Annotated in this window: 55 protein-coding genes and 1 pseudogene (1 of these 56 running past the window's edge); 33 read left to right on the plus strand and 23 right to left on the minus strand. The window is 61.1% G+C overall.

The window, feature by feature from the left end; all coding sequences use genetic code 11:
* The first annotated feature begins 56 nt into the window (after positions 1–56).
* From BMW76_RS28695 to BMW76_RS28750, 12 genes and pseudogenes are all read left to right on the plus strand, one after another.
* Positions 57–1,139, plus strand: a complete 1,083-nt coding sequence (locus BMW76_RS28695; RefSeq protein ID WP_090864977.1) for an IS630 family transposase — start codon at positions 57–59, stop codon at positions 1,137–1,139.
* A gap of 14 nt (positions 1,140–1,153) precedes the next feature.
* Positions 1,154–1,450, plus strand: coding sequence for a hypothetical protein (locus tag BMW76_RS28700; protein ID WP_090864976.1), 297 nt, complete (start codon positions 1,154–1,156; stop codon positions 1,448–1,450).
* Between the two features lie 66 nt (positions 1,451–1,516).
* A pseudogene (locus BMW76_RS28705) lies at positions 1,517–1,984 on the plus strand (AfsA-related hotdog domain-containing protein); the annotation flags it as partial.
* Positions 1,981–2,343: a hypothetical protein gene (locus tag BMW76_RS28710; RefSeq protein ID WP_090871417.1), complete on the plus strand. Its 363-nt coding sequence runs from the start codon at positions 1,981–1,983 to the stop codon at positions 2,341–2,343. The pseudogene BMW76_RS28705 and the gene BMW76_RS28710, both read left to right, overlap by 4 nt.
* Entirely contained in the window at positions 2,336–3,043 is a 708-nt protein-coding gene (locus tag BMW76_RS28715) for an SDR family NAD(P)-dependent oxidoreductase (protein ID WP_090871419.1), read from the plus strand. The genes BMW76_RS28710 and BMW76_RS28715 overlap by 8 nt, the downstream gene beginning before the upstream one ends.
* A gap of 53 nt (positions 3,044–3,096) precedes the next feature.
* The gene (locus BMW76_RS28720) at positions 3,097–3,348 is read left to right on the plus strand and encodes a phosphopantetheine-binding protein (RefSeq protein ID WP_090871421.1); all 252 of its coding nucleotides are present in this window, start codon (positions 3,097–3,099) and stop codon (positions 3,346–3,348) included.
* Complete coding sequence (locus BMW76_RS28725) at positions 3,345–4,367, plus strand: ketoacyl-ACP synthase III (protein WP_090871422.1); 1,023 nt, start codon at positions 3,345–3,347, stop codon at positions 4,365–4,367. The genes BMW76_RS28720 and BMW76_RS28725 overlap by 4 nt, the downstream gene beginning before the upstream one ends.
* A gap of 106 nt (positions 4,368–4,473) precedes the next feature.
* Positions 4,474–5,130: an HAD family hydrolase gene (locus tag BMW76_RS28730; protein WP_090871423.1), complete on the plus strand. Its 657-nt coding sequence runs from the start codon at positions 4,474–4,476 to the stop codon at positions 5,128–5,130.
* A gap of 27 nt (positions 5,131–5,157) precedes the next feature.
* Entirely contained in the window at positions 5,158–6,402 is a 1,245-nt protein-coding gene (locus BMW76_RS28735) for a cytochrome P450 (protein ID WP_090871425.1), read from the plus strand.
* The gene (locus BMW76_RS28740; protein ID WP_090871426.1) at positions 6,399–7,781 is read left to right on the plus strand and encodes a class I adenylate-forming enzyme family protein; all 1,383 of its coding nucleotides are present in this window, start codon (positions 6,399–6,401) and stop codon (positions 7,779–7,781) included. The genes BMW76_RS28735 and BMW76_RS28740 overlap by 4 nt, the downstream gene beginning before the upstream one ends.
* Positions 7,781–8,191, plus strand: a complete 411-nt coding sequence (locus BMW76_RS28745; RefSeq protein ID WP_245763417.1) for a carboxymuconolactone decarboxylase family protein — start codon at positions 7,781–7,783, stop codon at positions 8,189–8,191. The genes BMW76_RS28740 and BMW76_RS28745 overlap by 1 nt, the downstream gene beginning before the upstream one ends.
* Positions 8,192–9,257: 1,066 nt before the next feature.
* Positions 9,258–10,697 (plus strand): sialidase family protein, encoded by a 1,440-nt coding sequence (locus tag BMW76_RS28750; RefSeq protein ID WP_090871430.1) that lies wholly within the window; start codon positions 9,258–9,260, stop codon positions 10,695–10,697.
* A gap of 106 nt (positions 10,698–10,803) precedes the next feature.
* On the opposite strand, the gene argE is transcribed toward BMW76_RS28750, so the two are convergent.
* From argE to BMW76_RS28770, 4 genes are read right to left on the minus strand one after another with little or no spacing between them, the layout of a single operon-like run.
* Positions 10,804–11,979: an acetylornithine deacetylase gene (argE, locus tag BMW76_RS28755; protein ID WP_090871432.1), complete on the minus strand. Its 1,176-nt coding sequence runs from the start codon at positions 11,977–11,979 to the stop codon at positions 10,804–10,806.
* Positions 11,972–12,649 carry a DUF1028 domain-containing protein gene (locus BMW76_RS28760; RefSeq protein WP_090871434.1) on the minus strand — a complete coding sequence of 226 codons (678 nt, stop codon included), beginning with the start codon at positions 12,647–12,649 and terminating at the stop codon, positions 11,972–11,974. The genes argE and BMW76_RS28760 overlap by 8 nt, the downstream gene beginning before the upstream one ends.
* 10 nt (positions 12,650–12,659) lie before the next feature.
* The gene (locus BMW76_RS28765) at positions 12,660–13,091 is read right to left on the minus strand and encodes a RidA family protein (protein WP_090871436.1); all 432 of its coding nucleotides are present in this window, start codon (positions 13,089–13,091) and stop codon (positions 12,660–12,662) included.
* Entirely contained in the window at positions 13,091–14,449 is a 1,359-nt protein-coding gene (locus BMW76_RS28770) for a flavin-containing monooxygenase (protein WP_090871438.1), read from the minus strand. Before BMW76_RS28770 ends, BMW76_RS28765 begins: the two co-directional genes overlap by 1 nt.
* 268 nt (positions 14,450–14,717) lie before the next feature.
* Between BMW76_RS28770 and BMW76_RS28775 the strand changes: the two genes are divergently transcribed.
* The 7 genes from BMW76_RS28775 (at position 14,718) to BMW76_RS28805 (ending at position 22,284) form a co-directional block, all read left to right on the plus strand.
* Positions 14,718–15,641 carry a LysR family transcriptional regulator gene (locus tag BMW76_RS28775; protein WP_090871440.1) on the plus strand — a complete coding sequence of 308 codons (924 nt, stop codon included), beginning with the start codon at positions 14,718–14,720 and terminating at the stop codon, positions 15,639–15,641.
* Positions 15,642–15,772: 131 nt separating this feature from the next.
* A complete protein-coding gene (locus BMW76_RS28780; protein ID WP_177200526.1) occupies positions 15,773–16,924 on the plus strand; it encodes an SRPBCC family protein in 1,152 nt (383 codons plus the stop codon).
* Positions 16,925–16,968: 44 nt separating this feature from the next.
* Positions 16,969–18,171, plus strand: a complete 1,203-nt coding sequence (locus BMW76_RS28785; RefSeq protein WP_090871442.1) for an ABC transporter ATP-binding protein — start codon at positions 16,969–16,971, stop codon at positions 18,169–18,171.
* Positions 18,172–18,173: 2 nt separating this feature from the next.
* Positions 18,174–19,229 carry an ABC transporter substrate-binding protein gene (locus BMW76_RS28790; RefSeq protein ID WP_090871444.1) on the plus strand — a complete coding sequence of 352 codons (1,056 nt, stop codon included), beginning with the start codon at positions 18,174–18,176 and terminating at the stop codon, positions 19,227–19,229.
* A gap of 39 nt (positions 19,230–19,268) precedes the next feature.
* Entirely contained in the window at positions 19,269–20,525 is a 1,257-nt protein-coding gene (locus tag BMW76_RS28795) for an ABC transporter permease (RefSeq protein ID WP_090871446.1), read from the plus strand.
* A 55-nt stretch (positions 20,526–20,580) separates the two neighbouring features.
* Positions 20,581–21,408 carry an ABC transporter permease gene (locus BMW76_RS28800; RefSeq protein WP_090871448.1) on the plus strand — a complete coding sequence of 276 codons (828 nt, stop codon included), beginning with the start codon at positions 20,581–20,583 and terminating at the stop codon, positions 21,406–21,408.
* Positions 21,409–21,495: 87 nt separating this feature from the next.
* Positions 21,496–22,284, plus strand: coding sequence for a phosphate/phosphite/phosphonate ABC transporter substrate-binding protein (locus tag BMW76_RS28805; RefSeq protein ID WP_090871449.1), 789 nt, complete (start codon positions 21,496–21,498; stop codon positions 22,282–22,284).
* Positions 22,285–22,313: 29 nt separating this feature from the next.
* Here BMW76_RS28805 and BMW76_RS28810 read toward each other — a convergent pair whose 3' ends face one another.
* From BMW76_RS28810 to BMW76_RS28825, 4 genes are all read right to left on the minus strand, one after another.
* Entirely contained in the window at positions 22,314–24,326 is a 2,013-nt protein-coding gene (locus BMW76_RS28810; RefSeq protein WP_090871451.1) for an acetyl/propionyl/methylcrotonyl-CoA carboxylase subunit alpha, read from the minus strand.
* A 67-nt stretch (positions 24,327–24,393) separates the two neighbouring features.
* Complete coding sequence (locus BMW76_RS28815) at positions 24,394–25,179, minus strand: enoyl-CoA hydratase/isomerase family protein (RefSeq protein WP_090871454.1); 786 nt, start codon at positions 25,177–25,179, stop codon at positions 24,394–24,396.
* A gap of 22 nt (positions 25,180–25,201) precedes the next feature.
* Positions 25,202–26,809, minus strand: coding sequence for a carboxyl transferase domain-containing protein (locus BMW76_RS28820; protein ID WP_090871456.1), 1,608 nt, complete (start codon positions 26,807–26,809; stop codon positions 25,202–25,204).
* 30 nt (positions 26,810–26,839) lie between these two features.
* A complete protein-coding gene (locus BMW76_RS28825) occupies positions 26,840–28,021 on the minus strand; it encodes an isovaleryl-CoA dehydrogenase (protein WP_090871458.1) in 1,182 nt (393 codons plus the stop codon).
* A gap of 303 nt (positions 28,022–28,324) precedes the next feature.
* Between BMW76_RS28825 and BMW76_RS28830 the strand changes: the two genes are divergently transcribed.
* From BMW76_RS28830 to BMW76_RS28835, 3 genes are all read left to right on the plus strand, one after another.
* Positions 28,325–29,074 carry a TetR/AcrR family transcriptional regulator gene (locus BMW76_RS28830; protein WP_090871460.1) on the plus strand — a complete coding sequence of 250 codons (750 nt, stop codon included), beginning with the start codon at positions 28,325–28,327 and terminating at the stop codon, positions 29,072–29,074.
* A 118-nt stretch (positions 29,075–29,192) separates the two neighbouring features.
* The gene (locus BMW76_RS41355) at positions 29,193–29,363 is read left to right on the plus strand and encodes a hypothetical protein (RefSeq protein ID WP_177200527.1); all 171 of its coding nucleotides are present in this window, start codon (positions 29,193–29,195) and stop codon (positions 29,361–29,363) included.
* A gap of 105 nt (positions 29,364–29,468) precedes the next feature.
* Positions 29,469–29,870, plus strand: a complete 402-nt coding sequence (locus BMW76_RS28835) for a PRC-barrel domain-containing protein (RefSeq protein ID WP_090871462.1) — start codon at positions 29,469–29,471, stop codon at positions 29,868–29,870.
* A 127-nt stretch (positions 29,871–29,997) separates the two neighbouring features.
* On the opposite strand, the gene BMW76_RS28840 is transcribed toward BMW76_RS28835, so the two are convergent.
* Complete coding sequence (locus BMW76_RS28840; RefSeq protein ID WP_090871463.1) at positions 29,998–30,564, minus strand: glycine zipper family protein; 567 nt, start codon at positions 30,562–30,564, stop codon at positions 29,998–30,000.
* Positions 30,565–30,772: 208 nt separating this feature from the next.
* On the opposite strand from BMW76_RS28840, the gene BMW76_RS28845 reads away from it, so the two are divergent.
* The gene (locus tag BMW76_RS28845; RefSeq protein ID WP_090871465.1) at positions 30,773–31,306 is read left to right on the plus strand and encodes a MarR family winged helix-turn-helix transcriptional regulator; all 534 of its coding nucleotides are present in this window, start codon (positions 30,773–30,775) and stop codon (positions 31,304–31,306) included.
* A gap of 45 nt (positions 31,307–31,351) precedes the next feature.
* On the opposite strand, the gene BMW76_RS28850 is transcribed toward BMW76_RS28845, so the two are convergent.
* Both BMW76_RS28850 and BMW76_RS40570 read right to left on the minus strand, forming a co-directional pair.
* Positions 31,352–32,845 (minus strand): aldehyde dehydrogenase, encoded by a 1,494-nt coding sequence (locus BMW76_RS28850; RefSeq protein WP_090871466.1) that lies wholly within the window; start codon positions 32,843–32,845, stop codon positions 31,352–31,354.
* A gap of 356 nt (positions 32,846–33,201) precedes the next feature.
* On the minus strand, positions 33,202–33,435 hold the full coding sequence (locus BMW76_RS40570; RefSeq protein WP_143062344.1) for a hypothetical protein: 234 nt from the start codon (positions 33,433–33,435) through the stop codon (positions 33,202–33,204).
* 1 nt (position 33,436) lies between these two features.
* Here BMW76_RS40570 and BMW76_RS42040 point away from each other — a divergent pair, with 1 nt between their 5' ends.
* The 5 genes from BMW76_RS42040 (at position 33,437) to BMW76_RS28875 (ending at position 38,815) form a co-directional block, all read left to right on the plus strand.
* Complete coding sequence (locus tag BMW76_RS42040) at positions 33,437–33,661, plus strand: hypothetical protein (RefSeq protein ID WP_245763418.1); 225 nt, start codon at positions 33,437–33,439, stop codon at positions 33,659–33,661.
* Between the two features lie 335 nt (positions 33,662–33,996).
* The gene (locus BMW76_RS28860; protein ID WP_090871470.1) at positions 33,997–34,773 is read left to right on the plus strand and encodes a gamma-glutamyl-gamma-aminobutyrate hydrolase family protein; all 777 of its coding nucleotides are present in this window, start codon (positions 33,997–33,999) and stop codon (positions 34,771–34,773) included.
* Between the two features lie 35 nt (positions 34,774–34,808).
* Positions 34,809–36,143 (plus strand): glutamine synthetase family protein, encoded by a 1,335-nt coding sequence (locus BMW76_RS28865; RefSeq protein ID WP_090871471.1) that lies wholly within the window; start codon positions 34,809–34,811, stop codon positions 36,141–36,143.
* Positions 36,144–36,203: 60 nt separating this feature from the next.
* Positions 36,204–37,640: an aspartate aminotransferase family protein gene (locus tag BMW76_RS28870; protein WP_090871473.1), complete on the plus strand. Its 1,437-nt coding sequence runs from the start codon at positions 36,204–36,206 to the stop codon at positions 37,638–37,640.
* A gap of 164 nt (positions 37,641–37,804) precedes the next feature.
* Entirely contained in the window at positions 37,805–38,815 is a 1,011-nt protein-coding gene (locus BMW76_RS28875; protein ID WP_090871475.1) for a DUF2891 domain-containing protein, read from the plus strand.
* A gap of 542 nt (positions 38,816–39,357) precedes the next feature.
* Here BMW76_RS28875 and BMW76_RS28880 read toward each other — a convergent pair.
* Together BMW76_RS28880 and BMW76_RS28885 are read right to left on the minus strand one after the other, a co-directional pair.
* Positions 39,358–39,627, minus strand: a complete 270-nt coding sequence (locus tag BMW76_RS28880; RefSeq protein ID WP_090871477.1) for a DUF1488 family protein — start codon at positions 39,625–39,627, stop codon at positions 39,358–39,360.
* 651 nt (positions 39,628–40,278) lie between these two features.
* The gene (locus BMW76_RS28885; RefSeq protein WP_090871479.1) at positions 40,279–40,839 is read right to left on the minus strand and encodes an SRPBCC family protein; all 561 of its coding nucleotides are present in this window, start codon (positions 40,837–40,839) and stop codon (positions 40,279–40,281) included.
* Positions 40,840–41,135: 296 nt separating this feature from the next.
* On the opposite strand from BMW76_RS28885, the gene BMW76_RS28890 reads away from it, so the two are divergent.
* On the plus strand, positions 41,136–42,032 hold the full coding sequence (locus BMW76_RS28890; RefSeq protein WP_090871551.1) for a fructose bisphosphate aldolase: 897 nt from the start codon (positions 41,136–41,138) through the stop codon (positions 42,030–42,032).
* Between the two features lie 91 nt (positions 42,033–42,123).
* On the opposite strand, the gene BMW76_RS28895 is transcribed toward BMW76_RS28890, so the two are convergent.
* From BMW76_RS28895 to BMW76_RS28905, 3 genes are all read right to left on the minus strand, one after another.
* On the minus strand, positions 42,124–42,591 hold the full coding sequence (locus tag BMW76_RS28895) for a PRC-barrel domain-containing protein (RefSeq protein ID WP_090871481.1): 468 nt from the start codon (positions 42,589–42,591) through the stop codon (positions 42,124–42,126).
* Between the two features lie 313 nt (positions 42,592–42,904).
* Complete coding sequence (locus BMW76_RS28900) at positions 42,905–44,323, minus strand: aminotransferase-like domain-containing protein (RefSeq protein ID WP_090871483.1); 1,419 nt, start codon at positions 44,321–44,323, stop codon at positions 42,905–42,907.
* Between the two features lie 108 nt (positions 44,324–44,431).
* Positions 44,432–45,946: an MFS transporter gene (locus BMW76_RS28905; RefSeq protein ID WP_090871484.1), complete on the minus strand. Its 1,515-nt coding sequence runs from the start codon at positions 45,944–45,946 to the stop codon at positions 44,432–44,434.
* A 121-nt stretch (positions 45,947–46,067) separates the two neighbouring features.
* On the opposite strand from BMW76_RS28905, the gene BMW76_RS28910 reads away from it, so the two are divergent.
* Positions 46,068–46,943, plus strand: coding sequence for a LysR substrate-binding domain-containing protein (locus BMW76_RS28910; RefSeq protein ID WP_090871486.1), 876 nt, complete (start codon positions 46,068–46,070; stop codon positions 46,941–46,943).
* A gap of 236 nt (positions 46,944–47,179) precedes the next feature.
* On the plus strand, positions 47,180–47,440 hold the full coding sequence (locus tag BMW76_RS28915; RefSeq protein ID WP_087737022.1) for a DUF1488 family protein: 261 nt from the start codon (positions 47,180–47,182) through the stop codon (positions 47,438–47,440).
* Between the two features lie 349 nt (positions 47,441–47,789).
* Here the strand turns inward: BMW76_RS28915 and BMW76_RS28920 are convergent, their stop codons facing one another.
* The 7 genes from BMW76_RS28920 to BMW76_RS28950 form a co-directional block, all read right to left on the minus strand.
* Entirely contained in the window at positions 47,790–48,365 is a 576-nt protein-coding gene (locus BMW76_RS28920) for an H-NS family nucleoid-associated regulatory protein (RefSeq protein ID WP_090871488.1), read from the minus strand.
* Positions 48,366–49,004: 639 nt separating this feature from the next.
* Positions 49,005–49,316 (minus strand): DUF4148 domain-containing protein, encoded by a 312-nt coding sequence (locus BMW76_RS28925; protein ID WP_090871490.1) that lies wholly within the window; start codon positions 49,314–49,316, stop codon positions 49,005–49,007.
* A 198-nt stretch (positions 49,317–49,514) separates the two neighbouring features.
* A complete protein-coding gene (locus BMW76_RS28930) occupies positions 49,515–49,880 on the minus strand; it encodes a response regulator (RefSeq protein ID WP_090871491.1) in 366 nt (121 codons plus the stop codon).
* Positions 49,881–49,958: 78 nt separating this feature from the next.
* Entirely contained in the window at positions 49,959–50,498 is a 540-nt protein-coding gene (locus tag BMW76_RS28935; RefSeq protein ID WP_090871493.1) for a hypothetical protein, read from the minus strand.
* Positions 50,495–51,229: a methyl-accepting chemotaxis protein gene (locus tag BMW76_RS28940; RefSeq protein ID WP_090871495.1), complete on the minus strand. Its 735-nt coding sequence runs from the start codon at positions 51,227–51,229 to the stop codon at positions 50,495–50,497. The genes BMW76_RS28935 and BMW76_RS28940 overlap by 4 nt, the downstream gene beginning before the upstream one ends.
* A 17-nt stretch (positions 51,230–51,246) precedes the next feature.
* Positions 51,247–53,637 carry an ATP-binding protein gene (locus tag BMW76_RS28945; protein ID WP_090871497.1) on the minus strand — a complete coding sequence of 797 codons (2,391 nt, stop codon included), beginning with the start codon at positions 53,635–53,637 and terminating at the stop codon, positions 51,247–51,249.
* Positions 53,638–53,876: 239 nt separating this feature from the next.
* Positions 53,877–54,770: a YihY/virulence factor BrkB family protein gene (locus tag BMW76_RS28950; RefSeq protein WP_090871553.1), complete on the minus strand. Its 894-nt coding sequence runs from the start codon at positions 54,768–54,770 to the stop codon at positions 53,877–53,879.
* 451 nt (positions 54,771–55,221) lie between these two features.
* On the opposite strand from BMW76_RS28950, the gene BMW76_RS28955 reads away from it, so the two are divergent.
* Together BMW76_RS28955 and BMW76_RS28960 are read left to right on the plus strand one after the other, a co-directional pair.
* Positions 55,222–56,250 (plus strand): sugar ABC transporter substrate-binding protein, encoded by a 1,029-nt coding sequence (locus BMW76_RS28955; RefSeq protein ID WP_090871499.1) that lies wholly within the window; start codon positions 55,222–55,224, stop codon positions 56,248–56,250.
* A gap of 150 nt (positions 56,251–56,400) precedes the next feature.
* A protein-coding gene (locus BMW76_RS28960; RefSeq protein ID WP_090871501.1) for an ABC transporter permease crosses the window boundary here: on the plus strand, positions 56,401–57,164 show its 5' portion. The gene runs 226 nt beyond the window's last position; 764 of the gene's 990 nt are visible here — the first part of the coding sequence; its start codon is at positions 56,401–56,403; the stop codon falls past the right edge of the window.

A 57,164-nucleotide genomic window follows, 5' to 3' on the forward strand; every position in this document is an offset into this window, starting at 1 on the left:
CTAGTACGACATCCCGTAAATACGTTGAATAATTAAACCTTGGTTATCATGTCGGGATGAGCCGAGGCCGTCACGCAACGTCAGTGAAGCTGACGAAGAAAGAAAAAGAGAAACTCCTGTCGCTGATCGCACAGAAGACGGCCCCGCAGCGGGATGTGATGCGGGCTCGGATTGCGTTGTGGGCACATGAGGGACACTCGAATACTGTGATTGCGCGAGAGCTCGGCGTATCGGTGCAGACGGTCAGCACGTGGCGCAAGCGCATTGCGCGGCAAGGCGCACAGGGCATTCGGGAAGGTGAGCGCAGTGGCCGTCCGCCGCGCATTGCGCAGGAAACGCGACTGCAATTGATTGCGTTGGCTTGCGAAGCGCAGGAACCGCAGGGGCGGCTCACGCCGACGCTCGACGAGATCGTGACGCGCGCAATCGAGCGCGGCATCGTCGAACAGATCAGCCGTAGCCATGTTCAGCGGATCTTGCAGGCCGGCGACGTGCGCCCGCACCGGGTGCAGCAATGGCTACACAGTCCCGACCCCGCCTTTCGCGAGAAGGTCAATGTAATTTGCAAGCTGTATCGCAAGGCGCCCAAAAACGCGGTGGTGCTCAGCATCGACGAGAAGACAGGTATCCAGGCCATCGAGCGCAAGCATCCGGGGCGTGCACCGGCGGCGGGACGGCTGCGTCGTCGGGAGTTTGAATATATCCGCCACGGTACCCAGGCGTTGATTGCTGCGCTGGATGTGCACACGGGAAAGGTGTTGGCAGAGTGCCGCGAGCGGCGTACCCAGGACGATCTGGTAGCCTTCATGGAGCGCGTGGCTGCTGCATACCCGGGCAAGCAGGTGCACGTGGTTTGGGACAACCTGAACACGCACCGCGCCCAGGCCGTCTGGCAGCCGTTCAATGCGCGACATGGCAAGCGGTTTCACTTCCACTTCACGCCGTTGCACGCGAGTTGGGTCAATCAGATTGAACTATGGTTTGCGCGCTACACGCGCCGGGTATTGCGCCATGCCAGCCATACCAGCACCGCGCACCTGCGCGAGCGAACCGCGCAGTTTATCCGCCAGCATAATCAGGCAGCGCGCCCCTTCAAATGGAGTTTCCGGGGCTACCCACTACAAACCGGCGCAACGTAATCGAGGGGACCGACGTGCCAGCCATACCCACCAAACATTACGCGGCCGAACTTCAGCGTCAACTACGCACCTTGCTCGGCCATGACCAAATTGTTACGCAAGCCTACGGACGTCACCTGCTGATCAAACGTCTGGACGATGAGGAGCCCACTGTTGTGGCGCGCCTCACAGAGCTCGGCCGCAATCGTTATGGCGCTGCCTTCCGCAGCCATAGTGGTCGTTGGGAACCGCTGCCCGGAACCGGCTCGCTCGAGGAGATGGCCGATGTCGTCGTCACGCTCCTGCAGCCCTATTTACAGTCGGATAATTAATCAAGCAATTTACGGGATGTTGTACTAGCACCGCGCGCATCACATGAAAGCACGCATAAGCACGTATCAAGCAATATTGTCATCTCCGAGCCCATCGCACGCGGCGACGGCGGCTATGGAGCCAGCCTGATGCTCGACGAGCGTAGCGCAGACGTTAGCGACCACCTGACCGGGCATCACATTCCCGGCATGCTCTTAGCCGAAGCCTCGCGGCAAATGATGATCGCCGTCGTCGAGCGTTTTTATTTGCCGGTGCGACGCCGCGCGCCGATTCGGTTCGTTACGCATGAGATGTCACTCGAATATCACGACTTCATGTTGCCGTTGCCCGTCGATATTTTGTTTCTTCCCATGAAGCTGCGCCGCGTGAGTGATTTGAATCTGAAACTTTCCTGCGCCATCCGCCTCACGCAACGCAATCGAATCGGCGCAGTCGCGCGCTTCGGCGTCTCCGTTATCGATCGACGCTATCTGGAGGCGCGCGAGGGTGTGATATTGGGCGCCGCGCTCGACGAAGTCTCGGCATCGCGATGACTGATTTCGCGGTGTCTATTCCAGTTTTCACTGAACAAAAAGGCAAGCGCCATACTATGAGAGAGCGAATCATCAAAATCATTTGGTCGGCCATCGATAGGGAGAACGACCTCCGCGATACACCGATCGACGTATCAGCTGGCGAAGACACGCAGCTGTATGGCTTGAACGGGCAGGTCGACTCACTAGGACTTGTCTCCCTCGTCGTCGAAGTTGAGAGCGAGATCGAACGGAAGCTCGGCGCAAGCGTGACACTTGTCAGTGATCGCGCCATGTCGGCGCGCCGTAGCCCCTTCGCGACGATAGCTTCGCTCGCGGATTACGCGCTCAGCCTAACTAGCGAGGTAACCGGTGTCTGACTCACACGCCCCAATCACGCTGATCACTGGTACCCGTAAAGGCATCGGCCGCCATCTTGCTGAGCACTATGTCTGGCGCGGGCATCGCGTAATCGGTTGCAGCCGGCAGTCAGCTGAGTTCAAGCTCCCGAACTACGAGCATGTGCTCAGCGACGTCGCCGACGAAACCGCCGTAGTCGCCCTCTGTTCGTATGTGCGAAAGCGGTACGGTGGTCTCGATCATCTTGTCAACAACGCGGGTATCGCCAGCATGAACCACTCCTTGCTGACGCCACTTGACACTGCTCGCCGCATCGTCGAGACGAACTTGATCGGTACTTTCTTGCTGAGCCGGGAAGCCGCGAAGCTCATGAAGGGTAGAAAGCGCGGGCGTATCGTCAATTTTTCGACCGTGGCGCGACCGCTCAAGCTCGACGGCGAGGCGATCTACGCGTCGTCGAAGGCGGCCGTGGAATCGCTTACGTCGATCATGGCGCGCGAACTCGCGAGCTACGGTATCACCGTGAACGCTGTAGGACCGACCCCGGTCGACACAGATCTTACGCGCGTAGTGCCGAAAGACAAGATGCGGGCGCTGCTCAATCGCCAAGCGATTCGGCGATATGGAACATTCGACGATGTCTCGAACGTCGTCGACTTCTTTCTCTCCGAGCGCAGCGACTTCATCACCGGACAAACAGTTTTTCTGGGTGGTGTTTGACGCGATTCATCTCGATCGCGGCTAATCAGCCCAAGACGCCAATAAGGTATGCCATGAATACTGATCTATTACTTGACGAACTTGCAAGCCTGCTCGAAGTCCCGCGCGACACTTTGTTGCCTGACGTCGAGCTCGATCGCTTCGAGACCTGGGATTCGCTGACGAAGGTTTCGCTGATTGGCGTCTGCCAGGACCGTTATGACTTCGCGGCCGATGGCGCCATGTTCGATCACGTCCGCACCGTGGGCGAATTGCTCGATGTTGTCCAAGGGGCCGTCGGCGCCGACGGCCCTGACGCGCCATGAACGCGTCGCTGCGCGGCGTCGCCATTCATGCGGTTGCTGCAGCGTTACCAGCGCGCGCGTTGCCACTTTCTGAGCTCGAGCACTTGTTCGGCGCGCTCGAAGTCAAGCGGATCGCGCGCAGTACTGGCATCAACGCGGTCCGGGTCGCCGGTGCGCTAACGACCGGCGATCTTTGCGTGGCCGCAGGAGAGTCACTATTTGCGCAAACAGATGTCGATCGCGCATCGATCGACGGCGTGGTCGTCGTGACGCAAACGCCCGATTTCGCAATGCCCGCGACGAGTGCGCTCGTCGCACATCGACTTGGCATGCGGCACAACGTCGTCACGTTCGACGTCAATTGCGGTTGCTCCGGCTACATCTACGGACTCTATCAAGGCGCGATGCTAGTTTCGGCAGGCGGATGCGGACGCGTGCTTGTTTGCACGGGTGACGTTATCACCAAGCTGCTCAATCCTGATGACCGGCACGTGCGTTTGGTGTTCGGCGATGCGGCCACGGCCACGCTCGTCGAGCGCGGCAGCGATACACTCGATTTCGCTTTCTGGACCGACGGCGCCGGCAGCCGCTTCTTGAACACGCCGATGCACTATGGAGACGCCTTGGGCGAAAGCGTGCGCTGGGGACACTTGCACATGGACGGCGCTGGCGTCATGAACTTTGCGCTCGAGCGAGTGCCGCGGGCAATCGGCGAATTCTTGCGGCGTCATGGCGTTCGGATGGCCGAAGTTCCTGTCTTTCTACTGCATCAGGCGAATCAATTTATGCTTGAGTACCTCGCCAAGCGGCTCGGCGTCACAAGATCGAAAGTGCCCGTCAACGTCGGTCAGGTAGGCAATACGGGACCGTCTTCGATCCCGCTTTGCCTCGCGCTCGATGCGACCGAGCGTGCGCTTGCACACGATGGTGCGGTCGCTTGCGGGTTCGGTGTGGGTTTATCGGTGGGGGTCGCGCGCTTGCCCCTCGCCAACTCGATTGTCGTGCCGCCCGTCGATGTGCTCGAGTCCGGAAGCCGCTAGCACGGCTCCCTGCAGATGGCGTCTACGATTTCTAGCGAAACATAATTCAATTGAAGTGAGACGACCAAATTTTAAACGCTTAACGAAAATAACTTAGGATATCTACGTGACAATTAAATCGATCTGGTTTGACTTCGGCGGCGTATTGTCTCCGACCATCGACGATCTGTACAAGACCTACGAACGCAAGACCGGCGTCAATCGCGGGCAGATGGAGTCGGCGATGGCGGAGGTCGCCCGACCGCTAGGCGCGCATTTTCTTGCACCGATCGAACTTGCGATGATCACTCAATTCCAGTGGGCGGCTGGCATGCGCGAGGCGCTCGGGCGCTTATATCCCGAGCTCGATATCTCGCATTGCGATTTCGATCGCCACGGCGAGCAGTGGTTTGCCGATAACGACGCCAATCCGGCCATGATCGCGCTCGTGCATGAATACAAGCGAGCAGGTTTCAAGGTTGGCATCTTGACCAACAACGTCGTCGAGTGGGAACGGCCGTGGCGGCGCATGGTCGAGCTCGACGGAGTCGTCGATGACATCGTCGATTCGTGCAAGGTTCTCGTGCGCAAGCCCGATCCGCGCATCTTTGAGCTTTCGGCGAAGCGTGTTGGTTGCGCGCCCGAGGAATGTGTGCTCATCGACGATCTCCCCGAAAACTGCGATGCGGCGCGGGCGTCAGGGTGGAGCGCCATCCTATTCCGTAACAACGAGCAGGTCACGCGTGAACTGCGCGAGCTCGTCGGAATGCCGCTCACCGCTTGATTCGACCACTGACGGGAGATCCCAAACATGCTGACCAGCACTCGCGTTTGCGTGCTCGACATCCCCAATCTCGATGCCGCGCCGTACTACATGCCGATCGAAGCAGACACGCCCTTCCCACAAATTCGCATCCCGAGCGGCCATGCGGCGGTCCATCTTACACGTTATGAAGACGTCAAGATCGCGCTTGGTGATCCGGCGATCAGCCGTACGCTTTGCAACGTCGAAGGTGGCCCGACCTTTCTGCCGGGTACAACACAGAAGGAGCTGCTGCTGAACCTGGACGATCCCGCGCACGCACGCTCGCGTGCCACGATCTCGAAAGACTTCAGCCCGCGCGGCGTCGAGACGCTGCGTGAAGTCGTCGATGCGACAGTGCGCCGCGGTATCGCCGACATGCTCGAAGGAAAACGCGCCCCCAACGTATTCGCCTCGGTATTGGAAGACGTGACTTCGACGGCCGTCTGCCACATCCTCGGCATTCCGCTCCAGGATCGGCCTATGTTTCAGCAATGGAGCCGGATCATTCAAGTCGTGCCGCCCGACGATGTCGCGGGCATCGAAGTCGCCGTGAAGGCGTGCTACAGCTATCTGATGGAATTCGTAACGGGCCAACGCGCTGCGGCTCCAGACGGATTCATCCGGCGCTACGTCGATAACCGGAGGAACATGCATGAGCCACTCGATGATGCGGAATTCGTCGGCGTGCTGCTCGGCATTCTGCTTGGCGGCGATCACAACGCACTCAGTGTCATGACCAAGTGCGTGTACACGCTGTTGTGTGCGCCATCGCTTTGGGCTCACATCGTCGGAAATCCGACCAGAATTCCGACGATGATTGAAGAGCTGATCCGACTCATTCCGATCGGCAAGCTCTCGGCCTTCCCGCGCATCGCGACGCGCGAGATCGTGACATCGGTCGGCACGATCCCCGAAGGCAGCGTCGTCTATGCGAACGTTTTTCTCGCGAATCGCGACCCCGAAGTCTTCCCGGAGCCACTGACCATCGATCCTGAGCGCATCAATACGAAGCCGCATTTGCAATTCGGCTACGGCATTCACAGCTGTATGGGGCCGGCACTCGCTCGGCTTGAAATTTCCATCGTCTTGAACGCGCTCGTGGCGATGGCGCCGTCGATGCAGCTCGATGCCGATCCCGACTCGCTGCGCTGGATTAACGGCACGGTGCTACGTCGTCCCGATGAACTACCTGTTCGCTTCGACGCATTAGCAGGAAAATCGCCACACTCCATTCACGCGAGTCAATCATGAATCGGAAGCCTTTGATCGAGCTGTTACGAACGTTCGCCGAGCGGCCGGCCATCAACACGACTTCAGCGTCATACACCTACGCTCACCTAGCAGACGAGGTGGAGCGGCAGTTGCAGCGCCTGTCAGATGCAGGGGTCGCCCCGGGGGCGACGGTCTTTTTACAAGGCGACTATTCGTTTGGCGGCATCGCACTTTTTTTGGCGATGTACCAGAACGACAACATCATCGCCATGAATACGTCCGACAACGCGCAGGAAATCGACAGCAAGCGGGCGACCGCAAATGCGTCGTTCTTCGCCGAGACTGGCGGATGCAAGATAGAGCCCTCGCCGGCACAAGAGGACGTTAGCGCACCGCTCGTATCAGCACTGCGCGAGCAGAGGCACGCGGGACTGATTCTCTTTAGTAGCGGAACGACCGGCAAACCCAAGGCCATGTTGCACGATCTCGATCGACTCATCGACGGCTACTTAGGACGCCGCTCGCGGCCGCTGAGCATGCTGCTATTCCTGCTGTTCGATCACATCGGTGGCATCAACACGCTGCTCAATATCTTGTCGATTGGCGGTGGCGCGACGCTCGTCGACGAAAAGACGCCCGCGCGCGTCGCTGCGCTGATCGAGCGTTTCAAGGTCTCGGTGCTCCCGACGTCCCCGACGTTCTTGAATCTGTTGTTGCTGGCTGACGTCGCCGACCAGAACGCCCTCACGTCGCTGCGCATGATTACGTATGGCACCGAGCCGATGCCGGAGAGCTTGCTGCAAAGCCTGCGCGAGGTACTTCCTCGCGTGAAACTCTTGCAGACGTTTGGCACGAGCGAGACTGGCATCGTCAGCACGACTTCGATTTCTTCGAACAGCCTGTTCATGAAATTCAATGACGCGTCGACCGAGTACAAGGTCGTCGACGGCGAACTGTGGCTGCGCAGCACGCGGCAGATCCTCGGCTACCTGAATCATCCGTCCGACAGCTTCACCGATGACGGTTGGTTCAGGACAGGCGATCTCGTCGAGCAAGGTGAGGATGGCTCCGTGCGGATTCGCGGGCGTCGCAAGGAAGTCATCAACGTCGGCGGCGAGAAGGTGTTTCCGGCCGAAGTCGAATCAGTGCTGCTCAAGCATCCGTGGGTGCGCGATTGTCGCGCCTACGGGCAGGCGAACGGGATCACGGGGCAGTTCGTCGCCGCCGATGTCGTGCTCGACGCGCAATGCGGACAACAAGTGGACGCGGCGTTGCGGGAAATCCGTGCTTTCGCGCGCAGCAACATGGACAGCTATAAGGCACCCGTTCGCCTGAACGCGGTCGGGGCGATCGCCTATTCAGCGCGCTTCAAAAAGCTGCTGGGTTCGCCCAATCGACAATCATCAACGGAACTTTGATGGAGGATGACCTTATGGAGCATTCGCGATTTGAACGCGGCACGCAGCGGCTGACGGAGGTGGTTGGCGAAGCGGGCATGCAGGTGATCGAATTGCTGCGTCGCGTTTCACCCGACATGGCGCGTTATACGATCGAGTTTTCCTATGGCGACATCTACGCGCGGGGGGCGCTGGACGACCGGTCGCGTCAGATCGCCGCTGTCGCCGCACTGTCGGTGCTCGGGCATTGCCGTCCTCAGTTAAAAGTGCATGTCAACGGGGCACTCAACGTCGGATGTACACCGAGGGAGATTGTCGAGATTATCTTACAAACGACCTTGTATGCGGGTTTTGCCGTGGCGACCAACGCGTTGCTCGCGGCGCAAGAAGTGTTCGAGGAGCGCGGCGCTCTGGCTGGCATCACTGGCTAGCCAGGCTGCGAAAGGGGGCCTCGATAAGACGCGTCACCACGATCAGTTCGTAAAGAAGTGGCCGTGCTTGATCCCGTTGACACATTTATTGTCACTTGAAGTGCATTGAATGTGATCGGACGGGACAATGTGCTGCAGATACGAGATCCCGGTTCGCAACGCTGTGCGGCAACATATGCTGCCAATTAACGATCCGTACTGTGCTGCAACGATCTCTGCAAGCAACAGTCCGGAGCGGACGGATAGCGGCGTCTAGATCGCGATGCGAGTTGGCGAGCATTTTTTCAGCATCTACGTGACTACGGATTACCAATTCTTTTTGGCCATAAAAGCGAACCAGAAATCTGCGAGCCGCTTCTCGCCCTCACCGACGACGTTGCCCGGGCGCTAGCAGAAGATGATCACGGCAGGGTCCGACTTGAGCAAAATCCACTGATCTTCTGCCGTAGGGTCGCTGCTCTTCCCGCCGCCCGGCGCGATGATGACGCTAAAAATCCGGCCGGATATTAGCATCGCCGATGGCGCCGATTCGCGAGCAAACACTGTTCCTGCGCCGCATCGATTTGCAAAGCCTGAATATTGATTCGTTTGGCTGAAGCCAAAGGAGTAGATCGCACACAAATCGCACAAGTCACATAGCGCATCCACTTCTAAACGGAGTGAGAAGTACTCTCAATTTGAGAACGTTCGAAAGCTCTTCTTCAGCGAGTTCAAGCGTCGAGTCGTTGCACGCTCAAAGCCGCGCATTTCATTGAATGGCGTACCGTTTCCGTAAAACGCCAGGCAAATACCGCTCATAGTCACAAAAGATTCTTGCTACATGTGTCGCCACGACCTAAAGTCCATTGCATTCCGCTGTTGATTACCCACTGTTGAACGCGGGCTGGTGGCGTGTGTGTGCCGCCTGAGGACAAGAGCAGACTTGAACGTTGTGATAGAGCCGTAACCGACGCGGTGTCGGTGTTCACCGCTGATGGCATGCAGCAGCCGGATGGGTAGCGCATGTGCAGCCTCGGAAGCTACTGTCGCGACTGTTGCAGACCGCAAATGAAAAGAGAGGGCTTTCATGCGTCGCAACACATCCAATGTACTTCTCCCAGGGACAACACTCGTTCTCGCGTTGGCCGCAAGTGCAACGAGCCTGGCTGCCCCCGTTCTCGTTTCCACGACACCCAGCCCGTTTGCAAACTGCACGATCGGCGGACCCGGCACGAACTTCGTGAACGCCGAGGTCGAACCGTGGCTGGCCGTCAATCCCGCCAATCAGTCGAACCTGATCGGCGTATGGCAACAGGACCGCTGGGACAATGGCGGAGCACACGGTCTCGTCGCCGGCTACTCTTTCGATGGCGGTCAGACGTGGAAACAGACCAATCTTCCCTTCAGTGCATGCGCAAACGGACTCGGATATGAGCGTGCGTCAGACCCGTGGGTGTCCATCGGACCGGACGGCACGGCCTATTCGGTATCCATTTCCTTCAACCAGTCCAATAACAACAACGCGGTGGCCGCGGCAGTGTCAACGGATGGCGGCATCACCTGGGGCAACCTGAGCGTGCTCATCGCCAACAATGAACCGACGGTGCAGTTCTTCAACGACAAGGAGTCGGTCACTGCCAACCCGATCAAAGCGGGCGTCGCCTACGCAGTGTGGGACCGGCTCGAGTTGCCGAATGGCAATCCGTACGCCAATCTGCACACAGTCGCTTTCCGTGGACCAGCTTACTTTTCGAAGACTGTGGACGGAGGCAAGACATGGAGTTCGCCTTCCGTCATCGTGAAGGTTCCGTCGCGGCAGCAAACCATCGGCAACCAGATCGTCGTCAATTCGCAGAATGGGACCCTGTATGACTTCTTCAACCTCATCTCGCCGCCCTTCAGCGTGACGGCCAACAAGGTCGCGTTCATCAAGTCGACGGACGATGGCGCAACGTGGACGAAGCCGCAGATCATCGCCGACCTGAGAACCGTCGGTGTCACGGACCCGAATACGAATGAGCCTTTGCGTACCGGCGACATCATTCCCGAGCCCACAATCGACCCGGCGACGGGCCAGCTTTACGCTGTCTGGCAGGACTCGCGCTTCAACGGCGGTCAGTTCGACGAGATCGCGCTGTCCACGTCCACCGACGGCGGAAGAACCTGGAGCAGTCCGATCCGCGTCAACACGCCGACGGGGCGTGCCGCTTTCAATCCGTCCATTCGCGTCAACTCCGCCGGCACGGTCGCCGTCACCTACTACGATCTTCGTGACCTCCAGGCCGGAAACGTGACGACATTGCCCACCAACATCTGGCGCACCACGTCGACCAACGGCGGACAGAGCTTCGGCGGTGAAGTGAAGGTGTCGGGACCATTCGATATGAAAACGGCGCCGAACGCGGAAGGCTTTTTCGTCGGCGATTACCAGGGTCTCGACGTGCGGGGAACGAGCTTCGTGCCGTTCTTCGTGCAAACGAACTCGGGCAATACCGCTAACCGCACTGATGTATTCGCCGCGCCGTAATTCGCGGAGTCGTCTCTGAATGCGGGCTTGATACGCGCGAGAAATAGCGTGCGCGCGGCGCGGCGATGGTCGACACCGTCGCTGCGCCGTCGCCAGCATCGAGTTCTTATTGCGCCCGTTGCTTCGCGCTACGAAGATGCTCACCCAGGCGCACCAGCATCGCGTCGCATCGGTGCAGTTGCTCGAGCGTGACGAACTCATCTGGCTTGTGGCCCTGGTCCATGCTTCCGGGCCCGCAGACCACGGTCGGAATACCGGCCTGCGTGAACAATCCGCCTTCGCTGCCGAAGGCCACCGTTTCGAATGCGTTCGATCCGCTCAGCAGAGCGAGCAGTCGTGCAGCGTCGCTATCGGGTGAAGTCGCAAGGCCCGGATACGCATTCAATGCCTGCAAGCGGATGCCCGTATCGGCTTGCACCGCGCGCATCTTCGGCAGCAGTTCGGCTTGCGCATAGGCTTGCAGCTTGTCTGTGACGACGTTGGCGTCGAAGCCCGGCACAGTGCGCACTTCGAAATCGAACTCGCATTCCGCGGGCACGATGTTCAACGCACGTCCGCCTTTGATGACACCCGTCTGCACCGTCGAGAACGGCGGGTCGAAACGCGCGTCGTGATGTTCTCGCTGCGCGAGCTCGTCGCCGATTTCTTCCAGCCGGTTGATCAGCCGCGCTGCATATTGAATCGCGTTGACACCATGCGGCGCGTACGCCGAATGACATGCCGCGCCCTTCACATGGCAGCGCATCGCGAGCTTACCCTTGTGCCCGAGCACCGGCTTAAGCGCGGTCGGCTCGCCGATCACGCACAGACGCGGTTTGTGCACGCGCTTCTCGAGTTCGGCAAGCATCGGCCGCACGCCGAGGCAACCCACCTCCTCGTCGTACGAGAACGCGAGATGCACGGGCAGCTCCAGCTCCTGCTTCAGCAAAGCGGGCACGGCCGCCAGCACGGACGCAATGTAACCCTTCATGTCGGCCGTGCCGCGTCCGTACAGGCGCCCGTCTTTCTGCGTGAGACGGAAAGGCTCCACGGTCCACGCCTGCCCGTCGACGGGCACGACATCCGTATGACCGGACAGCACGATGCCGCCACGGTCATGCGGACCGATGGTGGCGAACAGATTGGCCTTGGTGCGCTCGGCGTTATAAAACAGCTCGCTCTTCACGCCGAGATCCGCGAGGTATTGCTGCACGAATGCGATCAGCTCGAGATTCGAATCGCGGCTGACGGTCGCGAATCCGATCAGCCGCTCCAGCAGCTCACGGCTCGACAGCTCACTCATCGCCCGGCACTCCGTAGCTTGGTGCCGTGGTCGGATTGAGTGCGCGCACGATGTAGTCCTGCATCTGCGGCCGATAGGCTTGCCACAGCGCATCGAGCCCGCCGATGGGATCATCGTCCGCCCAGTCGATACGCAGATCGACGACCGGCCAGACTTGTGCATCGACGATCTTGAGTGCGGCCGAATGCACGGGCCCCGCTTCGCCGCCCGCTTCGACTGCGGCATGCAGCGCCTGTATCAGGCGATCGGCGAGCGCGCCTTGTGTGCTCTCGAACGCCTTCACCATTGCGTCGATCACGTGCTTGCCGGCGAGCAGATTGCCCGCCCCGACACACTGATTGCCGGCGACAGCGTGATGCACGCCGAGCGCTTCCTTGCCGGTGAACATCGCGGTTCGGCCCTGACTGTCGATCACCGTCACCTGCCGGTACTCGCTCCATTCGCTCGAACTCAACGCGCGTTGTAGCGCCGCATCAGGCATGAGCTGTTCGCTTTCGAGCAGATCGAGAATCTGCGGCCCGAGCGCGGGCAGCGTGACATTCTGCGTAGCCACTGCGCCGACCCGCGCACGCGCCCACGGACAGCGCGCGCCTACCGAGATGCTCGACGAACTGATGGCGATGCCGAGCTGGCCCGTCTTTTCGCAACGTCCGACGATCGAAAATGTCATGGGTCGCTCCTTACGCCTGCGCGGGCTTCCAGTTGTCCGGAATCACCGCGATCACGTCGATCTCCATCAGCCACTGCGGCTGGCCGAGCGCGCTGACGACGAGCCCCGTCGAAATCGGATACACGCCCTTCAGCCATTTGCCGACTTCCTGGTACACGGGCTCACGATAACGCGGATCGATGATGTACGTCGTCGTCTTGACGATGTGCGACAGGTCGCTGCCCGCTTCTTCGAGCAACTGCTTGACGTTCTTCATCGCCTGCTCGGCCTGCGCTCGCGGATCGCCAAGTCCGATCAGGTTGCCATCGAAATCCGTGCCGACCTGGCCGCGCACATAGACCGTGTTGCCTGCGCGAACGGCCTGGCAAAGATCGTTGTCGAGCGACTGGTTCGGGTACGTATCTTTCGTATTGAACATGCGGATGCGGGTGTGCGTCGGCATCAGTTCACTCCCATTTCGTTGACCTTCCGTGCGTGCGGCTCGTCGCGCGCGGCATCGGTTGCGCTGTAGTCATGCGCGCGCTGCGTGTCGTGCTGACGTTGCGACGCATCGCGATACGCGAGATATTTGCGCTGCGTGACGATGTGATCGGCAATATGCTTCGCGTCGTGCCACACGCCCCAGATAAACGAGGACGCGCGCCGCGAGAGCCACGGCAAGCCGAGGAAATACAGGCCCGGCTCTTTCGACACGCCGCGCTGATGCTGCGGCTTGCCCTTTGCGTCGAACGCATCCACATGCAGCCAGCTGAAATCGACCGCATAGCCGGTGGCCCAGATGATCGTGCTCACGCCCGCCTTCCGCAGATCGAGTTCTGAGAGCGGATGAGTCACGCATTCCGGGTCGGGCGGAATGAAGCGCGCTTCGGGGTCTTCCGGCAACTCGATGCCATTGCGCGAGACATAAGCGTCGGCGGCATCGAGCAGCGACAGCAGGTTTTCGTCGCCGCGCTTCAGATTCGCGGCGAGGTCCGGTTCGAAAGACACGACGCCGTTGTGGAACGATTTCGTCAGACCGACGAGCGTCATCCCTCGATGCGCGAGCCTGCGGAAATCGATGGTCTGGCCGCCGTATGCGCCGCTCACCGCGATCGTCACGTGCTCTCGCCCCGGCGTGGCGACTTCCTTGTCCCACTCGCCGAGCACGCCCAGCCACCAGCAGAAATCGCGGCCGCGATACGCGCGCGGCGGACGATCGTGCGCGCCCACCGACAGATAGACTTTGCGGCCCGCGCGTTGCAGTTCGTCCGCGATCTGCACGCCCGATGAACCCGCGCCGACGACAAGCACGGCGCCGTCCGGCAGTTGCGCAGGATTGCGATAGTCGGCGGAATGAAGCTGCGTGAAGTTTGCATCCTGCGGGGCGATCGGCGGAATGACGGGACGCTGGAAAGGTCCCGTCGCGACGACCACGCGAGCCGCTTCGATCGTGCCGTCTGAGGTTTCGACCGTGAAGCCCGGACGCCCCTCCCGTCGCGCGACGCCCGTCACTTCGACGCCCGTCCGGATCGGCGCGTCGAACTTGCGCGCATAGGCTTCGAAGTATTCGGCGACCTGATCCTTACCCGCGAACGCATCGGGATCGAGTCCTTCGAACTCCATATTGGGGAAGCGGTCATGCCAGGCGGGCCCATTCGCAACCAGCGAATCCCAGCGGCATGTACGCCAGCGTTCGGCAATGCGGTCGCGCTCCAGCACGAGATGCGGCACACCCAGTTTGCCCAGATGTTCGCTCATCGCGATGCCCGCCTGACCAGCACCGATTACCAGCGTGTCAATCGACAACCGTTCAGCCGTCATGGCTGTCTCCTTCTGAAAAGCACTCTGACTCAGGTCCGTCTTCGATGACGCAATGCGAGATCGAAGCATGCTCACAACGGCTACGTACTCATCGCATCGGCGTGCTGTGTGCCGTCCGGTGTCACGCCCGGTCACTGTTCGGACACAATGTACGCCCCGCCACTCATAAACAAAAATACATTCAAAAAATGCCATGCATTGTTTTTGGCTATGCAGTTCATCCCGATTGCGACGACAATGACTGTGAACGATGATCTGGAAAGAACTCATGGACGGAAATATGGTGCGTTATTCGCTGCGCCAGTTGCGGTACTTCGTCGTGGCAGCGGAAGCGCTCTCTTTCACCGCAGCGGCAAAGCGACTGCATATTTCGCAGCCTTCGATTTCGACGGCGCTGGCCGACCTCGAAGCGTCATTCGGAGTGCAACTTTTCATCCGGCATCACGCTAGTGGTCTGTCGCTCACGCAGCCCGGCCGCGATCTGCTGGGGCACGCGCGCAATCTGTTGAAGAATGCCGAAGAACTGCAATTGACGGCCAAAGAGATGGATGGCGGAATGTCAGGCTCGATTTCTCTCGGGTGTCTGGTATCGCTTGCCCCGCCGCTCATGCCGGGCATCATCAGCCGCTTCGTGCAGGAACATTCCGCCATATCGTTCCGGACCACCGAGGCCCATCAGGACACGCTGTTAAGCGGCCTGCACGACGGCTCACTCGATATTGTGCTGACCTATAGCCTCGATATCGCCGATGGCATCGCGTTTACACCACTGCTTTCGCTGCCGCCCTATGTGATCCTGCCCAGAACGCACCGGCTTGCGCGGGCACGCAAGGTGTCGTTGGCCGATCTGCTTCACGAGCCCTATGTGATGCTGGACCTTCCGCATAGCCGGGAGTACTTCTCTGCGTTATTCGATGCGGTCGGCAGCCGCCCCACTGCGGCCTTCCGTTCGTCGCAGCCGGAAGTCGTGCGTGGCATGGTCGCCAATGGACTCGGCTACAGCATTCTCAACTTCCCGCTCAAGTCGAACCGGACCGTCGACGGCGAGGACTTCGTGACCAAGCGCTTCAAGGAGAACGTCAACGCCACCACGCTCGGCATCGCGCGATCCAGCAGCATGAAGCCGCGCGAAATCGTCAAACGCTTTTCGGCGTTCTGCGAAACATACATTCGCCGTCTGCACATCGAATAGAAGGAATAGAAGTCTGTAGAAGCACTGCATAGCACCAGACTATTCAATGCATCCAAAAACAGTATTTTGACTTGAAAATTGGATTGTTAGATTGGAGTTCATCGCGATACACACGCTGACACGGAGGCCGCATGGCAGTTATTCCCACTCCGACGACCAATGGGCTCGACGTCGTTCGCCATCTGCGCGAGAACTGTGAGCGCCCATTCGAGGACGCGCACTCGATGCCTCCCGCTGTCTATACGTCGGAGGCGTTTCTCGCGCTCGAACGGCGTGACGTGTTTCGCAGCGAGTGGCTATGCATCGGCCGCGCGAGTGCGCTAGCGAACAACGGCGACTATCTGACAGGGACGATAGACGATCAGCCGATCTTCGTATTGCGCGATGCGAACGGCGAGTTGCGTGCGTTCTCGAATGTCTGCCTGCACCGGATGTCGGTGCTGCTCGAAGGCCGCGGCAACGTGCGCCGCATCGTGTGTCCGTATCACGCGTGGAATTACACGCTCGACGGCGCACTCGCCGGCGCGCCGTTGATGGATCGCCAGGCCGGCTTCTGCAAGGAACACTACAAGCTGCCTGCCGTGCGCTGCGAGACATGGCAAGGCTGGATCTATGTGACGCTCAACGCGGATGCGCCGCCCGTGGACGCGCACCTTGCGGATCTGACGAAGCTGATCGAGCCGTACGGCATGAGCGATTACGTCGAGACCTTCCACGAAGAGCATGTGTGGGACACCAACTGGAAGATCCTCGCGGAAAACTTCATGGAGAGCTACCATCTGCCGATGCTGCATCGCGCAACGGTCGGCCCGCACTCGAAGCTCGAAGAAATGGAATGTCCGCCGGGCCTTCCCGCATTCAACTATCACTGGATCACGAAGGAAGCCTCGCTGCCGATCGGCAACGCGCATCCCGCCAATACGCGCCTGCAAGGCCACTGGCGCCGCACCACCGCGTTGCTGGCGATTTATCCGACGCATCTGATCACGCTGACGCCCGGCTACTTCTGGTATCTGATCCTGCAGCCGCAGGGCGTCGGTCGCGTGCATATCCGCTTTGGCGGCGGCCTCGCGCCGGAATTCATCGACGATCCCAAAGCCGCCGACTACATGGCGACGCTCAAGACGCTGCTCGACGAGGTGAACGCCGAAGACAGGCGCGGCGTCGAGGCCGTGTTTCGCGGCGTGCATGCGCCGCTCGCGAAGCCGGGCAATCTGAGCCCTCTCGAGCGGCCGAATTACGACTTCGCGCGCTATCTCGCGGCACGCGTGGGCGCAACGTGACATCGACGCCTCGCATGGATTGCCAACACTCACCCGAGCCACCCATGTCCAGCCAACCATTCATTTCCTTTGCAGGCGTCAGCAAGTCATACGATGGCCTGCACAGCGTGGTCGAAGGGCTCGACCTCGACGTCGCGCGCGGTGAATTCGTCTCGCTGCTCGGACCATCGGGTTCGGGCAAGACCACGACGCTGATGATGCTCGCCGGGTTCGAATCGCCGACGCGCGGCGAGATCCGGCTCGCGGGCAAGCGTCTGGACGACAAGCCGCCCCATCAGCGCGACATCGGCATGGTGTTCCAGAACTATGCGCTCTTTCCTCACATGACGATCGCCGAGAACGTGGCATTCCCGTTGTCCGTGCGCAGGGTGAGCCGCAGCGAGCAGAAGACGCGCGTGATGCGTGTGCTCGACATGGTGGAGCTGTCGCATCTGGCGGGACGGCGTCCGGCGCAGTTGTCGGGTGGCCAGCAGCAGCGCGTCGCGCTTGCCCGCGCGCTGGTGTTCGAGCCGAGCGTGGTGCTGATGGACGAGCCGCTCGGCGCGCTCGACAAGCGGCTACGGGAAAACATGCAGTATGAAATCATGAGGCTCCATCGCGAACTGTCGCTCACGATCGTCTATGTGACACACGACCAGAATGAAGCATTGACGATGTCGGACCGTGTCGCCGTGTTCTCCGATGGACGCATCCAGCAGGCCGCGACGCCCACCGAGCTCTACGAAAACGCGGCGAATGCATTCGTGGCCAACTTCGTCGGCGAGAACAATGGACTGACGGGTCGCGTGATTCCGGACAACGGGGAATGGGCGGCAATGCAGCTCGCCGACGGCAACACCGTCTATGGCCGCGCAGGCGCGGGACTCGCGGTCGGCGATACCGCGATGCTGGCGCTGCGCCCCGAGCGCGCGCACATCGCAGCGACGCCCGACGCCGAACAGGAAGCGGCGCGGCAGAACATGAACGTCGTACACGCGCTCGTCGAAGAACTCGTCTACTGCGGCGACCATCATCGCGTTCATCTGAAGCTCGGCCACGGCGAAACCGTGGTCGTCAAGGTGCCCAATACGCAGCATCACGATCTGCCCGCGCTAGGCCATCAGACGGCTGTGACCTGGCATCGCGACGACTGCAAGGTGCTACCCGCAGCCGAAGTTCTGCGCGCCGCCGGCCCCTCTGACAGTGCAGCCCGCTCCGCTACTTTCCCTTCCTCGTCCGCCTCGCCACTCATCGCAGGAGTCAACTGAAAATGAAAACCAACATTTCGTTATTCCGGACCACCGTCGCGGCGTGCGCGCTGGGCCTGTTCGCTGCCGCTGCGGCTCACGCGGCCGATACGATTTCCGTCGTCACGTTCGGGGGCGCCTATGAAGCCGCCGCGAAAAAGGCCTGGTTCGAACCGTTCACTGCGAAGACGGGCAACCAGTTCGCAACCGAATCGTACGATGGCGGCCTTGCGAAACTGCAGGCGATGGAACAGGCGAAGAACCCCACGTGGGATCTGATCGACCTCGAAACCAACGATGCAATCACCGCATGCGACGAAGGCCTGATCGCGAAGTTCGACAGGGCGTCGCTTGGCAGCACCAGCGATTTTCTGCCGGGCTCGCTCAGCGATTGTGCCGTCGCGGCGATGGTGTGGTCCACGGTCTATGCGTACGACACCAGCAAGCTGAAGACGGCGCCGTCCAGCATCAACGATTTCTTCGATCTGAAGAAATTCCCCGGCAAGCGCGGCATGCGTAAGTCGCCGAAGGTAGCGATGGAGTGGGCGCTGATCGCCGACGGCGTTGCGCCGAAGGATGTCTACAAGACGCTGGGCACGCCCGCCGGCGTCGATCGCGCGTTCAAGAAGCTCGATACGATCAAGCCGAGCATCGTCTGGTGGGAAGCGGGCGCACAGGCGCCGCAACTGCTTGCCGACGGCGCGGTCGTGATGACGCAGGCCTACAACGGCCGTATCGACGATGCCGTTCATAAGGACAAGAAGCCGTTCAAGATCGTCTGGGACGCGCAGGTGTACGACTACGAATGGTGGGCCGTGGTCAGCGGCGCGAAACATGCCGACGCGGCGCAAAAATTCATCGTGTCGGCCTCGACGCCGCAAGCCTACGCGGACCTGTCGAAGTACATCGCTTACGCGCCGCCGCGCAAGAACGCGATTGCGCTGATCGACAAGGCGCGCCTGAACGATCTGCCGACCGCACCGGAGAACTTCAAGCGTCCGCTGCAAATCGATGCAACGTTCTGGGCCGATAACGCCGATGCCATCAACAAGCGGTTCCAGAACTGGCTGACGCAGTAACGCCAGCGCGAAACGACGTCACCAGAGAGACTCACGACGATGAACACGCCGCTGCCAACCACCGCTCCCTTTGGCCGCGGCCCGCGCGCCGCGGATCGCGAGTCGTTTCGCGCTGCGCGTCGCAAGGCTGCGATGCGCGCGCTGCTGCTGGCTTTGCCGCTGCTCGTGTTTCTCCTCGTGACGTTCGTCGCGCCGATCGCGAGCCTGCTCGGCCGTAGCGTGCAGAATCCCGAAGTGCGTGACGGCATGCCCGAACTGAGCGCGGCGCTGGCCGCGTGGAACGGTGCGGGCGTGCCCGGCGAGCCGGCATTTGCCGCGCTCGCGCACGACCTGAAGCGTGCCGGCGAGAACGGCCAGCTCGGCAACATCGCGCGACGCATGAATTTCTATCAACCGGAATTTCGCAGCCTGCTCTTCAAGACGGCGCGCGCCACGCGTTCGCAAACGCCCGTGCAATGGAAGCCTGCCTTGACCGATCTCGACGCACGCTGGAACGAGCCCGAAACGTGGCGTCTGCTCAAGCGCGCATCCGTTTCGCCGACGCCCGACTATTTGCTGAACGCCGCCGATTCACAAGTCGCATCGGATGGTTCAGTGGCGCCCGTCGCGGCCGACAGTGCCGTCTACCGCGCCGCCTTCGGCCGCACCGTGACGATCAGCGCGACGGTCATGCTGTTGTGCCTGCTCTTCGGCTACCCGGTTGCGTATCTGCTCGCGACATTGCCGGACAAGCAAAGCAACCGCCTGATCCTCTTCGTGATCGTGCCGTTCTGGACCTCGCTGCTCGTGCGCACGACCGCGTGGTATGTGCTGCTGCAACCGGGTGGTGTGATCAACAGCGCACTGACCCGTCTTGGGCTCGTCAGTCATCCGTTGCCGCTCATCTTCAACCGCACGGGGGTGCTGATCGGCATGACGCATATCCTGTTGCCGTACATGATCCTGGCGATTTATTCGGTGATGAAGAATGTGTCGCCCGTGTACATGCGCGCGGCGAAATCGCTCGGTGCGCATCCGGCCGTGGCCTTCGTGCGTGTCTATATTCCGCAGACGCTGCCGGGTGTCGGCGCGGGATGTTTCCTTGTGTTCGTGCTCGCGCTCGGCTATTACATCACTCCCGCGCTGCTAGGCGGCGCAGGCGACGAAATGATCAGCCAGCTGATCGCGTCGCAGACCAACGAGCGACTGAACTGGGGCCTCGCGGGGGCGCTGTCGTGCTACCTGGTCGTCTTCACCGCCGTGTTCTATTTCATCTTCAACAGGCTGGTCGGGATCGACCGCTTGCGCTTCGGCTAGCACGCAGCGAGGCTCGGCGCTCACTCCGTAATCGCTCATCGACAGGCGGATTCACATGAAAGACGGACGCACGCGGCTACTTTCGGAGCGCATCGCCGGCGCGGGACTGCGCGTGCATTGCGCGATCATGTTCTTTTTCCTCGTCGCGCCGATTCTTGCGATCGTGCCGCTGTCGTTCAATTCCGGCTCGTTCTTCTCGTACCCGATGCAAGGCTTCTCGCTGCGCTGGTACGCGCAGGCGCTCGGTTCGCCGGACTGGCAACGCGCGTTTGTCAACAGCATCGGCATCGGCGCGGCGTCGACGCTGATCGCAACGGTGCTCGGCACGCTTGCCGCGCTCGGCTTGAGCCGCACACAGTTTCCATTTCGCTCGATCATCATGCCCGTCATCGTGTCGCCGATGATCGTGCCCATCGTGGTCGTCGCGGCAGGCTTCTATCTGGTCTTTTCACCGCTCGGCCTGGTGAATTCGTATCCCGGCGTCGTGCTTGCGCATGCCGCACTCGGCACGCCGTTCGTCGTCATCACGGTGACGGCATCGCTGCTGTCGTTCGACCAGAGCCTGCTTCGCGCCGCGTCGGGACTGGGGGCGCCGCCATGGGTCGCATTCCGCCGCGTCACGCTTCCGCTGATCACGCCCGCCGTCGCAACGGGCAGCGTGTTCGCGTTCGCGACTTCGTTCGATGAAGTGGTCGTCATCCTGTTCATCGGCGGCCCGGATCAGCGCACCGTGCCACGACAAATGTGGAGCGGCATCCGCGAGCAGATCGATCCTTCGATTCTTGCCGTGGCCACGCTGCTGATGGTATTCGCAATCGCGCTGTTTGCGTGCATGAACTGGTTGCGCAAGCGCGCAGCGGCGGCGAGCCGCTCATTTGCGTGAGCGGAGCGTTTCATTGAACAGCGGCGATTCACACGCAGATCAGTGCGGTACGCACCTCATTGCCCATCCGCGTTTAGAATCGCAGGCATGAATGCGATCGCCGCCCTGCCGATGTACAACGTGTCGCCCGCACTCGCGGCCGACTGGCACGCACTGCTCACCGACGTGCTGGAGCACGTCGATCCAACCGCACAGATCGTCGAGCCGAACGATCTGCACGCATTCTGGCGCGAATCCGGCCTGCTGATTTCGCAGACATGCGGCTATCCCTATGTGCTCGGCCTGCACGAACATGTGCAATTGATCGCTACACCGCATTTCGACGCGCCGGGCTGCGAGGGCTCGACGTATTCGAGCGTGCTCGTCACGCGCGCGGGCGCGCAGCCGGATTCTCTCGACGCATGTCGCGGCGCGCGTGCCGCGTATAACTCAACCGATTCGAACAGCGGCTACAACGCATTGCGGCACGCGGTGGCGCCGCTGGCCCGCGATGGCCGCTTCTTCGGCGCGACATTGGAGACGGGCTCGCATCTCGGCTCGCTTCGCGCGCTTGCCGACAACCGCGCGGACATCGCCGCGATCGATTGCGTAACGATGGCCTTCGTACGCGACACGTATCCGCAACTCGCGAGTGCGGTGAAGGAAATCGGCTATGCGGGCGCATCACCGGGCTTGCCGTTGATCGCCGCGAAGAACATATCGATCGAACAGATCGGCGCTTTGCGCGTCGCGCTCGATCACGCCATCGCGAGACAGCCCGCGCGTGCGCGCCGCCTGCGGCTCAAAGGCTTTTCTGTGTTGCCGCGCGAAGCGTACGACTGCATTGCGCAAATGGAAAACGAGGCGCGCGTAGCGAACTACGCGCGCCTCGCATGACGTCGGGGCACTTCCGCGTTATCTGTGCGTTATTCGACGTCGAGCACGAGCAGCTGCGCACCGTCGGCGACCTGATCGCCGACGCCGTACAGCACCTCCGCCACCTTGCCTGCTGCGGGCGCGCCGATTGTGTGCTCCATTTTCATCGCTTCCATCACAAGCAGCGGCTGCCCCTTCTCGACGACAGCACCCTCTTCGACCAGCACCGCGATCACCTTGCCGGGCATCGGCGCGGTGAGACGCCCTTCGCCGTGCTCGGCATCGGCAGCATGCGCGAGCAGGTTCTGCCATTCGAACGCCAGCGCCTCACCACGGCAAAACACATGGAACATATCGCCGTCGATAAACACACGGCCCGTCACGTGCGCATCGCCGATCGTCGCGCCGTATTCATGCTTGCCCGCGCCCGTCCACCACTTGAACGGTTCTGCCTTGCCATCGTGCGTGAGCGTCCGCGACTCGCCGTCGCGCGAGAAAAGCACTGTAAATGCAGACTCTTTCTCGACGTCGCGCCAGTTGAGCGTCTGCGTGTAGCCGCTGTTCAGGCGCCAGTGCGACAGCGCATCCCACGGCGATGCGCCGTGCGCGAGGCCGCCTTCGCGCGTCATCAGCGCGCCGCAAGCGAGCGCCAGTGCTTCGCGGAACGGCTTCGCGACAGGCGCGAAAAGCGCATCGTGATGACGCTCGATCAGCCCTGTATCGAGGTCGCCTGTCGAGAACGGCACGCTCGCCACGATACGTTGCAGGAACTCGACGTTCGTATGCGGCCCAACCACTTCGCAGTCGCGCAACGCATGGCTCATGCGCTTCAACGCTTCGTCGCGGCTCGCGCCGTGCACGATCAGCTTCGCGATCATCGGGTCGTAGAACGGCGTGATCGTATCGCCTTCACGCACGCCGCTATCGATACGCACGGGCGCGCGCTCGCCACCCAGGCCCAACGAGAACTCGATGCCTTCCGGCATGCGCAGATGCTTCAACGTGCCCGTCGACGGCAGGAAGCCGCGCGCGGGATGCTCGGCGTAGATACGCGCTTCGATCGCATGGCCTTGGATCTTCAGCTGATCCTGCGCGAGCGGCAGCGGCTCGCCCGCCGCAACGCGCAACTGCCATTCGACGAGATCCTGGCCCGTGATCATCTCCGTGACGGGATGCTCGACTTGCAGGCGCGTGTTCATCTCCATGAAGTAGAACTCGCCGCCCGCCGTCATGATGAACTCGACGGTGCCCGCGCCGACGTAGTTCACCGCGCGCGCCGCCGCGACGGCCGCCTCGCCCATCGCGCGCCGCACATGCGGCGCCAAGCCCGGCGCGGGCGCTTCTTCGAGCACCTTCTGATGGCGGCGCTGCACCGAGCAGTCGCGGTCGAACAGATACACGGCGCCGCCGTGCTTGTCCGCGAACACCTGCACTTCGACGTGGCGCGGCCGCGTCAGATACTTTTCGATCAGCACGCGGTCGTTGCCGAAGCTGCTCGCCGCTTCGCGCTTGCACGACGCGAGCGCGGCCGCGAAATCTTCCGTGCGCTCGACGACGCGCATGCCCTTGCCGCCGCCGCCCGCGCTCGCCTTCAGCAACACGGGATAGCCGATTTCATCGGCCTGGCGATGCAGCAGGTCGGCGTTCTGATCGTCGCCGTGATAGCCGGGCACGAGCGGCACAGCGGCCGAATGCATCAGCGCCTTCGCGGCCGCCTTCGAGCCCATCGCGGCAATCGCTTCGACGGGCGGCCCGATGAACTCGATGCCCGCCTTCTCGCACGCGTGCGCGAAGTCCTCGTTCTCCGACAAGAAGCCGTAGCCGGGATGCACAGCCTGCGCGACCGTCGCAAGCGCCGCTTCGATGATGCGTTCGACGCGCAGATAACTCTCCGCCGCCGTCGATCCGCCGATGTGCACGGCTTCGTCGCATGCGGCGACGTGCTTTGCGTTCGCGTCGGCGTCGGAATAGACCGCGACGCTCGTGATGCCGAGCCGCTTGCAGGTCGCGGCGACGCGGCAGGCAATTTCGCCCCGGTTCGCTATCAGGATCTTGTTGAACATGAGGTGTCTCGATGGGGTGTTGTTCTGTGTGCGCGTGCCGTCGCGTTCGGCTTCATATGCCGCGCGTTCACGCGCGCCACGAAGGCGAACGTTTTTCGAGGAACGACGCGACGCCTTCGCGTCCTTCGGCGCTCGCGCGAATCTGCGCGATGCGCGCCGCCGTCTCTTCGATCAACGCCGCGTTCAGCTCGCGGCCTGCGACGTCCTGAACCAGTTGCTTGCATGCCTTCACCGCTTGCGGGCCGTTCGCGCACAGCGTCGCTGCGATCTGCTGCACGGTTTCGTCGAGCTTCTCCGCGCTCACGCATTCGCCGACGAGACCGAGGCGATATGCCGTCGCGCAGTCGAACTGCTCGGCTGTCGTGAAGTAGCGGCGCGACGCCTGTTCGCCGAGCGCGCGGATCACATACGGCGCGATCGTCGCGGGAATCAGGCCGAGGCGCGCTTCGGACAGACAGAACTTCGCGGTATCGACGGCCACGACGATATCGCACGCCGAAATCAGGCCCATGCCGCCCGCGTACGCGTCGCCGTTCACGCGCGCGATCACCGGCTTGTTGCATCGATAGATCGACGCGAGCATGTCGGCAAGACGCATCGCATCGGCGCGGTTCTCGTCATCCGAGTAACCGGCCATCTTCTTCATCCAGTTCAGGTCCGCGCCCGCGCAGAACGCCTTGCCGTTCGCGGCGAGCACGACGGCGCGCACGTCGTCGCGTTCGTTCAGCGCGCGAAATACCGAAGTGATCTCCGCGATCATCGCTTCGTTGAACGCGTTGCGCACATCGGGACGATTGAGCGTGACGGTGGCCACCCGGTTATCGAACGCGACGATCAGGTTTTCGTATTGCATGATCCTGGGCTCCTCGATGGCATCACATGCGGAACACGCCGAAACGCGTGTCTTCGATCGGCGCATTCATCGCCGCCGACAGCCCAAGGCCCAGCACGTCGCGCGTCTGCGCGGGGTCGATCACGCCGTCGTCCCACAAGCGGGCGCTCGCGTAATACGGATGGCCCTGATGCTCGTACTGCTCGCGGATCGGCTGCTTGAACGCCTCTTCCTGCTCGGCCGTCCACGTGCCGCCCTTCGCTTCGATGCCGTCGCGCTTTACGGTTGCGAGCACCGATGCCGCCTGCTCGCCGCCCATCACCGAGATGCGCGCGTTCGGCCACATCCACAGAAAACGCGGCGAATACGCGCGGCCGCACATGCCGTAGTTGCCCGCGCCGAACGAGCCGCCGATGATCACCGTGAACTTCGGCACCTTCGCCGTCGCGACGGCTGTCACCATCTTCGCGCCGTTGCGCGCGATGCCTTCGTTCTCATACTTGCGGCCCACCATGAAGCCCGTGATGTTCTGCAGGAACACGAGCGGTATCTTGCGCTGCGCGCACAGCTCGATGAAGTGCGCGCCCTTCAACGCGGACTCGGAAAACAGAATGCCGTTGTTCGCGACGATGCCGACCGGGTGCCCCCAGATATGCGCGAAGCCGCACACGAGCGTCGTGCCGTAGCGCGCCTTGAACTCGTCGAACGCGGAATCGTCGACGATGCGCGCGATCACTTCGCGGATATCGAAGGGCTTGCGCGTATCGACGGGGATCACGCCGTAGATGCTCTTCACGTCATAGCGTGGCGGCTTCGGCTCCTGCATCGTGACGGGCACGTCCTTGCGCCGGTTCAGATTGCCGACGATGCTGCGTGCAATCGCGAGTGCGTGCGCATCGTTTTGTGCGAGATGATCGGCGACACCGGAGAGACGCGTATGTACGTCGCCGCCACCGAGATCTTCCGCGCTGACCTCTTCGCCCGTTGCCGCTTTGACCAAAGGTGGGCCGCCCAGAAAGATCGTGCCTTGATTCTTGACGATGATCGACTCGTCGCTCATCGCGGGCACATACGCGCCGCCCGCCGTGCACGAGCCCATCACGACGGCGATCTGCGGAATGCCTTGCGCGGAGAGATTCGCCTGGTTGTAGAAGATGCGGCCGAAGTGATCGCGGTCCGGAAACACGTCGTCCTGATTCGGCAGATTCGCGCCGCCCGAATCGACGAGATACACGCACGGCAAGCGGTTCTCCTGCGCAATTTCCTGCGCGCGCACGTGCTTCTTCACGGTGACGGGATAGTAGGTGCCGCCCTTCACGGTCGCGTCGTTGCAGACGATCACGCACTCCTGGCCCGCGATGCGGCCAATGCCCGTGATGACGCCGGCGCCCGGCGCATCGTCGTGATACATGCCGAACGCCGCAAGCTGCGACAGTTCGAGGAACGGCGTGCCCGGATCGAGTAGTTGCGCGATGCGATCGCGCGGCAGCAGCTTGCCGCGCGACACATGCTTGTCGCGCGCAGCGGGGCCGCCGCCCAACGCGAGCTTGCTGATCTTCGCCTTCAGGTCTTCGACGAGCGCTTCGAGCGCGGCCGCGTTCGTGCGGAAATCGTCCGAGCGCGGATTCAACTTCGATTCGATGATCGGCATCGCGTTGTTCTCCTTTTCGATGCGCGTGCTTTACATCGTTTCCGCGAACAATTCGCGGCCGATCAGCATGCGGCGGATTTCACTCGTGCCCGCGCCGATTTCATAGAGCTTCGCATCGCGCCACAGACGGCCGACAGGATACTCGTTGATGTAGCCATTGCCGCCGAGGATCTGGATCGCTTCGCCTGCCATCCACGTGGCCTTTTCGGCCGTGTAGAGAATCACGCCCGCACAGTCCTTGCGCACCTGGCGCACGTGCCCCGAGCCGAGCGTGTCGAGCTGACGGCCGACCGCGTACAGATACGCGCGGCACGCCTGCAATGTGGTGTACAGATCGGCGACCTTGCCCTGGATCAGCTGGAATTCGCCGATCGACTGGCCGAACTGCTTGCGGTCGTGGATATACGGCACGACGGCGTCCATCACCGCCATCATGATGCCCGTCGGGCCGCCCGCGAGCACCGCGCGCTCGTAATCGAGGCCGCTCATCAGCACCTTCACGCCGCCGTTCAGTTCGCCGAGGATGTTCTCTTCCGGCACTTCGACGTTCTCGAACACCAGCTCGCCCGTGTGCGAGCCGCGCATGCCGAGCTTGTCGAGCTTCTGTGCAACGGAAAAGCCCTTCATGCCCTTCTCGACGATGAACGCAGTAATGCCGCGCGGGCCCGCTTCGATGTCGGTCTTTGCATAGACGACGAGCGTGTCGCAATCCGGGCCGTTCGTGATCCACATCTTCGTGCCGTTCAGCACGTAACGGTCGCCCTTTTTCTCAGCGCGCAGCTTCATGCTGACGACGTCCGAGCCCGCGTTCGGCTCGCTCATCGCAAGCGCGCCGACGTGTTCGCCCGACACCAGTTTCGGCAGGTACTTCTGCTTTTGCGCTTCATTGCCGTTGCGGTGGATCTGGTTCACGCACAGGTTCGAATGCGCGCCATAAGAAAGACCGACCGATGCCGATGCCCGGGAAATCTCCTCCATCGCGACCATGTGCGCCGTATAGCCCATGTTCGCGCCGCCGTACTCTTCGGAGACGGTCATGCCGAGCACGCCCAGGTCGCCGAACTTCTTCCACAGGTCCATCGGGAATTGATCGGTGCGGTCGATCTCGCCCGCGCGCGGCGCGATCTCCTTCGCCGCAAACGACGCGAGGCTGTCGCGCAGCATCTCGATCTCTTCACCAAGCGGGAACTGCAAACCGGGCAGGTTACTCATTTGTGTGTCTCCAGGAGTTCATCGTGCGCGGACCACGCGCAGGGTGCGCGCCGCATCGCATCAACCATTTTTTTGAGCGAGGCTCAGCCAGCTCGTCGGCCGCGCAGCCGGTGTGATGGCCGATGAGTCCGGAATGACCGGCGCGCGACAGCATAGACGGCATTTCACTCCAGATTTACGTATGCGTCAATCAGTATTTTTGAGTGTCACTCAAATTCGTTAAGCGCGCGCTGAACCCTTATTTGCCGTGGTAGTATCGGCAACAACAGGGCTTTCCTGCCCTGAAATCTGAACTGGACTCATATGATGGGTGTAGCAAGGGCGGAAGTACCGGGATCGCGCCGCCAGCCGGCGGGACGCAAGTCGCAGCAGCGCGTGAAGGAAATTCTTCAGGCGGGCCGCGACGTGTTCTCCGAAAAGGGTTACGAGCGCGCGACCACGGCGGAAATCGCGCAACGGCTCGGCATTTCCGAGGCCACCGTGTTCAGCTACTTTCGCGGCAAACGCGAACTGTGCGCGCGCGTGATCGGCGACTGGTACGACGAGATCATCGAGGCCATCGAGTCGGGCTTGCCTCGCGACGGCAGCATCCGCCAGCAGTTCGCGTTCATCGTCCGCACGCATTTGCGGCTGATGCTGGTCAACGGGACGGGCCTGTGCGCGCTGGTGCTATCCGAGGGGCGCACGCGCCAGCACGAACTCAGCGAAGAACTGACGGGCCTGCAACGGCGCTACACCGCGCCGCTGATGCGCGTGCTCTCGCAGGGCCAGCAAACCGGCCAGATCCGCTCGGACGTGCCGCTGCGCCTGTTGCGCTCGCTGGTGTTCGGCCCGATGGAGCATGTGCTGTGGGACGCGGCGCTCGGCAATCGCCGCACCGATATCGATGCGACGGCCGACCGCCTGATCGACGTGCTGTGGACAGCGCTGCAACCGCCCGATGCATCGCTCAGCGCGCTCGTGCAATTCCGCCAGGAAGTGGGGGAAGCGGCGCGCCGGCTCGCGGAAGCCGAAGCTGCGCAAAAGCTCGCGAAAGCTCGCGAAACCACGTGAGCCGGCGACGGCCGCCGCGAAAAACAGCGAGAACGCGTAAATCGCACTCGCGCGCCTGGCCGGGAGCGCTACTTGCTGCCAACGCCTATGCCAGCAATGAACCCAAGGAGGACCGGCCATGCCTACGAAGCCCAGCCAAGGCGACAATCCGATCCGCCACGATCAGTCCGATCCGCCCGCGCCTGGGACTGTCAAGACCGATTTGCCCAACGTCGGTCCGCCGCAGGACCCCGACGCTCCGCCACTCGATCCCGACGACAACCCCGATTACGAGGACGACAAGCCGTAGGGTGTGCGCCGTTCGTCAAAAACATCGAATGACGGCAATCGTCGCGCAGGGGATCAGAGCAGCGCGCGCCAAAGGCGCCAACTATGGTCGATAGGGAGGACCATCGTGCAACAAGCATTCAACCGAACATGCCGGATCGGCCTCGCAAGTCTGCTGGCCGCGCTCGTCTCGACATCGGCGCTCGCGCAAGGCGCGCAGCAGTCGATCACCGAGCGCCACACCGAGGTCATGCAGACAGGCACCGGCTTTCGCGCATCGAAGCTCTCGGGCGCGACTGTCTATAACCGCGACAAGGACAAGATCGGCATCATCGACGATCTGGTCGTCTCGCCGTCCGATCACACTGCGTTCGCGATACTTTCGGTGGGCGGCTTTCTCGGCATGGGCAAGCACTATGTCGCCGTGCCGTTCAGCGATCTGCAGATCAACAGCAAGCAGGTGACGATGCCGGACGCGACGAAGTCGTCGCTGGAGGCGCTGCCCGAGTTCAAGTACGCGCCGGACTGACGGGCACTTATCGCTTTCAACATTTTCATCGCGCAGCAAGAGACTGCGCGGACATGTGCACGCTGCACATATTCAGACAAAAGACGCGGGCGCCGTGATCACCCTCGCGTCTTTCGCTCACGCCCGATCAGTAGTAGGGATACGGTGAGTAGACTACGCCCGGCGGGCCATAGTAGTAGTACGGACGTGGCGCGTAATAGACGGGCGGCGCCGAGTAGTACGCTGGCGCGGGCGGTTGCGCGATGGAGTTACCTTTCGCCGTCATGCACTGCGCGTAGGCGGCGTCGTAGCGCGCCTGCAAACCGGAAGCCGAATACGAAGCGCTGTTCGCACCTGTCGCGCCGCCGAGCAGCAAACCACTGCCCGCCCCGATCGCCGCGCCCGCCCCCGCATTGCCTGCCGCTGCCCCGAAGAGCGCGCCGACTGCGGCGCCCCCGAGCGTGCCGACGGCCGCGCTGTTCACCGAATTGTGCGTCGCCGCCTGCGACGCGCCGCCCGCATCGGTGCTGTGGAACGCGTAATCCCGGCACGCATAGTCTTCCTGCTGGAACTGCTCGAGCGGCTCGCCCTTGCGCGGCAGCGCGACCACGCTCGGCGCGCTGGGTGGCGCAACGGCGCAACCGCCCAGTGCCAGCATCGTTCCGACGACCAGCGCCGGCATGGCAAGCTTTCTCGTGATCTGTGTTCTGTTCATCTTCGTCGACACGCCAGTATGTAAATCCAGAGTCCAACATAAGAACAATAGTCGAAGCGACCCGCCGATGAGTTACGAATCCGTTACTGGATATTTCCGCGCAATTCACTGAAAAACGCAAAAAGAGGGTCAGCCCGATTCGCGTTGAATCCGTGCGCCGATATGTGCATCATGCACATATGCACATTGCACACATCGAGGTGGCATCATGGTTCAGCGCACGGCAAACCTGCTCGGCGTGCTCGCCGTTCTGGTGAACGACGATCTGAGCTCGCCATCGTCGCTGCCCGCGCTCGCCGGATCGACGGCACGCGCGATGCTCAATGCCATCGGCCAGTATCCCGATTCGTCGATCGAAGTACTGCGCGAAGCCGTCGCGCTGTCGCACCCTGCCGCCGTGCGCGCAGTCGCCGGGCTCGTCGACGCGGGCCTCGTCGAAAAGAAGGCGGGCAGCGACAAGCGGTCGGTCGCGTTGGTTTTGACGCCTGCAGGGCGTCGCGAAGCCAGCCGCTTGCGCACGGCGCGCGGACGCCTGTTGGAGCGCATCGTCGGACGGCTCGGCGATGACGAGCGCGCCGTCTTCGAAGACCTGCTGATCAAGATACTCTGGAACGAAACGCGCGACGCATCGCACGCGATGCAACTCTGCCGCTTGTGCGACGACAAGCCCTGTCTGAAGGCCGGCTGCCCTGTCGAGTGCCGCAAGCAAGGCATGCCGGTGCCGGGGCGCAGTGCATCATGAGCGCGCCTGCGTCCGGCTCAATCCTCGTAACCGTGCGCAAGTCACTCAACGCAGGCGAACGAGCGTCGATTTCAACTCCGTGTACTTTTCCAGCGCATGCAACGACTTGTCGCGGCCATTGCCCGATTGCCTGTAGCCGCCGAACGGGAAGTTCATGTCGCCGCCCTCGTCATAGCAGTTGACCCAGACGGTGCCCGCGCGCAAACGCCGCGCGACTTCGTGCGCCGTCGTCAGGTTTGACGTCCACACGGCTGCGGCGAGCCCGTAATCGCTGTCGTTTGCGATCTTCACGGCTTCGTCGATCGAATCGAAAGTGATCACCGACAGCACCGGCCCGAAGATTTCTTCACGCGCGATCTTCGCATCGTGTTGCGATACGTCGAAAACCGTCGGCTCGATGTAGAAGCCGCCGCTGTCCTGCTGCACGCGCGAACCGCCGTGCAGCAGCTTTGCTTCGGCGCGCCCCGCTTCGATATAGGCGAGCACGCGATCCAGTTGAAGCTGATCGACGATCGCGCCCATCGACGTATCCGGATCGAGCGGATTGCCCGGTATGTAGCCGCGCGCCGCGTCGATGAGCCTGTCGAGAAACACGTCCTTGATGTCGCGATGCACGAGCAGCCGCGAACCCGCCGTGCACATCTCGCCCATGTTGTAGAAGATTGCGCCCGCAGCCGTCTTTGCCGCGCGGTCGATGTCCGGACAATCGGGCAGCACGATGTTCGGCGATTTGCCGCCCAGTTCAAGCCATACGCGCTTCAGATTCGATTGCCCCGCGTATTGCATGATCAGCTTGCCGACATTCGTCGAACCCGTGAACGCGAGGCAATCGACATCGCGATGCAACGCGAGCAGCTTGCCCGCCTCTCCGCCGCCCGGCACTACGTTGAATACGCCCGCAGGAATGCCCGCTTCGAGCGCGAGTTGCGCGACGCGAATCGCCGATAACGGCGACTTCTCCGATGGTTTCAGCACGACGCTGTTGCCCGCCGCAAGCGCGGGTCCGAATTTCCACGAGGCCATCAGGATCGGGAAATTCCATGGCACGACGGCTGCGACGACACCCAGCGGTTCCCGCGTCACGAGCCCGACGAGATGATGATCCGCGGGCACCACTTCGCCGCCCACCTTGTCGATTGCTTCCGCAAACCATTCGACGCAATACGCGGCGCCCGGCACATCGACTGACGTCGTGTCGCCGATCGGCTTGCCTGCATCCAGCGTTTCGAGCAGCGCAAGCTCGTCGAGATGTTCGCGCATCAGCGCAGCCCATTTGAGCAGCTTCGCCTTACGTTGACGCGGATTGAGACCGGACCACACGCTTGCGTCGAACGCGCGGCGTGCAGCGCTCACGGCCGTATTCACGTCGGCGTCGCTGCAATCGGCGACCTGAGCGAGTCCTTTTCCGTCGATGGGACTCACGCAGTCGAACGTGCGCCCGCTTTCAGCCGCCCGATACTCGCCATCGATAAATGCACGGCCTTCGATTGCAAGCGCCGCCGCCTTTTTCTGCCAGTAAGCCAATGTTGTCTTGTCCATCAGGATGCCTCAATGTCATACAAGTGACGCAAAGCGTCAGCTTTGCGCGTTCGCCGTGGTTCGGCATTTCAGCGCAGCGTAAAACGGCGGCGCACTCCGCTTCGATTTCAAATGTGAAGATTCGCAGCGCTCATCGAAATACATGCTCGCAGATTCTTCAATGAGCCGACAGAAGGACTCACGCGCATCTGTTCGACGAGCCAGAACTATGCAAGAACAGCGGTTCGAATAGCACACACGTGTATTGAATATACTAGTCACTTTAAATCGACTGCCGCCGGGGAAAACCCTGCAAAAAATCGACGCTTCTATATACCTGCCGCATTCAAATGCCGATTTGAGTACCGTTGGATAGCTCAGGGTAAGCCCGCATAAATTGACGAAAAGGCTTTTCCGGCATTTACGACTCGTATATGCTGATGGCAGGTTTGATGTTCTTTCGTTCGGTTATCCAATGCGCTGAGCAATTCGAGCGGCGTCATAGCGATAAAGAATGTATTTTGGATGACAACCTCACGTCCCGTTTTCTTTTTATTGGTGCGTTTTTCAAGCGGGGCGTTCAATACTTCAACGTGCCAGTCGAGTGTCATCGTGAGAGTCCGTGGCCCTTTGGTAAGGTGGGATCGTAGTCAGTTCGCGAGGTGTCTTCGCGATGACAGCGCCATCGCCGACGGCAGCAACGGCAGGCATGCGTTTCGCCGCTTTCTGTCCGTCTCCACGATCCTGTCGCGCCGTTCCGTCCGACGTCGTAACTCTATTTCAGCGCGTGCCTTCATCGCGGTGCACACCGACGGTGTCGCGTCGCTCTTGCCCTAGCGTCTCTCCCTCTTCAGCTGACGGGCCCGCTCGTGGGTCGATGCTTCGCGCGCGTCATTGCGCCGCGTCTTTGCTTGTGCTCGCCCCTGCGCCGGGCTTGCGCCGCTGCACGCCCGCAGTCGCACGCAGCGGAGCAAACCGGACAGCGTATCTGATCGCAACGCGCGGCGCTATCCGCTGACGATCGTCACAAGAACCCTTGAAGCGGCTTTGCATTGCGCACGGCTGCGCAATAGTGCCGCGCGCACGCAGCCACGGCACACGCGAGCATCTACACAGCCGCATATGGCAACGCATTGCTGCGTTAAGACAGCAATCAACGAATACGATTAGTCATGCAAACGAAGCCTTTGGTCGGCATCAGCGCCGACAGAACGATGAGGGGTGCGCATCCGTCGCACGTGGTCGGCGAGAAGTACATCACGGCTGTGGTCGACGGCGCACACGCGCTGGCGATGTTGCTGCCCGCGCTTGGCGAACAGCAGTCGCCCGAAGACGTGCTCGCACATGTCGACGGCTTGCTGTTTACGGGCAGCTACTCGAACGTCGAGCCACGTCGCTACGGCGGTCACGCGAGCGCGCCAGGCACGCTGCACGATCCCGCACGCGACGCGACGACGCTGCCGCTGATGCGCGCCGCCATCGACGCGGGCATCCCCGTTCTTGCGATTTGCCGTGGCTTCCAGGAGATGAATGTCGTATTCGGCGGGACGTTGCATCAAAGCGTTCACACGGTGGGCGGCTACGACGACCATCGTGAGAACAAGGAAGACGACCTCGACGTGCAGTACGGACCTTCGCATGCACTGCGTCTCGTGCAAGGCGGGCTGTTGCAGAAGCTCGCTGGCGGCGCAAGCGAAGCGCGCGTCAATTCACTGCACGGACAAGGCGTCGAGCGGCTCGGCAACGGCCTCACGGTCGAAGCTCATGCGCCGGACGGTTTGATCGAGGCGATCAGCGTCGCGAATGCGCGTGCTTTCGCGCTGGGTGTGCAATGGCATCCGGAATGGAAGCATGCGAACGATGCGCTATCGACCGCGATATTCCGCGCGTTTGGTGCAGCGTGCCGAATGCGCATGAAGATGGGATCGACTGCAAGCGTGCACGCCTGATCCCCGTCTCGCGCAACAAAACAGAGAGAACGGTCATGCAAGACATTGATGAATTTCTGAAGAAGCATCACATCACCGAAATCGAAGCGATCATTCCCGACATGGCGGGCATTGCGCGCGGCAAGATCATTCCGCGCAGCAAGTTCGAATTGGGAGAATCGATGCGGCTGCCCCAGGCCGTGATGGTCCAGACCGTGACGGGCGAGTATCCCGACGACGGCTCGCTTACGGGCGTCACCGATCCCGACATGGTGTGCGTGCCCGACCCTTCGACGATTCGCATCATTCCGTGGGCCGTCGATCCCACTGCGCAGGTGATTCACGACTGCGTGCATTTCGACGGCACGCCCGTCGCGATCTCGCCGCGCCGCGTACTGCGCCACGTGCTCGATCTCTACAAGGCCAGAGGCTGGAAGCCCGTCGTCGCACCGGAGCTCGAGTTCTATCTGGTCGACATGAACAAGGACCCCGACCTGCCTCTGCAGCCTCCCGTCGGGCGCACGGGGCGCGCCGAGACGGGACGCCAGGCTTATTCGATCGAAGCTGTCAACGAGTTCGATCCGCTTTTCGAAGACATCTACGAGTACTGCGACATTCAGGAACTGGAAGTCGACACGCTGATTCACGAGGTGGGTGCTGCACAAATGGAAATCAACTTCCTGCACGGCGACCCGCTCAACCTCGCGGACCGTGTGTTTCTCTTCAAGCGCACCGTGCGCGAAGCGGCACTGCGTCATCACATGTACGCAACGTTCATGGCGAAGCCGATGGAAGGCGAACCCGGCTCGGCGATGCACGTGCATCAAAGCATCGTCGATGAAGAGACGGGCCAGAATCTGTTCACGGGCAGCGACGGCAAGCCGACCGCGCTCTTTAATCAGTATCTCGCGGGCCTGCAGAAGTACACGCCCGCGCTGATGCCGATCTTCGCGCCGTACATCAATTCGTACCGCAGGCTGTCGCGCTTCATGGCCGCGCCGATCAATGTGCAATGGGGTTACGACAACCGCACGGTCGGATTCCGCATTCCCCATTCGAATCCACAAGCGCGTCGTATCGAGAATCGCATTCCGGGTGTCGACTGCAATCCGTATCTCGCGATTGCCGGCACGCTCGCCGCCGGCTATCTCGGCATCACGCAGCGTCTGACGCCGACAGAGCCACTCTCGAGCGACGGCTACCAGTTGCCGTATCAGTTGCCTCGCAATCTCGAAGAAGGGCTCACGCTGATGGCCGCATGCGAGCCGCTTGCCGAGATCATGGGCGAGCAGTTCGTCAAGGCGTATCTCACGCTAAAGGAAACCGAATACGAAGCGTTTTTCCGCGTGATCAGTTCATGGGAACGCAAGCATTTGCTGCTGCACGTCTGAGGCTCAATTGATCCAGGTACCCGGAATGCAACGTGCAAGCGCAAGACAACTGGAGGCAACATGAGCTACAGAACAGAAGAAATCACTTACGTACAATCCGCGCAACACGCCGCAAAGTCCAGCGCATCGCGACAGCAGCGCAGTACGGCGGAATATCGCGCGCTCGACGCCGCGCATCACATTCATCCGTTCTCGGATATGGGTGCGTTGAATCGCACAGGCAGCCGCGTTATCGTGAAGGCCGACGGCGTCTATCTGTGGGACTCGGACGGCAACAAGATCATCGACGGCATGGCGGGACTGTGGTGCGTGAACGTCGGCTATGGCCGCAAGGAACTCGCGGACGCAGCCTATCGGCAATTGCAGGAACTGCCCTTCTACAATACGTTCTTCAAGACGACGCATCCTCCCGTGATCGAGTTGTCGGCGCTGCTTGCCGAACTGACACCCGCGCCGTTCAATCACTTCTTCTATTGCAACAGCGGCTCGGAAGGCAACGACACGGTGCTGCGCATCGTCCATCAATTCTGGGCGACGCAAGGCCAGAAGCAGAAGAAGTTCGTCATCTCACGCAAGAACGGCTATCACGGATCGACGATCGCGGGCGGCACGCTCGGCGGGATGGGCTACATGCATGAGCAGATGCCGTCGCAGGTCGAGCACATCGTGCATATCGACCAGCCATACTGGTTCGGCGAAGGCGGCGACATGACGCCGGAAGAATTCGGATTCGAACGCGCACGGCAACTCGAAATGGAAATTCTCGAACTGGGACCCGAGAATGTCGCAGCGTTCGTCGGCGAGCCGTTCCAGGGCGCAGGCGGCGTGATTTTTCCGCCGTCGACGTACTGGCCTGAAATCCAGCGCATATGCCGCAAGTACGACGTGCTGCTCGTCGCCGATGAAGTGATCGGCGGATTTGGCCGCACGGGCGAATGGTTCGCGCATCTGCATTTCGGCTTCGAGCCCGATCTGATCACGATGGCCAAGGGCCTGACGAGCGGTTACGTGCCGATGGGCGCTGTCGGTCTGCATGATCGCATTGCCGAGGCAATCATCGAGAACGGCGAGTTCAATCACGGCCTCACGTATTCGGGGCATCCCGTCGCCGCTGCCGTTGCCGTCGCGAACCTGAAACTGCTGCGCGACGAAAAGATTGTCGAGCGCGTGAAGAACGAAACGGGTCCGTATTTTCAGCAGTCGCTACGCGAGACGTTCACCCGTCATCCCATCGTCGGCGAAGTGGCGGGTACGGGTCTCGTCGCGGGCATTCAGCTCGCGCAGAACCCGAAGAACAGAACGCGCTTCGAAAATGGCGGCGACGTCGGCATGATCTGCCGCGACTTCTGCTTCAACGGCAATCTGATCATGCGCGCAACGGGCGACCGCATGCTGCTCTCGCCGCCACTCGTCATTACAAAGGATGAGATCGACGAACTCGTATCGAAGGCGAAAAATGCCATCGATGCAACCGCGCGGCAATTAGGACTGTCGTAACGGTACTCACATCACGCGTGAACAACGCGTCTCGCACATGACAGAAAGGGGGCGATAGGGGCAGAATGTGCTCCTCGCCTTCAACACGATGTCCGGCCTTGCATGCCCGCGCGAACGGATTGAAGGCTTACCGTAACCTCTATGTCCGTTATGACGAGGCGTCGATGAATGCCGTGCTCACATCTGAAATCGCATCGAAATTCGCTGGTCTCGCGCTTGCTCATCTGACGCGCGAATATCCGAACAAGCTCACGCACTCGCTCGCCGGTCCACAGGATGTGCAAGGTCCGCGCGCGTTGCATCCCATCTTTTATGGCAGCTATGACTGGCATTCGTGCGTACATGGCTACTGGTTGCTCTTGCATCTGCTCGAACGCTTCCCCGAGTTGCCCGAGGCGCCGCAGATCATTGCCGTCGTCGACGAGCACTTCACTGAAGAAAACGTTGCGGGGGAACGTGCCTATCTCGATCTGCCGCATAACCGCGGTTTCGAGCGGCCCTATGGCTGGGCATGGCTGCTTGCGCTGTCGGGCCAGTCCGCATCGCTGAAGCTGCCACAAGCCGAACGCTGGTCGAAGACGATCGAGCCGCTAACGGAGGCATTCGTCGAACGCTTCGAAGGGTTCTTGCCGAAGGCGACTTATCCGCTGCGCGTTGGTACGCATTTCAACACGGCATTTGCACTGGCGCTCTCGCTCGAATTCGCGCATCGCACGCAACGCGATGCGCTGGCAATGCTGATCGTCGAAACGGCGAAGCGCTGGTATCTGAACGACGCACGTTGCCAGGCGTGGGAGCCATCGGGCGACGAGTTTCTGTCGCCTTCGCTGATGGAAGCGGAGTTGATGCGGCGCGTGTTGCCGCCCGCCGAGTTCGACGCATGGTTCACGCGCTTTCTTCCCGATCTCGCACAGGGTCAACCCGCGACGCTGTTCGTGCCCGCCACCGTCACCGACCGCAGCGACGGCAAGATCGCGCATCTGGACGGACTGAATCTGAGCCGCGCGTGGTGCCAGCGATCGCTTGCGCGCGCGCTGCCGAATGACGATCCGCGCCGCGCGGTGCTGTTCGAAGCCGCTGATATACATCTGGAAAGCGCGTTGCAGCATGTCGCCGGCGACTATATGGGAGAGCATTGGCTCGCCACTTTCGCGACGCTTGCGCTCGAAGCTTGAAGCCTCGCGACGCATCGCGTCCCTTGCGAGAGTCCCATCGCAGGGCACGCAGATCGTCTCATCATCGATACGGTCACGAGGAGCTTTGCCGCCGCACTGCAAGGCTTTGGCTGTTTTCATCGAAAAGGACCGATCCTGATCGCAGCCGGTGCGGCTCATTTCCCGGCGAGGACTCGCTGCTGGATAGACTGACCGCCGCCGCGTACACGATCACGGCCGCGCAAGGGCTGAAAAACCGCACTCACCGGTCAGTAGCCCGATATCTGTTGGGAAAGCAGGGACAAAAAGAAAGGCCCACCAAGCGGTGGGCCGAATCCATATCAAGAGGAGACATGGAGGAGACAGGTACTAGTATAAACCCTTAGCGTCTCAATGCAAGTGTATGTGTCATGACAACAACACGCTCACTGAGAGGCTGCCGGCCGTCTTCCAGAAGCGAGGCATGGGACGCGATGCAAGACTGATGGGCCGAACGGAAACGCCCCGTAACAGGTTCGCGAAACATCGCGCAGCGCCGGCGCACAAGCGACGCCAGGGGGCGTCTAGCGGTATTCGAAATCGTCCGCGGTAATCAACACTTGCGTCGCGCCCTTGGCGAGTGCTTTACGCTCGGCCACTGCCGCTATGCGGCGCTGACCGTTGCCGAATGCCTTCGTGAGGTGCAATTCGTCCGCGCCGCGCTCCAGCCAGAAATGCTGTTCGAGCGCATCGCGCGTGATTGCACATCCTATCGCGCGCCTTTGCACGACGATGTCGAAAGTCACGGATTGGCCGTTTGTCGAAAGCGCGAAGTTGCGTACGGACTGTTCCATTTTCAGCCTCTCATGAAATGCGATCTAACCTTATTTCGTGTTGCTTTGATGAACCATGCACCGATCTTCCCGCATTGAAACTATCTCACTCCGTTCGGCATCGATCAGTTCGGAACAATCCTTGACACACACCCGTCGCAAACGTTTGGTAGCACCCAATGCGAGCGACAGCCGTCGATCAGGTGTTAAGGGAACATGGTACCAAGCCAGTCAGTACTTCCAGGGGCCGTTTTAATCACAGAGAAAACGGCCGGAATGTACCCATTTTGAACGATGCGGCGGCGATGTTTTCTGCTGTCTGACAGGACTTTTGCACGTGGAGTTGCACGACGTAGATCTCGCGGTTTTCCGTCTGACGAAAGATTGCGCGCAAATGAATCGACACCTTGCTTTATACCTCGTCAAGAATAGAACGCAATCGTTTGCCTCATATGTCACATTGCCCGCGGCAGCAGAATTCGCGGAACCTCGTACGCGATCGAGCCTCTATAAAGAAGTAATACGAATTGCTTGATGAAGCATCCACATGGACATGGCTGTTCTCCCGGCTCACTCACCGCAACGGGATGAGCCGTCAAATGAAAGTTGCGCGACGCGAATGGCCGCTACATGACGCTTATGCTGATCCCGTCGACCCAGCTTTAACACCTGCTACTCACGCTGCCTCGCTTGCTGTTCAAGCGCATTCTTGAGCCGCTTGACAGCTTCGTCCGATTCCGCCTGGATCTTCGCGCGCAGCAGCGCCGCGTTCAGCAACACGAACCAGAGCGTCGGCGAACGGTAGACAAATGTGCGCTCGAACCGTGTGCCGTTTGTGCCATTCACATCGGGCGTTAGCGTGTAGCTGACCGTGCCTGCGGGACGGCCATCGATCGTGCCGTCGATCGTCCACTTGTCCGGCCGGTTGCGCTCGACCACCGTCCATACGACGCGCCCACGTCGTCCCGCGACGCGAAACTCTTCTGTCGTCTGCTCGCCGACGGCCAGCGAATGATCCGTCGCGCCCGTGACCGACAGCGACGACGGATGCCATGCCGGCCAGTTCGCAGGCGTCGTTACATAGTCGAAAACGGCCGTACTGGGCCGCGCGATAAGTTCAACCGTAACAATGCGCGTCGATAGATCAAAGGCGCGCGGCAATGGAACGAACAGGAGTCCGAGCGCGGCCGCCATACATGCCACAGTCGCGATCGCTCGCACCAGCGTATTCATCGCTATTCGCGCGAGGTCCGCGCGCCCCGAATGAAGGAAGTACTTTCCTTGCGCTCGCACAATGGCAAAGCCTGGCCTGTCGATCTTACCCCGCTGTGTCGAAGCAGATCACACCGAGTGTTGCCGATCACACTGGCGGATCGTGTGTTTTCTGACACATTGTGCCTGGAACATTCCTCGCTTATCTGTTCAATTGACCTGATCCGCACGATAGGAGTGCGCGTTGCAATGCCGTACACTTGTCGGGAGTCGGAAACGAATGGTCCACAAATCAGTTGTTCAAGGAGGGAACGTCCGTGGCAAATGACAAAATGTTGACGCAGGTTTCTGAACAGGACGGCTTCATCGCCGCGCTCGACCAGAGCGGCGGCTCGACGCCGGGCGCGCTGCGGCAGTACGGCATTCCCGACGACGCTTACAGCGGCGACGCCGAAATGTTCAAGCTGATGCATGAAATGCGTGTACGCATCATCACCTCCCCCGCCTTCACCGGCGAAAAGGTCATCGCGGCCATTCTCTTCGAGGCCACGATGGACGGGCAGGCTCAAGGCAAACCCGTGCCGTCGTTTCTCTGGGAAGACCGCGGCGTCGTGCCGTTTTTGAAAGTCGATAAGGGACTCGAAGCTGAACAGGACGGCGTACGCCTGATGAAGCCGATCCCCGGGCTCGATGCGTTGCTCGACCGCGCGCGCAAGCTCGGTATTTTCGGCACCAAGATGCGCTCGGTGATCGAGCGGAATTCGCCGTCGGGTATTGCCGCAATCGTCAAGCAGCAATTCGAATATGGCGCACAAATCGACGCGTGCGGACTGATGCCGATTCTCGAGCCCGAAGTGTCGATCAAGGCGCCGGACAAGGCGGGCGCGGAGAAGACGCTGCGCGATGAAATCAGCAAGGGCCTCGATGCACTGCCTGCCGATAAGCAGGTGATGCTCAAGCTGACCATTCCCGATGTCGCCGAGTTCTACAAGCCGCTGATCGATCACCCGCGCGTTGCGCGAGTCGTCGCGCTTTCGGGCGGCTATACGCGCTCGGAAGCGTGCAAGAAGCTCGCGCACAATCACGGCATGATCGCGAGCTTCTCGCGTGCGTTGATCAACGACCTGAAGAAGCAGATGAGCGACGACGAGTTCAATGCGAAACTCGCGGAAGCCATCGATGAGATTTACGAGGCTTCGTCGGTCAAGGTCTAAAAGAAGAGCGTTCTGGAAGCCGCGCGGGATGCAGTGTCACTGCGTGCAGATCTCGCGCGGCCTCTTCACCGGGCCCTGATACGCCGCCGCGTCAATGCGCTGTTGGCGGAACGTCGGGGTCGACGTACTCGTTGCGCGAGAGCCAGTACGGATCGCGGTTGTAATACGTGTGCAACGACTCGCCCCATTTTGCATCGGCCATCGACGGCCAATGATCCTTGTCGAAACCCGGTTCGTCCTTTAGCCGCTGCGCGCTAATGTCGACGTGGAAGCACTTCTCCGCGGTATCGAGCGTGAGCGCGCTCCACGGAATCGCATGCAGGTTCGCGCCCATGCCGAGAAAGCCGCCCTCGGAGAGCACCGCATAAGCGATTCGTCCGCTACGCACGTCGAGCATGATGTCCGAAATCTTGCCGACGTGTTCCCCGTCTGAAGAGATCACCTTGTTGCCGTCGAGCGTCGATGCGGCCATCACCTCGGGCCCCGGCCCTTCGCCGACACCGCCGCCGACAATCCCTGCTCCACCTGTTCTGCGCGTTTGCGGATTAATCGAACCCATGGCTCACCTCCTTTGAACGTGAGTGTCATAAAGACGCGCAATGCGTGTACCTGAAGCGCTTCGCGAGGACGGTTGTCAAGCAAGCTTTACCTGACGAGCACGAGCCTGAGTCATCTTTTCCGAAAACGACTCCTTGTTGTCCGTTCTCAAACGAATAAGCCGGGTCTACTAGAGACGATGTCACGCGGTCTCAGCAGCGCAGCAGCAGTATTGGCAACTCAGCAGTGATCACGCCTTGAACTTCTGCGCCAACGAACGCGCGAGAGGTTCTGGACGAATCCATCGCGGAGTCTGTTAATGAAACGCGCGCCACTCATTTGACTTCCTGTGTAACGAGTTCGCCGAATACGCGGACGGCGCGATCGATATCCGCGTTCCATGGATGCCCGAAGTTGAGCCGTACGCAATGCCGGAAGCCGCGTGCCGCAGAGAAAATCGGTCCCGGCGCGATGCTCACACCCTGCTCGATCGCGCGCCTGTGCAGCGTCAACGCGTCGATCGTTTCGGGCAATTCGAGCCATACGAAATAGCCGCCCGACGGACACGTCCACTTCACACCCTTCGGCATGTAACGTCGCAACGCCACATTCATGGCATCGAGTTGCGCGCGCAATGCCGCGCGCAATTTACGCAAATGCCGGTCGTATCCGCCATGTTGAAGATAATCCGCGATACCTGCCTGCACGGGAATGCTCGCCGAAAGCGTCGTCATCAGCTTCGCACGCTGTACTTTCTCCGCGAATTTTCCCGCAGCAGCCCAGCCAATTCGATACCCAGGCGCAAGCGTCTTCGAGAAGGAACTGCAATGCATGACAAGCCCTTTTCGATCGAATGCAATCGCGGGCAACGGATAATCCGCCTGAAAATGCAGTTCGCCATACACGTCGTCTTCGATCAACGGCACTTCATGTCGCGCGAGCAGTTCGACTAGCGCCTTCTTCTTTTCGAGCGGCATCGTCGCGCCCGTCGGGTTCTGGTAGTTCGTCATGAACCAGCACGCGCGAATGGGGTGCTTGTCGAGCGCCTGTTCGAGCGCATTCAGATCGAGGCCGGTTTGCGAATCGACGGGAATTTCGACGGCGCGCAAATCGAGTCGCTCAATCGCCTGCAGCGCGGCGTAAAAGCCCGGGGACTCGACGGCCACCACGTCGCCAGGACGGGTCACGGCCATCAGACATAGATTCAACGCTTCGAGCGCACCATTGGTGACGACGATTTCATCGAGCCGCTGCGACAGTCCCATGCCCAGATAACGCAGCGCAATCTGCTGACGCAATGCCTCGTTGCCAGGCGGCAAATCGACGACGGTACTCCAAGGATTGACCGTGCGCGCCGTTTGCGCGAGCGACTTCGCAAGACGCGGCAACGGAAACAGCATGGGGGAAGGAAACGCGGAACCGAGTGGCACGACACCCGGATGCCTTGCCGCTTCGAGTACGCTAAAAACGAGTTCGCTGATATCGACTTTCGCTGACTCGGCGAGCGCTCGCTTCGCCGTGACCTCGCGACTTTCGGGAACGGCCGCGCCGCGCGCGACGTAATAGCCGGAACGCTCCTGCGCGCGAATGAGTCCCCACTCCTCCAATAGATAGTAGGCGCGAAATGCCGTCGACTGACTGACGCCGTGCTGCGCGATGACCTGTCGCAACGAAGGCATCCGCGTGCCTACGGCGAGACTGCCCGAGCGTATTTCCGCCGCCATCGTATTGGCGAGTGATTCGTACCGAGTCATCGAAGGGTGCGCGTCGCAGGGCGCTCTTTATGGAGAGCTTTTTATACTAATCGGTACTGCACCGCGCAATCAACGTTTGCCGCTTCTCATCCATTTCTCATCCACTTCTCATCGATGTCTCATCGACAGATAGACCACGAATGCCGAAACGGCCGCGACCAGCGCAGCCCCGCCGAATGCTTGCGAGAAGCCCTCGCCGTAACTCGAACGCGCAATATGGGTCAGCGTGTCCGTCAGTGCAGGCGGATAGAGCGTGAATGCACGCGCGAAGTCGCCCGCCATCACACGCTCCGCGAAGCCCGGCACGGAAGGCACTTGCACGTGAGACATCTGCGCGGTCAACGCCGAACGCACACCTTCGGCCAGCACTGCGCCGAGTCCGGAAAAGCCCAGAAGAATGCCAGTGAAGCGCGACGTCGTGCTGACGCCGGACGCCATGCCCGCGCGTTCTCGCGGGACCGTGCCCATGATCGCCTTCTGCGTTTCGCCGTTCAGCAGTCCCCCGCCGCTGCCGAGCAGCGCCATCGCGGCGATCAGCCATGCATGATCCGCGCGGCGCGCGGCAAGCATCATCGCGAGATTGCCGCATGCGACCACTGCGAGGCCGAGCGTCAGAATCTGCCGTGAATCCATATATGCCGCGAGTCTGCGCCCAAGTTGCGGCAGCAACAGCATCGCCAGCGCGAAAGGCAACATACCGGCTCCCGCACTGAGCGCGCTCTCGCCTCGCGCGTTTTGCAGGAACAGCGGCAACAGCGAGGCCATCACTTGCGCCGACGACGCATACGCGAACATCGCCACGATTGCGCCGACAAAGGGCAGCGAACGAAACAGTGTGAGATCGAGCATCGGATGCGCGCGCCTGCTTTCGACCAGTGCAAACGCAGCGAACAGCGCGACACCGGCACACGCGCGCGACACAGCGGATATGCTGAACCATCCGCGTTCGGGGCCGAGAATAAGGGCCCACGTCAACGAAAACATCGCTGCCGCAAAGAGCGCGATACCCGGCAGATCGAGCGAGCGCGGCGTCGGGTCGCGCGACTCGTCGACGATTCTGACAACACCCGTCGCCAGCAGCGCACAGATAGGCACATTGATCGTGAATGCCCAGCGCCAGCCCATATACGCGCTGACGACACCGCCGATCAGCGGCGAAAGGACCATCGTCAGCCCCATGATGCCGCCCCACACGGCCCATGCACGCGCACGTTCGCGCTCGTCATGAAACGCATGTCCGATGATCGCGAGCGCGGGCGCGAGCAGGAACGCCGCGCCTACACCCTGCGCGGCGCGCGCGATATACAGCAGCGATGCGTTCGGCGCGACGCCGCATGCGAACGAAGCGAGCGCGAAAAGCGCAATGCCCGCGAGGAACACGTGCTTGCGCCCGAAGCGGTCGGCGAGCGAACCGGCGGGGAGCAGCAGCGCGGCGAAGCACAGCACATAAGCGCTGATCACCCATTCGATATCGGCAAACGATGCATTGAGATCGCGCGCGATGTTGGGCAGAACGATGCCGACGACATTCGTGTCGAGCACGGTCATTGCACACCCCATCGACGCAATGAGTAGCAGCGGCGTGCCGTGAGAGGCCGAACGGGTAGCGGTGATTGAACTCATGAGACTGGCTTTGCGGAGAGACGGCGGACGGTAAGCCGCATTTCACCAGTTATTTCTATTCCGTTCATTCCCGCATTTCTTGAATATAATTAGCTATAACCTAATACTCGCAGTACGCATCATGGAACTCAGGCATCTGCGTTATTTCATCGCTGTCGCGGAGCGACTGCATTTTGCACAGGCCGCTGAAGCCCTCGGCATTGCGCCGCCCACGCTGACCGTGCAGATTCAGGAGATGGAGCGCACGCTGCAGGCGCAACTGTTTCGCCGCACCAAACGCACAGTCGCGCTCACGCCTGCCGGAGAAGCGTTTCTCACCGAAGCGCGCGAGACCCTCGCGCAATTCGAACGCACGCTGAATGTCGGAAAGCGCGCTGGACGCGGCGAGCTGGGGCGAATCCACATCGGCTATGTCGGCTCGGCTGCGTTTTCGGGCATCCTGCAGAAACAGATTCGCGCGTTCCGCAAATCGCGGCCGGGCGTCCTCGTGCAGGCAACCGAACATCCGATGGGCGAACTACCCGCGTTGCTGGAGGAAGGACGCGTCGACGTCGCGTTCGTGCGCATGCCCGTCGACCTGCCGTCCTCGCTGCGCGCGCACGTGCTGGCACGCGATGCGTTCTGCGCGGCGCTGCCCGCCGAGCATCCGCTGGCGGCAGCGGTCGGGCCGATCAAGGCGCGCGCGCTGGCGGGCGAAACCTTCGTCGTGCCCGAACAGGACCTCGGCACGCGGGAAATCGCGCGGCGCGGCCGCTTCAATCCGCGCATCGTGAGCGCGCCGGGGACGCTGCTCGCCGTGTTGACACAGGTCTCCGTCGGCGCGGGCGTGGCCATCGTACCCAACGTGCTGACGCGGGTCGTCAATCTGCCGAACGTCGTCTTCAAGACGCTTGCGGGCGAGCCAGTCACGTCAGAGGTCGCCGCCGTCTTCCGTAAATACGAGCATTCGCCCGCGACGAAAAAGCTGATCGAGCAGATGACGGGTAAGACGGCCTAGTACTTTCCCGGGCTTTTACTCGCCCCACGACCTATCATTGGAGAACGATACCGACGCTCGACATTCGCCCGCAATTCGCTGGGCGTGTTCGAAGCGGACTGGATCGTTCCTTGCTGCACAGCACCGAAGCGAACGCCCCAGACCGGACCAACTGGCCCCGGGCAAAGGAAAAATCGCCCGAAAAACCGCGCTGGCCGACGTTCGTGTATCACACCTGGCACTCACGGAGAAATCAAATGACCATCGAATTCACCAGCCGCCGGCACGTCGTAGCCGCATCGCGAGTCGCATTCGAAGCGAACGTCGAAGGAAAGGAGGTATGGTGCAGCGTATCAATCGACGCCCTCAACGACCACTTCGGCAATACGGGCACGTCGTCCCACGATCTGATCGCGGCGTTCGAGGGTAACAGGAAGGCGATTGAGGCGGCCGCCCGCCGAGTGTTACAGCGAAATGGGGGACAGTCGGTGGAACTGGAGACGCGCGACTTCCATTAGAGCCCGCTCGAAAGCGGCGTCGCGCGCGGGAAAGACCAACACCGGCGTGCGCGACGCCGACGGGATCAACCGTCTATCCACGCAAACTCGTCGCGATTAGACCTGCGGCACTTTCACCTGAAAAAAGCCTTTTCAAGGCGCCTGGTGAAAATGAAGGGGTGTCAAAAGAGATGAACTTCTAGTTTTCGCAGGGCCCGACAACCCATTGCGCATTGGCTCGCACAGATCGCATTGACGAAAACTCTCAGCAATTGCGAAAAGATCCGGCACGACGAACGAGCTTTTTAGTCTGCCGCCGTGCGTGGCGTTTGGGCGAGGCAGTGCAGTGCCCCGCCCTCCAATTGACTTTTTAAGCGCGTGATTTTCTCGCAGCCTTTTTGGCCGCTGTCTTTTTCGGGGCAACGCTGTTCATTCCTGTGGCCTTTGCAGCTCCAATCAGAAACTTGTTACGGTCTTTTTCCGCTGCCAGCCATGCCGGCGCCGGACCACGACCGCTCCAGGTCGCGCCCGTCTCCGGGTGACGATATTTGGCGGGTTGCGGTCCTTTAGGCTGGCCGTTGCCCGTCGCGCCCTTGGCGGACGCGCTCGTCGCAAGCTCGCTCGCCGCGCCGGGAACGAGGTACTTGTTGCGATCCTTCGCACCTGCAATCCAGGCCGGCGCGCGACCGTGCCCCGTCCAGGTCGCGCCCGTTTTGGGATCGCGATATCTGGCTACACCTTTCGTCTGCACACCTGCCGACTTCAGCGAAGGACGGCCGCGCTTTCTATGGCCGAGGTGCGCATCGATATCGGCCGTCGTCAGATTGTGCCTGGCCATCAATGAGCGAATGCTTTCGAGGGCCGCCGTCGACTTTTGGGAAGCGATGGCATCGGCCTGCTGCTGAAGCTTTTGTATCTTTGCCTGAAGTGCTTCGAGTGTAGCCATATTGAAAACTCCTTATTGAAGATACCGGCACTATGCCACGGACATGTCATATATGGCTAGAGTTCATCCATTACATGAAAGACAAATGCCTTTCGTTTTGGTGCCAGGCGCGGCGCTCAACGGGAGCATTAAGAAAAATCCGATTCGCGTAGGGAATAGCGAGAATGTCAAATTGCTTGCATTGACGTTGGGCAGACCGGCTAACCGTTCTATGCAGAAGCGAGATAAACCACTCAAAGGTCAATTCTTTGAGCATTGCGCGGCGAATGAACGGCGCGACTTCAACGAGTCTTTACAAGTGTGTCGACTTTGAATTCCTCATCGGCGGCTTCGTGCGATGGCGATGTATTGTTTTGAAAGCGTCGTTGACGCAAGCCACTACCACGCGCTGCCGGTTCTTTCCTTTTCGATCGACAGTCCCGATTCGGTTTCCGCAATCTTCGTACAGTCGGCGTACGTGCAAGCCGGCGTCATGAGTCACGCATCGAATAAACCACTCACGAGTAGGCTTAATAATGAAAAAGGCCGGAACCCGCAGCATGCAGGCACCGGCCACGATTCCCAATCGAAAGGCCTGGTGTAGCGTCAGCGATTCATATCGATCTGCCCTATCGCGGATATCGCGGGCAACGCACGCGATCAGTGGTGCGCGAACGTGATGCCGTTCGTGCGGACGTCACGCACGCCAGCTTGCGACGAACCATTCGACGCCGCACCGTATCCGCTTTCGTGTGCGGACGCCGTATGCTGCGCGGCCAGACGGGCTTCGGCGGCCTCGATGTGGACGGGATAGCTGTTGCGGTCGTCGAGCGGGCTATAGCCGACGTTATGCAGCTGCACCAGTTCTTCGCGAACTTGCGCGCGCGTCAGAGGCTGACTGGTCTGCGCGAATGAAGCGAGGGGAGCGCTAATCAGAGCCGCAATGACAAAAGCTTTAGCAAACGTTTTCATGGCAACACCTCCGGGACTGTTCGTTTGGGCTGCTTCGAACTGCTTTCTGCAACCGTTGAACACAAGTCTAGAGGCGCAGCGCCGGCGGATAAATCCGCGGCGCGTGAAAAGATCATTCAGGGAATCGCGACAATCCGCGGTGCATCGCTGTGTCCGCTTCCAGCGGGCACTTCGAACGCGATCTGCGGCGCGCGGCCGTTAGCCCGCCAGTTTCCTGAACGTTTCGAGCACGGCGTCGCCCTTGAACGGCTTGACGATCCAGCCCTTTACGCCTGCCGCCTTGCCGCGCTCCTTCATCGCGGGACTGCTTTCCGTCGTCAGCATGATGATGTTGACGCTCGCGTTGGCCAGTTCGCTACGAATCTTTTCGGCCATCGTGAGGCCGTCCATGTTCGGCATGTTCACGTCGCTGACGATGAGACGAATGCCCGGCGACGACTTCAGCTTCGCAAGCCCGTCCTTGCCGTCCACGGCCGTCTCGACATCGACGCCGTTCTTTCTGAGGAAGCCCGCCACTTCATCGCGAACCGTGCTCGAATCGTCCACTACCAGAACCTTTCCCATTGCTCACCCCGTAGCGCGCCTTTAAAGCGGCGCATTGATTGATTGAAGACATGCGTCGTGCGCGAAAGCCGGAAACCGTCAGAACAGTTCGAGCTCTCCGCCGCTTTCCTCGACTTCGGTCACATGGGCGACGAAATCGATAGGCGCGCTCGCGCACACACAAAGCGTCGCGCCGATTTGTACGTTTGCGCCGATCGTCGCGCGAAATGCCGCGAGGTACGCCGGCTTCAGTTCCGTCAGAAAAGGCACGCACGCGCCACTCAACTGATAGGGCGTCGACATGCCCAGATCAGGAAAGTACTCGATCAGTTGCTGATTGATCGCGCCACAGCACAGATTGCCGACTTCCATCAGTGCTTCCGCCAGCGAACGGCCTTCGGCGTCGCGCAAGTAGTAATCGCGCGTCGTCTTGTCGTCGTCGAAATGCAGCACGAGCAGAAAGCGGAATACAATCGATGAAATGGTCAAAACAACGATATGGTTCGCGAGTGCCTTATTGGCCAGATGTGCGTCGAGAGCCGTGATTTCGCATGCGTCGCCGGCATGGGCGGGCAAACGCGTGCGCGCGGACTGATAGAAGATCCGTTCGATGCTTTCTTTCGCTTGCTGACTGATCACGACGTCGCCTGTTCTAACCGGGATTGAATCTGGCCGGCGAGCGCCTCGACGCTCGCCAGCGACGCTGCGATCATCTTGCCGCCTGCCTGAATGTCCTGAAACGTGGCCGTCGTGATAAGGTCGTTGCGATTCAGGCTGTCGTGATAGCTCTTCGACAGTTCCTGCGAGCGCGAAGCCAGCGCGCGCACTTCGCTCGCGACGATCGAAAAACCACGTCCGGCCGCGCCTGCACGCGCCGCTTCGATCGAAGCGTTCAACGATACGATCAGCACGTGCCGCACGATCGACGACAGCTCATTGTTTTTCGTATGCATGTCGTGGTTCTGTGCCATCAGCGAAATCATCTGATCATGCCAGCGCTCGAACGTGGCCGACAGATGCCGCAAGCGCGCGGCCTCGCCGGAAAGACGCGTCGCGTGCTGAAGCCATTCGTCCTTCTGGTTCAATAGCGCATTGAACGCGGCGCGCGCCTCTTCGGCTTGCGTCGAATGGTGCACGAGATCCTCGCGCAACGTGTCGGCCAGCGCGTGCAATTCGCGCGCCTGCTGCTCGTGCTGCCGGATCTCCGCTGCATGTCGCTCTTCGGCCCGCGCCAGTTCCTTAGCCTGCGACTCGAGCGCCGTCCGGTGCTGCTCGCTGGCTTTTCTGATGAGCCAACGATGCGCGAGCACACACACAAGCGCGCTCGCGACAACGCCGGCCAGCGCCGCGATCACATACTGTTCAACCACAACGAATCCCCGTAGTGCTATTCGGAAAGTGCATTCGCCTGAATCGAATTCACCGTTTTGGCGGCATCGTGCATCGACGTGCCGACGCTATCGACAGCGCAGTTTTCCGGCAGATAGACGATAGTCTGGAACTGGCGGAAGTCCGCACCCGTGCGCTCGTCGGTGAAGCGCAATTCGATGCGGCCGCCTTCGCGCCGGATGAAATCGCGCACCGCATCCATGCCGACGCCACGACCTGAGACTTCCGTCACGTTTTGCGCCGTCGAGAAGCCGGGCCGGAAAATGAACTCCGCCACGGCTTCGTCGCTCAACTGCGTATCGGGCTGGAGCCAGCCTCGCTCGGCGGCAATGCCGCGAATGCGCGACATTGCGAGGCCGCGTCCATCGTCGCTCAACGTGATCTGTAACGCCCCTTCCGCGACGCCCACTTCGATGTCGATCACGCCGCCCTCGGGCTTGCCGAGCGCCACGCGCTGCGCCTCCGTTTCGATGCCGTGGTCGACGGAATTGCGCAGCAGGTGCATGAAGATATTCTTGAGCGCGCTGCCTGCCTGCGAACGTACGCGATAACCGTTATCGTCGATGCGCACGGTCGGCGCGGACTTGCCGAGTTCCGTCGCAAGCGAAGGCAGCGATTCCAGCACGCCCGCGAGTGCATCTTCGAGCTTCTCCGTGCCCAGCAGACGCAAGGTTCTGCGCACCGCGTCGCGCGCCGTCAGCAGATCGCGCACATCAGCGGGATTCGCCGCATCGAGCAGACGAAGGCTTTCCTGAATGTGTTCGCTGTCGACCATCAGATAGCGCTCGACGCTGCTGCGGCGACCCGCATTGCGGCGGCCGAGGCTCACCTCATTGATCGTCGCGTAGTGCTGCAGCGCCTCTTTCACGCGCGCGAGTTCGACGATCAGTTGCTCCTGGTCCCACTCGTGCGCGGTTTCGGGACGGCGCAGCGCGTCGTAACGCTGCTCCGTCTCGTGCACGATGCTCGTCAGATGCTGAAGGCTATAGGTCCGCGCATTGCCCTTGATCGTGTGCATGTTTCGGAACAGCTCCGCGACGGCCGGGCCGTCCGCCTGCGCGTGCTGGCGAATGATGCGTTCGTTCTCGTTGATGAAGCCCGTTGCGCTTTCGACGAAATGATGGAACTTCTCTTCGCTCACCGCGAGAATCTCGCCGATCATTTCAAGGCGACGCTTCTGCTCGCCCGCTTCGGCGGCAAGCTGGCGCAACTCCGTCACATCGCGCACACACAGCATCAGGCGCATCACGGTGTCGCTTTCGTCGGTGATCGCGGACCAGCTCAAATCGAGCGTCTTTACGCGGCCATCGGGCATCTTGCGCGTCAGTTCGTTGACGAGCAGATGCTGGTTGAACTCGAAGTTGATGCTGTCTTCGCCGATGCACGCCTCGACGGCCGCTTCGACTTGCGACACCGTATCGGCGCCGAGTTCGCTGTCGCCGAACACGAGGTCCATCAACGGACGGCCCGCAATATCCTTCGTTTCGAAGATTGCTTCGAGATACGCCGAGTACTCGGCGTGAATCACGGCGCCTTCTACGACAGTCAGAATGCCCTGCTGCATGTTCTGCAACATCGCCTGAATGTCGGCCGTCTTCTGCTTCAGTTGCGCGGAGCTTTGCTGGATCTTTTCGATCATGCCGTTGAACGCGACGATCGAATGGCCGATCTCGTCCATGCGGCCCACGGGTACGCGTCGCGTGAAATCCTGGCTCGATGCGATCTCGCTCATCATCGACTGCATGCGCGAAAGCGGCCGCGTGATCTGACGGTACAGCAGCAGGCCGATTATCACGAGCACGAGGATGGCTGCGCCCGCTGCGCCCGCGATGGCCGTCGTCGTCGTGGCGAGGCCTTCATTCAGCGTGTCGATCGCGTCATCCTTCTGGCGGTTTTTCTCGATGCGCAGCGTTTCGACGATGCCTTCCAGTTCGTCGCGATACTGCGCGACATTGGCGAACAGATACGCCTGCGCGAGATCGTTCTTCCCGTCCGCCTTCATTCTGGCGGTGTCGTTGATCGCCGCGAAGTAGTTCGCGAGGCTGTCGCGCGCCTGCGTGACAAGCCCTTCCTGCGCGTGGCTCGCTGCGGCTTTCGCCTGCACGTCGAGTGCTTCGCGCAACGACTTCTCTTTGGTGGCCAGTTCCTTTTGCGCCTGCTCGACCATATTTGCATCGGGCGCGTAGACGAGCGTCATCGTCGCGAGCTGGACGTCCTTGACCTGCGAAACGAGGTCGGCGGAAGCGAGCGCGCTCGGCACGACGCCCTGCGTCACTTGCCGGACGTCTGCAGCGCTGCCGCGTGTCTGATAGACGGCGTATCCGCCGATTGCCGACAAGGCAACCAGCATCGACACCACGAGTAGAGTGATGCGGTGACGGATGGTCATTTGCGGTATTCCCCGAGGTCTTGCACTGCGCTGCGCAGCGCTGCCCGTTCTGATTTATCCATTTGACGGGCGACGCGATTATCGTCGGTGGCTCATGACGAAGCTGTGACCAGACGAATTGTTTCGCGGGCTAAAAAACGCAATACAACATGTGCGCGAATCGATCTAAAGTTCTCGCATTCGTCGCCGTTAACACGAACGCTATTTCGCTGGCGCAAACGTTTTGCGTACCATCTGGCTCAACCCGTCACGAATGGCTGTGAAGCGCGCTCGTTACCGCTCGCATTGAGCCGCTCGTATTCGGCAATCAGTTGCGCGCCGAACAGCATCAACGTCGCGAGCGCTTCGAAGCTGAACAGCACGACGATAGCCGTCGTCAGCGAGCCATAGACGACGCTCACTTGCGATAGCGTCGCGAAGTACCACACCAGCACACGCCGCGTGATCTCCCACAGCACGGCAGCCGCCACCGCGCCGACGAACGCATGCCACGGCGTCGTGCGTCCAGCGGGTATCACCAGATAGATGGCCGCGAGCACGAAGATCTCGCCGGCAAGACCGAGCAGATAAAGCACGACACGCGTCGCGCCCGTCAGCGATATCGTGTGGTCGAGCAATACGACGCTGTCGCTCGCAACGGCGCGAAGTCCACTCGACACGAACGTCACGAGCAGCACGCCGACGCCGAGCGACAGGCTGAACAGATACGGCAGGATCGCCGACAGCAGAAAGTGCCTGCGCCGTATCGCGACGCGATGCACGAAGATGATCGACAGCGCATTTTCGAGCACCGTGAATGCGAGCGAGCTGAAGAAGATCATCGTGACGACGAGGAACCAGCCGATCACCGCCCGATGCGCAAGGAAATTGGCGAGCTCCTGCACGATCGCTTTCGATTGCCCCGGCACCAGCCATTCGAGCAGATGCGCGAGCGTATCGAGCAGCAGCTGCTGGCCGACGAAATGACTGAACGCGATCGCGACGAGTATCAGCAACGGCACGATGGACAGCAGCGCATAGTAGGCAATCGCGCCCGCGAGCAGCAGTCCCTGGTTCTTGCGGAATGCCTTGAACACCTGCAACGCGAACTGCGCGGGATGCTTCGCGACGTAATGCAGCGCGCGATTGCGCATCGTCTTCACGTTCGCCTCCGCCTGTCGCGCGCGTGTCAGCGCCCTCGCCCGAACGGCAGCAAACAATGGTCCCGGCAATGATAAAAGGCATCGATTTTCCGAGCATTTGCTCACCAAAAGAACAAATGAACCTAACTCGCGGAGCGCGAGACTCCTGATTTACCCCTATCTGCCAAGCACGTCGCCGCCCTGCTTTACGGCCCGCAAGAGCTTGTCCAGCAAGGCTTTGAGCATCGCCGCCCGCCTCGTTCGCGTCGCGCCGCATCAAAACTCGCTTCTTGATTTTTGCGAAGGTGGCTGCTGTACTAACTAAAACAACTTGATTTAGTAAGGCCCGCGTCACCGTCGATCCATTGCACGGCGGCGGGCGACAAAAGGTGCGATCAGTGCCGCGAAAGCCGTCGAACCAATCGCTGTTCACAACGTCGTCAAACATCCGGAGGAGCGTCCCATGAACCCGAATTCCCGCAGGCCGTTGCACCGCGCGTCCCACATGCAGCCCGTCGTCAAGGGCATTGCCGCAGCGTGCGTCGTGGCGTCGGCGCTGTGGTGCGCGAGCGCGAGTCTCGCGGCCGATCAGACCGTCGTCGGCCTGATCACGAAGACCGATACCAATCCGTTCTTCGTCAAGATGAAGCAAGGCGCGGAAGCCACCGCGCAGAAAGACGGCGCGAAGCTGATTACGGCGGCCGGCAAGTTCGACGGCGACAATGCCGCGCAGGTCACGGCCATCGAGAACATGCTGACCGCGGGCGCGAAAGCGATCCTCATCACGCCGAGCGACACGAAGGCGATCGTGCCGAGCATCAAGAAGGCGCGCGCAGCGGGCGCGCTCGTGATCGCGCTCGATACGCCGACCGATCCGCAGGACGCCACCGACGCCCTCTTCGCCACCGACAACTTCAAGGCAGGCGTGCTGATCGGCGAATACGCGAAGGCCGCGCTCGCCGGCAAGCCCGCGAAGATCGCGACGCTCGATCTCGCGCCCGGCGTCTCCGTCGGCGTGCTGCGACATAACGGCTTTCTGAAGGGCTTCGGCATCAAGGAAGGCGATCCGTCGATCGTCTGCAGCCAGGACACGCGTGGCGATCAGGCGAAAGGCCAGACAGCGATGGAAAACTGCCTGCAGAAGGCACCCGACATCAACGTCGTCTACACGATCAACGAACCGGCCGCAGCGGGCGCGTATCGCGCGCTGAAGAATGCGGGCAAGGAAAAGAGCGTGATGATCGTGTCGATCGACGGCGGCTGCGAAGGCGTGCGCAACGTGAAGGCAGGCGAGCTTGCCGCGACGTCGCAGCAGTATCCGCTGAAGATGGCCTCGCTCGGCGTCGAAGCAGGCGTCGAGTACGCGAAGTCTGGCAAGAAAGCGTCTGGCTATCACGACACGGGCGTGACGCTCATCACCGACAAGGCGCAAAACGGCGTGGACAGCAAGGACACGAAGTTCGGCCTCGACAACTGTTGGGGCAACAAGTAACGGCGCAACTTGAATAGTAGTCACCGGGCAGCAACGGAGATGCGCAAGGTGCGCATCTCCGCGAGTTCTCCAGCGTGAGCGCGGCGGGTTCCATTGCGCTGCATGAAACCCGCCGCACGCAGATCACGCATCGTTTCGAGGAAACACATCATGTCGACTCCCACCGTCCCCGCTCAAAGCCACCGCCGGTTCGCGGATCATATGCCGACGCTCGCCGAGGCCGGTCCGTTGATCGCACTCGTGCTCGCGTGCATCTTCTTCATCTCGCAGAGCAGCCGCTTCCTGTCGTTCCAGAACCTGTCGCTGATCCTGCAGCAGACGATGGTCGTCGCCGTCATTGCGATCGGACAGACATTAATCGTGCTGACAGGCGGCATCGATCTGTCGTGCGGGATGGTGATGGCTTTCGGCTCGATCGTGATGACCAAGTTCGCCGTCGTGATGGGCGTGCCGCCCGCGATCGCGATCCTGTGCGGCGTCGGCGCGAGCACGCTGTTCGGATTGCTCAACGGCGTGCTGATTACGCGCATCAAGCTGCCCGCGTTCATCGTCACGCTGGGCACGCTGAATATCGCCTTCGCAGCCACGCAGATCTATTCGAACGCCGAGAGCGTGTCGAATCTGCCCGACGCGATCATGTTCTTCGGCAGCACGTTCAGCGTCGGTCCCGCGACGGTCACGTACGGCACCGTCCTCGCGCTGCTGATGTATCTCGCGACGTGGTTCGTGCTGCGCGACACCGTGCCCGGCCGCCATCTCTACGCGCTCGGCAACAACCCGGAAGCGGCGCGCCTGATGGGCCTTTCCGCGCAGCGCATCCTGATCACGGTCTACACGCTGTCGGGCGCGATCTACGGCATTGCCGCGCTGCTCTCCGTCGCACGCACGGGCGTCGGCGATCCGCAAGCGGGCCA

This window comes from Paraburkholderia diazotrophica (genome assembly GCF_900108945.1).
GTDB lineage: Bacteria > Pseudomonadota > Gammaproteobacteria > Burkholderiales > Burkholderiaceae > Paraburkholderia > Paraburkholderia diazotrophica.

Bases quoted from the DNA above. Each gene is read 5' to 3' on its own strand.
- BMW76_RS28695 (WP_090864977.1), top strand. From the start codon at position 57: ATGAGCCGAGGCCGTCACGCAACGTCAGTGAAGCTGACGAAGAAAGAA.
- BMW76_RS28710 (WP_090871417.1), top strand. From the start codon at position 1,981: ATGACTGATTTCGCGGTGTCTATTCCAGTTTTCACTGAACAAAAAGGC.
- BMW76_RS28720 (WP_090871421.1), top strand. From the start codon at position 3,097: ATGAATACTGATCTATTACTTGACGAACTTGCAAGCCTGCTCGAAGTC.
- BMW76_RS28725 (WP_090871422.1), top strand. From the start codon at position 3,345: ATGAACGCGTCGCTGCGCGGCGTCGCCATTCATGCGGTTGCTGCAGCG.
- BMW76_RS28735 (WP_090871425.1), top strand. From the start codon at position 5,158: ATGCTGACCAGCACTCGCGTTTGCGTGCTCGACATCCCCAATCTCGAT.
- BMW76_RS28740 (WP_090871426.1), top strand. From the start codon at position 6,399: ATGAATCGGAAGCCTTTGATCGAGCTGTTACGAACGTTCGCCGAGCGG.
- BMW76_RS28745 (WP_245763417.1), top strand. From the start codon at position 7,781: ATGGAGGATGACCTTATGGAGCATTCGCGATTTGAACGCGGCACGCAG.
- BMW76_RS28750 (WP_090871430.1), top strand. From the start codon at position 9,258: ATGCGTCGCAACACATCCAATGTACTTCTCCCAGGGACAACACTCGTT.
- argE (WP_090871432.1), bottom strand. From the start codon at position 11,979: ATGAGTGAGCTGTCGAGCCGTGAGCTGCTGGAGCGGCTGATCGGATTC.
- BMW76_RS28760 (WP_090871434.1), bottom strand. From the start codon at position 12,649: ATGACATTTTCGATCGTCGGACGTTGCGAAAAGACGGGCCAGCTCGGC.
- BMW76_RS28765 (WP_090871436.1), bottom strand. From the start codon at position 13,091: ATGCCGACGCACACCCGCATCCGCATGTTCAATACGAAAGATACGTAC.
- BMW76_RS28770 (WP_090871438.1), bottom strand. From the start codon at position 14,449: ATGACGGCTGAACGGTTGTCGATTGACACGCTGGTAATCGGTGCTGGT.
- BMW76_RS28775 (WP_090871440.1), top strand. From the start codon at position 14,718: ATGGACGGAAATATGGTGCGTTATTCGCTGCGCCAGTTGCGGTACTTC.
- BMW76_RS28780 (WP_177200526.1), top strand. From the start codon at position 15,773: ATGGCAGTTATTCCCACTCCGACGACCAATGGGCTCGACGTCGTTCGC.
- BMW76_RS28785 (WP_090871442.1), top strand. From the start codon at position 16,969: ATGTCCAGCCAACCATTCATTTCCTTTGCAGGCGTCAGCAAGTCATAC.
- BMW76_RS28790 (WP_090871444.1), top strand. From the start codon at position 18,174: ATGAAAACCAACATTTCGTTATTCCGGACCACCGTCGCGGCGTGCGCG.
- BMW76_RS28795 (WP_090871446.1), top strand. From the start codon at position 19,269: ATGAACACGCCGCTGCCAACCACCGCTCCCTTTGGCCGCGGCCCGCGC.
- BMW76_RS28800 (WP_090871448.1), top strand. From the start codon at position 20,581: ATGAAAGACGGACGCACGCGGCTACTTTCGGAGCGCATCGCCGGCGCG.
- BMW76_RS28805 (WP_090871449.1), top strand. From the start codon at position 21,496: ATGAATGCGATCGCCGCCCTGCCGATGTACAACGTGTCGCCCGCACTC.
- BMW76_RS28810 (WP_090871451.1), bottom strand. From the start codon at position 24,326: ATGTTCAACAAGATCCTGATAGCGAACCGGGGCGAAATTGCCTGCCGC.
- BMW76_RS28815 (WP_090871454.1), bottom strand. From the start codon at position 25,179: ATGCAATACGAAAACCTGATCGTCGCGTTCGATAACCGGGTGGCCACC.
- BMW76_RS28820 (WP_090871456.1), bottom strand. From the start codon at position 26,809: ATGCCGATCATCGAATCGAAGTTGAATCCGCGCTCGGACGATTTCCGC.
- BMW76_RS28825 (WP_090871458.1), bottom strand. From the start codon at position 28,021: ATGAGTAACCTGCCCGGTTTGCAGTTCCCGCTTGGTGAAGAGATCGAG.
- BMW76_RS28830 (WP_090871460.1), top strand. From the start codon at position 28,325: ATGATGGGTGTAGCAAGGGCGGAAGTACCGGGATCGCGCCGCCAGCCG.
- BMW76_RS41355 (WP_177200527.1), top strand. From the start codon at position 29,193: ATGCCTACGAAGCCCAGCCAAGGCGACAATCCGATCCGCCACGATCAG.
- BMW76_RS28840 (WP_090871463.1), bottom strand. From the start codon at position 30,564: ATGAACAGAACACAGATCACGAGAAAGCTTGCCATGCCGGCGCTGGTC.
- BMW76_RS28845 (WP_090871465.1), top strand. From the start codon at position 30,773: ATGGTTCAGCGCACGGCAAACCTGCTCGGCGTGCTCGCCGTTCTGGTG.
- BMW76_RS28850 (WP_090871466.1), bottom strand. From the start codon at position 32,845: ATGGACAAGACAACATTGGCTTACTGGCAGAAAAAGGCGGCGGCGCTT.
- BMW76_RS40570 (WP_143062344.1), bottom strand. From the start codon at position 33,435: ATGACACTCGACTGGCACGTTGAAGTATTGAACGCCCCGCTTGAAAAA.
- BMW76_RS28860 (WP_090871470.1), top strand. From the start codon at position 33,997: ATGCAAACGAAGCCTTTGGTCGGCATCAGCGCCGACAGAACGATGAGG.
- BMW76_RS28865 (WP_090871471.1), top strand. From the start codon at position 34,809: ATGCAAGACATTGATGAATTTCTGAAGAAGCATCACATCACCGAAATC.
- BMW76_RS28870 (WP_090871473.1), top strand. From the start codon at position 36,204: ATGAGCTACAGAACAGAAGAAATCACTTACGTACAATCCGCGCAACAC.
- BMW76_RS28875 (WP_090871475.1), top strand. From the start codon at position 37,805: ATGAATGCCGTGCTCACATCTGAAATCGCATCGAAATTCGCTGGTCTC.
- BMW76_RS28880 (WP_090871477.1), bottom strand. From the start codon at position 39,627: ATGGAACAGTCCGTACGCAACTTCGCGCTTTCGACAAACGGCCAATCC.
- BMW76_RS28885 (WP_090871479.1), bottom strand. From the start codon at position 40,839: ATGAATACGCTGGTGCGAGCGATCGCGACTGTGGCATGTATGGCGGCC.
- BMW76_RS28895 (WP_090871481.1), bottom strand. From the start codon at position 42,591: ATGGGTTCGATTAATCCGCAAACGCGCAGAACAGGTGGAGCAGGGATT.
- BMW76_RS28900 (WP_090871483.1), bottom strand. From the start codon at position 44,323: ATGACTCGGTACGAATCACTCGCCAATACGATGGCGGCGGAAATACGC.
- BMW76_RS28905 (WP_090871484.1), bottom strand. From the start codon at position 45,946: ATGAGTTCAATCACCGCTACCCGTTCGGCCTCTCACGGCACGCCGCTG.
- BMW76_RS28910 (WP_090871486.1), top strand. From the start codon at position 46,068: ATGGAACTCAGGCATCTGCGTTATTTCATCGCTGTCGCGGAGCGACTG.
- BMW76_RS28915 (WP_087737022.1), top strand. From the start codon at position 47,180: ATGACCATCGAATTCACCAGCCGCCGGCACGTCGTAGCCGCATCGCGA.
- BMW76_RS28920 (WP_090871488.1), bottom strand. From the start codon at position 48,365: ATGGCTACACTCGAAGCACTTCAGGCAAAGATACAAAAGCTTCAGCAG.
- BMW76_RS28925 (WP_090871490.1), bottom strand. From the start codon at position 49,316: ATGAAAACGTTTGCTAAAGCTTTTGTCATTGCGGCTCTGATTAGCGCT.
- BMW76_RS28930 (WP_090871491.1), bottom strand. From the start codon at position 49,880: ATGGGAAAGGTTCTGGTAGTGGACGATTCGAGCACGGTTCGCGATGAA.
- BMW76_RS28945 (WP_090871497.1), bottom strand. From the start codon at position 53,637: ATGACCATCCGTCACCGCATCACTCTACTCGTGGTGTCGATGCTGGTT.
- BMW76_RS28950 (WP_090871553.1), bottom strand. From the start codon at position 54,770: ATGCGCAATCGCGCGCTGCATTACGTCGCGAAGCATCCCGCGCAGTTC.
- BMW76_RS28955 (WP_090871499.1), top strand. From the start codon at position 55,222: ATGAACCCGAATTCCCGCAGGCCGTTGCACCGCGCGTCCCACATGCAG.